The organism is Spartinivicinus ruber (assembly GCF_011009015.1).
Classification (GTDB): Bacteria; Pseudomonadota; Gammaproteobacteria; order Pseudomonadales; family Zooshikellaceae; genus Spartinivicinus; species Spartinivicinus ruber.
Genome location: NZ_CP048878.1, coordinates 3,543,504 through 3,601,174, shown reverse-complemented (window position 1 = coordinate 3,601,174; position 57,671 = coordinate 3,543,504). Strand labels below are relative to the sequence as shown.

At 40.6% G+C, this 57,671-nt stretch carries 42 protein-coding genes (2 of these 42 cut by a window edge); 29 read left to right on the top strand and 13 right to left on the bottom strand.

Annotation, left to right across the window (positions count from 1 at the left end):
* The 9 genes from G4Y78_RS16485 to mobA form a co-directional block, all read left to right on the top strand.
* On the top strand, window positions 1-1,143 hold the 3' portion of the coding sequence (locus G4Y78_RS16485) for a flagellin N-terminal helical domain-containing protein (RefSeq protein WP_163834064.1). Its footprint begins 912 nt before the window's first position; 1,143 of the gene's 2,055 nt are visible here — the last part of the coding sequence; its start codon lies off the left edge, out of view; its stop codon occupies window positions 1,141-1,143.
* Window positions 1,144-1,238: 95 nt separating this feature from the next.
* Window positions 1,239-1,673 (top strand): flagellar protein FlaG, encoded by a 435-nt coding sequence (locus tag G4Y78_RS16480; RefSeq protein WP_163834063.1) that lies wholly within the window; start codon window positions 1,239-1,241, stop codon window positions 1,671-1,673.
* 166 nt (window positions 1,674-1,839) lie between these two features.
* The gene (fliD, locus tag G4Y78_RS16475) at window positions 1,840-3,837 is read left to right on the top strand and encodes a flagellar filament capping protein FliD (RefSeq protein ID WP_163834062.1); all 1,998 of its coding nucleotides are present in this window, start codon (window positions 1,840-1,842) and stop codon (window positions 3,835-3,837) included.
* Between the two features lie 22 nt (window positions 3,838-3,859).
* Window positions 3,860-4,267: a flagellar export chaperone FliS gene (fliS, locus tag G4Y78_RS16470; RefSeq protein ID WP_163834061.1), complete on the top strand. Its 408-nt coding sequence runs from the start codon at window positions 3,860-3,862 to the stop codon at window positions 4,265-4,267.
* A 111-nt stretch (window positions 4,268-4,378) separates the two neighbouring features.
* Complete coding sequence (locus G4Y78_RS16465) at window positions 4,379-4,690, top strand: hypothetical protein (RefSeq protein ID WP_163834060.1); 312 nt, start codon at window positions 4,379-4,381, stop codon at window positions 4,688-4,690.
* Window positions 4,691-5,015: 325 nt separating this feature from the next.
* Complete coding sequence (locus tag G4Y78_RS16460) at window positions 5,016-6,485, top strand: sigma-54 dependent transcriptional regulator (protein ID WP_163834059.1); 1,470 nt, start codon at window positions 5,016-5,018, stop codon at window positions 6,483-6,485.
* Window positions 6,486-6,609: 124 nt separating this feature from the next.
* A complete protein-coding gene (locus G4Y78_RS16455) occupies window positions 6,610-7,929 on the top strand; it encodes a sensor histidine kinase (protein WP_163834058.1) in 1,320 nt (439 codons plus the stop codon).
* A gap of 41 nt (window positions 7,930-7,970) precedes the next feature.
* On the top strand, window positions 7,971-9,398 hold the full coding sequence (locus G4Y78_RS16450) for a sigma-54-dependent transcriptional regulator (RefSeq protein ID WP_163834057.1): 1,428 nt from the start codon (window positions 7,971-7,973) through the stop codon (window positions 9,396-9,398).
* A 70-nt stretch (window positions 9,399-9,468) separates the two neighbouring features.
* Entirely contained in the window at window positions 9,469-10,116 is a 648-nt protein-coding gene (gene mobA, locus G4Y78_RS16445) for a molybdenum cofactor guanylyltransferase (protein WP_163834056.1), read from the top strand.
* A 70-nt stretch (window positions 10,117-10,186) separates the two neighbouring features.
* Here the strand turns inward: mobA and G4Y78_RS16440 are convergent, their stop codons facing one another.
* Window positions 10,187-10,873, bottom strand: coding sequence for a PspA/IM30 family protein (locus G4Y78_RS16440; protein ID WP_163834055.1), 687 nt, complete (start codon window positions 10,871-10,873; stop codon window positions 10,187-10,189).
* Between the two features lie 33 nt (window positions 10,874-10,906).
* Window positions 10,907-11,179: a YiaA/YiaB family inner membrane protein gene (locus G4Y78_RS16435; protein WP_163834054.1), complete on the bottom strand. Its 273-nt coding sequence runs from the start codon at window positions 11,177-11,179 to the stop codon at window positions 10,907-10,909.
* A 573-nt stretch (window positions 11,180-11,752) separates the two neighbouring features.
* Here G4Y78_RS16435 and G4Y78_RS16430 point away from each other — a divergent pair.
* The 4 genes from G4Y78_RS16430 (at window position 11,753) to G4Y78_RS16415 (ending at window position 15,767) form a co-directional block, all read left to right on the top strand.
* Complete coding sequence (locus G4Y78_RS16430) at window positions 11,753-12,730, top strand: acyl-CoA desaturase (RefSeq protein ID WP_163834053.1); 978 nt, start codon at window positions 11,753-11,755, stop codon at window positions 12,728-12,730.
* A gap of 45 nt (window positions 12,731-12,775) precedes the next feature.
* Window positions 12,776-13,360, top strand: a complete 585-nt coding sequence (locus G4Y78_RS16425) for a hypothetical protein (RefSeq protein ID WP_163834052.1) — start codon at window positions 12,776-12,778, stop codon at window positions 13,358-13,360.
* Between the two features lie 551 nt (window positions 13,361-13,911).
* Window positions 13,912-14,490, top strand: coding sequence for a hypothetical protein (locus tag G4Y78_RS16420; RefSeq protein WP_163834051.1), 579 nt, complete (start codon window positions 13,912-13,914; stop codon window positions 14,488-14,490).
* 512 nt (window positions 14,491-15,002) lie between these two features.
* Window positions 15,003-15,767 carry a hypothetical protein gene (locus tag G4Y78_RS16415; RefSeq protein ID WP_163834050.1) on the top strand — a complete coding sequence of 255 codons (765 nt, stop codon included), beginning with the start codon at window positions 15,003-15,005 and terminating at the stop codon, window positions 15,765-15,767.
* 162 nt (window positions 15,768-15,929) lie between these two features.
* Here the strand turns inward: G4Y78_RS16415 and G4Y78_RS16410 are convergent, their stop codons facing one another.
* Window positions 15,930-16,865, bottom strand: coding sequence for an IS1595 family transposase (locus G4Y78_RS16410; RefSeq protein WP_163830705.1), 936 nt, complete (start codon window positions 16,863-16,865; stop codon window positions 15,930-15,932).
* 27 nt (window positions 16,866-16,892) lie between these two features.
* Between G4Y78_RS16410 and G4Y78_RS16405 the strand changes: the two genes are divergently transcribed.
* From G4Y78_RS16405 to G4Y78_RS16390, 4 genes are all read left to right on the top strand, one after another.
* Complete coding sequence (locus tag G4Y78_RS16405) at window positions 16,893-24,101, top strand: calcium-binding protein (protein WP_163834049.1); 7,209 nt, start codon at window positions 16,893-16,895, stop codon at window positions 24,099-24,101.
* Window positions 24,102-24,621: 520 nt separating this feature from the next.
* Entirely contained in the window at window positions 24,622-26,613 is a 1,992-nt protein-coding gene (locus tag G4Y78_RS16400) for a M3 family metallopeptidase (RefSeq protein ID WP_163834048.1), read from the top strand.
* Between the two features lie 291 nt (window positions 26,614-26,904).
* The gene (locus tag G4Y78_RS16395; RefSeq protein WP_163834047.1) at window positions 26,905-27,567 is read left to right on the top strand and encodes a hypothetical protein; all 663 of its coding nucleotides are present in this window, start codon (window positions 26,905-26,907) and stop codon (window positions 27,565-27,567) included.
* Window positions 27,568-27,802: 235 nt separating this feature from the next.
* On the top strand, window positions 27,803-28,081 hold the full coding sequence (locus G4Y78_RS16390; RefSeq protein WP_163834046.1) for a hypothetical protein: 279 nt from the start codon (window positions 27,803-27,805) through the stop codon (window positions 28,079-28,081).
* 48 nt (window positions 28,082-28,129) lie between these two features.
* Here the strand turns inward: G4Y78_RS16390 and G4Y78_RS16385 are convergent, their stop codons facing one another.
* Window positions 28,130-29,389 (bottom strand): valine--pyruvate transaminase, encoded by a 1,260-nt coding sequence (locus G4Y78_RS16385; protein WP_163834045.1) that lies wholly within the window; start codon window positions 29,387-29,389, stop codon window positions 28,130-28,132.
* Between the two features lie 55 nt (window positions 29,390-29,444).
* Between G4Y78_RS16385 and G4Y78_RS16380 the strand changes: the two genes are divergently transcribed.
* Window positions 29,445-30,401: a substrate-binding periplasmic protein gene (locus G4Y78_RS16380; RefSeq protein WP_163834044.1), complete on the top strand. Its 957-nt coding sequence runs from the start codon at window positions 29,445-29,447 to the stop codon at window positions 30,399-30,401.
* A 189-nt stretch (window positions 30,402-30,590) separates the two neighbouring features.
* On the opposite strand, the gene G4Y78_RS16375 is transcribed toward G4Y78_RS16380, so the two are convergent.
* The 6 genes from G4Y78_RS16375 to G4Y78_RS16350 are packed head-to-tail and all read right to left on the bottom strand — an operon-like array spanning window position 30,591 to window position 37,711.
* Window positions 30,591-32,336 (bottom strand): BatD family protein, encoded by a 1,746-nt coding sequence (locus G4Y78_RS16375; RefSeq protein WP_163834043.1) that lies wholly within the window; start codon window positions 32,334-32,336, stop codon window positions 30,591-30,593.
* Complete coding sequence (locus tag G4Y78_RS16370) at window positions 32,330-34,240, bottom strand: VWA domain-containing protein (RefSeq protein ID WP_163834042.1); 1,911 nt, start codon at window positions 34,238-34,240, stop codon at window positions 32,330-32,332. Before G4Y78_RS16370 ends, G4Y78_RS16375 begins: the two co-directional genes overlap by 7 nt.
* Before the next feature lie 19 nt (window positions 34,241-34,259).
* A complete protein-coding gene (locus tag G4Y78_RS16365) occupies window positions 34,260-35,336 on the bottom strand; it encodes a vWA domain-containing protein (protein ID WP_163834041.1) in 1,077 nt (358 codons plus the stop codon).
* Entirely contained in the window at window positions 35,329-35,814 is a 486-nt protein-coding gene (locus G4Y78_RS16360; protein ID WP_163834040.1) for a DUF4381 domain-containing protein, read from the bottom strand. Before G4Y78_RS16360 ends, G4Y78_RS16365 begins: the two co-directional genes overlap by 8 nt.
* The gene (locus tag G4Y78_RS16355; RefSeq protein ID WP_163834039.1) at window positions 35,807-36,739 is read right to left on the bottom strand and encodes a DUF58 domain-containing protein; all 933 of its coding nucleotides are present in this window, start codon (window positions 36,737-36,739) and stop codon (window positions 35,807-35,809) included. Before G4Y78_RS16355 ends, G4Y78_RS16360 begins: the two co-directional genes overlap by 8 nt.
* Window positions 36,740-36,748: 9 nt before the next feature.
* Complete coding sequence (locus tag G4Y78_RS16350; protein ID WP_163834038.1) at window positions 36,749-37,711, bottom strand: AAA family ATPase; 963 nt, start codon at window positions 37,709-37,711, stop codon at window positions 36,749-36,751.
* A gap of 474 nt (window positions 37,712-38,185) precedes the next feature.
* Here G4Y78_RS16350 and G4Y78_RS16345 point away from each other — a divergent pair, with 474 nt between their 5' ends.
* From G4Y78_RS16345 to G4Y78_RS16320, 6 genes are all read left to right on the top strand, one after another.
* Complete coding sequence (locus G4Y78_RS16345) at window positions 38,186-42,985, top strand: NAD-glutamate dehydrogenase (RefSeq protein WP_163834037.1); 4,800 nt, start codon at window positions 38,186-38,188, stop codon at window positions 42,983-42,985.
* Between the two features lie 131 nt (window positions 42,986-43,116).
* Window positions 43,117-43,338: a DUF2835 domain-containing protein gene (locus tag G4Y78_RS16340; protein ID WP_178124464.1), complete on the top strand. Its 222-nt coding sequence runs from the start codon at window positions 43,117-43,119 to the stop codon at window positions 43,336-43,338.
* Between the two features lie 522 nt (window positions 43,339-43,860).
* Window positions 43,861-44,316 (top strand): DUF5680 domain-containing protein, encoded by a 456-nt coding sequence (locus G4Y78_RS16335; RefSeq protein WP_163834036.1) that lies wholly within the window; start codon window positions 43,861-43,863, stop codon window positions 44,314-44,316.
* A 147-nt stretch (window positions 44,317-44,463) separates the two neighbouring features.
* Complete coding sequence (locus G4Y78_RS16330) at window positions 44,464-45,177, top strand: substrate-binding periplasmic protein (RefSeq protein WP_163834035.1); 714 nt, start codon at window positions 44,464-44,466, stop codon at window positions 45,175-45,177.
* A gap of 212 nt (window positions 45,178-45,389) precedes the next feature.
* The gene (locus G4Y78_RS16325; RefSeq protein WP_222937511.1) at window positions 45,390-46,160 is read left to right on the top strand and encodes a substrate-binding periplasmic protein; all 771 of its coding nucleotides are present in this window, start codon (window positions 45,390-45,392) and stop codon (window positions 46,158-46,160) included.
* 36 nt (window positions 46,161-46,196) lie between these two features.
* Window positions 46,197-47,012, top strand: a complete 816-nt coding sequence (locus G4Y78_RS16320; protein ID WP_222937510.1) for a substrate-binding periplasmic protein — start codon at window positions 46,197-46,199, stop codon at window positions 47,010-47,012.
* 233 nt (window positions 47,013-47,245) lie between these two features.
* Here G4Y78_RS16320 and G4Y78_RS16315 read toward each other — a convergent pair whose 3' ends face one another.
* Complete coding sequence (locus G4Y78_RS16315) at window positions 47,246-48,220, bottom strand: LysR family transcriptional regulator (protein WP_163834033.1); 975 nt, start codon at window positions 48,218-48,220, stop codon at window positions 47,246-47,248.
* Window positions 48,221-48,420: 200 nt separating this feature from the next.
* Between G4Y78_RS16315 and G4Y78_RS16310 the strand changes: the two genes are divergently transcribed.
* The 3 genes from G4Y78_RS16310 to G4Y78_RS16300 all read left to right on the top strand — a co-directional run bounded on the left by G4Y78_RS16310 (window position 48,421) and on the right by G4Y78_RS16300 (window position 51,491).
* Window positions 48,421-49,632, top strand: coding sequence for a multidrug effflux MFS transporter (locus tag G4Y78_RS16310; RefSeq protein ID WP_163834032.1), 1,212 nt, complete (start codon window positions 48,421-48,423; stop codon window positions 49,630-49,632).
* 84 nt (window positions 49,633-49,716) lie between these two features.
* Window positions 49,717-50,514 (top strand): substrate-binding periplasmic protein, encoded by a 798-nt coding sequence (locus G4Y78_RS16305; protein WP_163834031.1) that lies wholly within the window; start codon window positions 49,717-49,719, stop codon window positions 50,512-50,514.
* A gap of 167 nt (window positions 50,515-50,681) precedes the next feature.
* Window positions 50,682-51,491, top strand: a complete 810-nt coding sequence (locus tag G4Y78_RS16300; RefSeq protein ID WP_163834030.1) for a hypothetical protein — start codon at window positions 50,682-50,684, stop codon at window positions 51,489-51,491.
* Here the strand turns inward: G4Y78_RS16300 and G4Y78_RS16295 are convergent.
* Window positions 51,474-52,850 (bottom strand): hypothetical protein, encoded by a 1,377-nt coding sequence (locus G4Y78_RS16295; RefSeq protein ID WP_222937509.1) that lies wholly within the window; start codon window positions 52,848-52,850, stop codon window positions 51,474-51,476. The two genes, G4Y78_RS16300 and G4Y78_RS16295, sit on opposite strands and share 18 nt — an antisense overlap.
* Before the next feature lie 301 nt (window positions 52,851-53,151).
* Window positions 53,152-55,725, bottom strand: coding sequence for an ABC transporter transmembrane domain-containing protein (locus tag G4Y78_RS16290; RefSeq protein WP_163834028.1), 2,574 nt, complete (start codon window positions 55,723-55,725; stop codon window positions 53,152-53,154).
* A 250-nt stretch (window positions 55,726-55,975) separates the two neighbouring features.
* Between G4Y78_RS16290 and G4Y78_RS16285 the strand changes: the two genes are divergently transcribed.
* Together G4Y78_RS16285 and G4Y78_RS16280 are read left to right on the top strand one after the other, a co-directional pair.
* The gene (locus G4Y78_RS16285) at window positions 55,976-57,238 is read left to right on the top strand and encodes a glycosyltransferase family 4 protein (RefSeq protein WP_230425604.1); all 1,263 of its coding nucleotides are present in this window, start codon (window positions 55,976-55,978) and stop codon (window positions 57,236-57,238) included.
* A protein-coding gene (locus G4Y78_RS16280; RefSeq protein WP_163834027.1) for a glycosyltransferase family 4 protein crosses the window boundary here: on the top strand, window positions 57,238-57,671 show its beginning. It continues 712 nt past the right edge of the window; 434 of the gene's 1,146 nt are visible here — the first part of the coding sequence; it begins with the start codon at window positions 57,238-57,240; the stop codon falls past the right edge of the window. Before G4Y78_RS16285 ends, G4Y78_RS16280 begins: the two co-directional genes overlap by 1 nt.

The following is a 57,671-nucleotide window of genomic DNA, read 5'->3' as shown; positions in this document are numbered from 1 at the left end:
GGTAGTGTGGATACAGGTATAACTTTAGTCGCAGATGATGGCCGAAATATTGTTTTTGCTGATAGTGCTAATGGTATTGCTGCCGCTGTAGGTATAAGTGCTGCAGGTACTTATACAGGAACCTTTAATTTAATTTCTGATGATGGCAGTGATATTACTCTCAGTACAACGAATAGTGATGGATTAGTGAATGCTGGACTACAAGCAGGCACATTCAGCGGTGGCAACAGTGTCATCGTCAGTCGTGATAATACGACAGCAGCCCTTACTACAGGTGATCTAGTTATAAATGGTATAGCAGTAGGCCCATCATTATCGACAGATGATACGGCATCAACAGCCAGTGCCAGTGGTAGTGCTATTGCCAAAGTTGCTGCCATTAACCGGTTATCTGATGAAACTGGGGTTACTGCTAAAGTGCTCGAAAATTCGGTATTTGGTGGGACAATAACAGGTGATGCAGCACAAACTGGTAGTATTGTGGTTAATGGTAGTACCATTGATTTGAGTAAATCAGCGGCTGATAGTGTATCTGAAGTGCAACAATTGGTAGTAGATGCGATTAATTTAAGGTCAGGTGAAACTGGCGTAAGTGCTGAGGTTTTTGAGGATTCCTTTAAACTTGTTGCAGCAGATGGCAGAAACATCGTGCTGGCTGCAGGTGCTAACCAAGCTGATTTTGGTTTTGCTGCTGGTATTGTTACTACTAACGTTGGTGGTTTTGAATTATCTTCAGCAGGAAAAATTACTCTAACTACCAACAATGCATCTAACGGCATTAATAAAGCAGGGTTGTCGACTGGTATTTATGCTAGTTCAGAGGATGGGCAGTTAATAAAAAATGTGGATATTTCAACAGTCGCTGGTGCAAATAAGGCTATCACTGCTGTTGATAATGCGTTGCAGCAGGTAGCAAAGCAGCAAGGTACACTTGGGGCTATTCAAAACAGATTCCAGTCAGCAATTAGCAATTTAACCATTAACAGTGAAAATTTATCTGTGGCAAATTCTCGGGTTAAGGATGCGGATTTTGCAGCAGAAACAGCTGAGCTTTCACGGGCTCAGGTATTACAACAAGCTGGTATTTCAATACTGGCTCAGGCTAATGCCAGGCCGCAGCAAGTTTTATCTCTGTTACAGTAGTGACATATCACTAAAGTAATAGATTTAACTTAGGTGCGGGCCGACACTGGTTATCCAGTGTCGGTATTGGTGTTTGTGAGGTGATGAGGTGAGATATGAAAGAGGTTGATCTGACATCGCCTACCTTGAAAATGGAGGCAGTATCAACAAAGCCACATTCACTGCCCCCCGAAGTAGTTGCTGGTACAAAGGAAGTGAGCAAAATACCGGAAGTTACCAATGTGCAGGGAGCTGACTCCAAGCAGGAACTATCTACCAATACCAAGGTGGGTGAGGCAAAGGAGCTCCGCACACAGCAACAACAACGGCTGCAAGTTGAGCAGGCTGTTACCAAACTGAATGAATTTGTTCAGGCGCAACAGCGGGATCTTCGCTTTGATATGGATGATACTTCAGGCCAAACAGTAATCACGGTAGTCGATAGGCATTCAGAAGAGGTCGTCAGACAGATACCTGATGAATTAGCATTAAAGTTGGCGCAAAGCTTGAATGCTGAAGATGATATTCACTTGCTAAATATACAGGCTTAAAGCATTCGTTGCTGATTAAGGCAAATAGCAAGGTGTTAGCAGCATGCTTATAGGCTTATTACAAATAGCTTGATAAGAGCGGTAAAGTTTTGCCGCTGATTGCCGCTTAAATAACTATGCTGAATAAGTTTGTACTTAAACAATTTGTGCTTAACAGGTAGCAGCCATGGCAGGTATTTCTTCTATTGGTATTGGGTCGGGTGTTTTAACCAGTGACTTGATTGATAAACTGGTGGCAGTTGAAAAAGAGCCTGCCGATAAGCGTTTAACCAGCCGGGAAAGCACGCTTAATACCCAACTATCAGAAATTGGGCGAGTTCAAAGTGCTTTGGTCGATTTACGGCTAGCTTCCCGCTCATTAGATTCCATGGCTGATGTGTTAGCGGTTAAAGCCTCAACCTCCGCTTCGGCATTTTCAGCGACAGCCTCTGCTGATGCGCCACTTGGTCAATTTTCCATTGAAGTTACCCAGTTAGCTCAAGCTCATTCCCTGGCTTCCAGTGTATTTACTAATAAAACTGATACTATTGGTACCGGCACACTCAGTATTACAGTAGGTAGTACTACCAAAAACATCACTATCGATAATACAAATAATACCTTGGAAGGCATTCGTGATGCAGTGAATGCAGAAACGGGGCTCGATGTGTCGGCCAGTGTACTGGATACTGGCTCGGGTTTTCAGTTGGTATTTAATGCCACTAAAAGTGGAACTGAGAATGCGATTACCATTAATGTAACTGACGATGATGCGAATAACACTGATACCAATGGTTTATCTCAATTGGTGTTTAATGGTACTACCAATAATTTAACTGAAACAGTCCAAGCAAAAGATGCCAATTTAAAAATTAATGGCATCAGTATTACCCGTTCTTCCAATACCGTTTCTGATGCTATTGAAGGGGTTACATTAAATTTAACTGGTACCAATGCTGGGGCTGCCGCTAATTTATCAGTGGCACGAGATGACGATACTATCGCTGACCGAGTTCAGGAGTTTGTCGATAAATTCAACGCTTACCAAACCCTGGTCAATGAATTGACAGCCTTTAACCCAGATACCTTGGAAGCTGGGGTGCTGATTGGTGATTCCACCTTGCGCAGCATTACAGCTCAGGCCCGTGAAATTCTTAGCGGGGTGGTGGAGGGGTTGGAAAGTGCCAATGTAAGAAGCCTGGCAGATATTGGCATTAGTACCCAGGTGTCTGCCTCTGCGGGTTCCAATGATGGTGGGACGTTAATTTTTAATAGCACAACTTTTAAAGCGAAGTTGGCAGAGTCTCCCAATGATTTGGTAGGTTTATTTGCTAGTCAGGGACGTACCACCGATAACCAGGTGAAATTTTTATCCAATACCAACGCTACTCAAAAAGGGACTTATGCTATTAATATTACTACTGCTGCCACCCAGGGAAATTTGAATGGTACGGTGGCCTTGGGCGGTTCTACCACTATTGATGGCAATAACGATACTCTTAAAATTAAAATTGATGGTACTGAAACCGCAGAATTAACCTTAGCAGCAGGTAGTTATACACCTGCTGAATTAGCAGCGGAAATACAAAGTAAAATTAATGCTGATAATAATTTAATTAATGCGGGTAAGTCGGTTTCAGTTTCTGTCGATGGCTCTAATCAACTAGTTATTACTTCCGATGCCTTTGGCACCTCTTCTACTGTCGAAATTACACAAGTTGATACCAACACTGCTGCTCAGTTGGGATTGGTGGTCGGAACCGGTACAGCGGGCGTTAACGTGGAAGGCACTATTAATGGTAAAGCCGCTACCGGTTCTGGCAAAGTGTTAACGGCGGCAGTAGGGGATGATTCTGAAGGTATTCGCCTCGAGGTCAGTGGTACCACCACTGGAGATAGGGGCACTATTACCTTTATATCCGGTGTGGCTGATCAGTTAATTGATAAAGTCACGAGCTTTTTAGCTTCAGATGGGGCCATTACCACTAAAACGAATTCGTTGACTGAAAGTTTGGATGATATTGCCGAAGAAAGAGTCAAATTAGATGAGCGGGTTGATGCGTTCAGAAAACAGCTGGAAACGCAATTTACGGCTGCTGATATTCAAATTGCTAAGCTAAAAAATACCCAGGACTTTATTAAATCCCAATTGGATGCATTAGTAGCAGGTAGTAAGAGTGACTAATAACCAAATAACGAGGTGATCGATGAATGCATATAATCAACTGAAGCAATATCAGGCAGTGAATCGGGAGACCGGTATTGTCGATGCTGACCCACATAAATTAATTCAATTATTAATTGATGGGGCATTAGAACGTTTGCTCATTGCTAAAGGGCATATTGAGCGTAAAGAAATTGAAGAAAAAAATCGTTTTTTAAATAAAGCAGTTGAAATTATTGGTGGGTTGAGAAGCTTCATCAATAAAGAGCAGGGCGGTGAAGTGGCTGAAAACCTATTTAATCTTTATGAGTATATGGAGTTTCGTTTATTTGAAGCCAATGCGACGAATAGCCCGGAAGTTGTGGAGGAAGTGATTGGTTTATTGCGTGAAGTAAAAACTGGTTGGGATGGTATTCGTGAGCAAGTGGTGCAACCAACACCAGTAGAGTAACTGCTCAATATTACTATTTTGTAATAGAGGATATTGCCAGTGCAGCATATTTAATGTTTTTTTTATTGAGGTTAACTTTCAATCAATAACCCAGATAGCTTTTATTTTACGATGAAAAAAAATAACCCATTACCTTCTGTATCACAGTTGACCCAACTGAGTGAACAGTTGCATACAATTGTTAATGAACAAGACTGGGAACAGTTCATCGCTTTTGATCAGCAATGTCGTGAGGCTTTGTCTCAGCTGTCAATTCAGGTGCCCCAGCCAGCAGAAGTGATCACTGCTCTTAACCAATTGCATAATGGCTATCAATTAGCAATTGACCAGTACGAGCAACACAGACAGCAACTAGCTAATCAGTTGCGGCAATGTCAAAAAGGTATTGCAGGAGTAACAACTTACCAAAAAATACAAAATTAACAGCTACTTTAGTCTTTCTCCTCCTTGTTTTTCTCTATCAAATAACTAATTGCTTTCCATCATCGTCCTCACTGTGCAGCCGTCAAGAAATGATCTTCGTTATGTGTCAATTAGATGAAGGTTGCTAGCACAAACCCATTAAATCGATTATAAATGTGAATCATGTCACTCTAGCGGGAATGCCTGTCATAAATTTGACCAATCTCACATTACTGACTTTACTGAGGTAAACATTGCTTGGTCATCTGGCAGTGAGCTGATCAAGGGGTGTGGCAAGCAAGTTTGATGTTTTCTGCAATAAAATTAAAGTCGAGCGGAAGTGGGTATGTGGCGAGAAATTAAAGTCTTGCTAATAGATGATAATGCTAATCGTCGGCACGATATGGAAGTCATCCTGGATTTTCTAGGAGAGGACTTTATTGCGCTGGATTCCAATCAGTGGCTTCAGGTGTTAAAAGAACAGGAGGTCAACCCGGAAGGTATCACGGGGGTTTTACTGGGTGATTGCTGCAGCCCCCTGGAGTCGATGATTGCTGAGGTGCAGAAATGGTACGGTGGAATAGCGGTATTACTGATCGGCGACCAACAGCTCTCTGAAGCCTGTGATCCTGACTTGAAACGACAAGTCATTGCAGCTATTGACTTTCCTCCTAGCTACAACAAATTATTGGATAGCCTCCATCGCTCTCAAGTGTTTCATGAACAGTATCAGCTTAGCCGTCATCATGGCCGTAATCAGCAACGGGAAATACAGCTGTTTCGTAGCCTGGTGGGCACCAGTCGAACAGTAAAGCAGGTGCGGGAAATGATGGCACAAGTGGCTGATAAAGATGTCAGTGTACTGATAACGGGTGAATCGGGTACTGGCAAAGAAGTAGTTGCACGCAACCTGCATTATAACTCCCACCGCCGTAATGGACCATTTGTGCCAGTGAATTGTGGGGCTATTCCTGGTGAGTTACTGGAAAGTGAATTATTTGGTCATGAAAAAGGCGCATTTACTGGCGCCATTTCTACCCGTATCGGCCGGTTTGAACTAGCGCAGGGGGGGACGCTATTTCTGGATGAAATTGGTGATATGCCGTTGCATATGCAAGTGAAAATTCTGCGGGTGTTACAAGAGAGGTATTTTGAGCGGGTAGGCGGTAATAAAACCATTACCACCGATGTACGCATTATTGCGGCTACCCATAAAAACCTTGAAGAGATGATTCATGACGGTGGTTTTCGTGAAGACTTATATTATCGGTTAAATGTGTTTCCCATCGATATGCCGCCCCTGCGTGAGCGAGTGGAAGATATACCACTGTTGTTGAATGAGTTAATTGCCCGGATGGAAAATGAAAAGCGGGGCTCAATCCGGTTTAACTCAGCAGCCATAATGTCGTTGTGCCGTCATGAGTGGCATGGCAATGTCCGCGAGCTGGCCAATTTAGTTGAGCGACTAGCGATCATGCATCCTTATGGGGTAATTGGAGTGCAGGAGTTACCCAAGAAATATCGGCATATTGATGAGCATGACGAAAATAATAAAGATGTGGTAGATATGTTTCCGCCGCAAATGGAAAAAGTCGGGTTAGTGGGGTTGGATACGCCTGCTTTACTTCCCGTCAATGGTTTGGATTTAAAAGACTACCTCACCAACCTGGAAAAAAACTTAATTAAGCAAGCGCTGGATGATAGCAATGGAGTAGTGGCACGTGCTGCAGAGCGGTTGCATATTCGTCGTACTACCCTGGTAGAAAAGATGCGCAAATACGGCTTACAGCGCCGTGAGTCCATGTCAGGGAATTGACTCCAGTTCACATTAATTACCTAACTTACTGATCTCATTGATAAAAATAATTGGGCATTGATATTGCTAAGACAGGGTAAGTCCAATGAATTGGCACCACAGAGTGTCTTCAGGGAGCTTACCGATGTCGAATTATATAAAAACGCTCACGGCTGAGCCGCAGCCTAATACTAGCCAAGCCCTGTTGCCAGATGAGTTAACCACAGATGAGTTGACGCAACTGATAGCTAATGAAGAGGTAACCGATGGCTATTTAGCCTCGGACTGTTCAACATTTACCTTGGATAACCAAATCCTTGCCAATAAAGTGGCTTGTTTGGCCCATCAATTATCAGCCACTAAAATTCAGTATCAACAGGAAATCACTGAAAAAGCGCGTTTATCTCAGCGATTGAAAAGCTTGTTACATATTTTACCGGCAGGAGTCGTTGTGATTGATGCCCAAGGGATTGTGGTGGAATGTAATCAGGCGGCAGTTGATTTATTAGGTGAACCATTACTGGGAGAAGTGTGGCGTAATTTGATCATTCGATGTTTTGCTCCTCGTGATGATGATGGCCATGAAATTTCATTAAAAGACGGGCGTCGAGTAAGTATTGCGACCCGCTCCTTAGCGTCAGAGCCAGGACAGATTATTTTGCTCAATGATTTGACTGAAACACGACGCTTGCAGCAAGCCTTAAGCCATCATCAACGTTTATCGGCACTAGGTAAAATGGTGGCATCGTTAGCCCACCAAATTCGCACCCCATTATCCGCTGCTATGCTCTATGCGGGGCATTTAATGAAAGGTTCATTACCTGTGGCTCAACAAACCAAGTTTGCTGAAAAATTAATGGCCAGACTCAGTCATTTGGATCGGCAAGTGAGAGATATGTTGGTATTTGCCCGAGGTGAACTGCCCATGACGAATCAGCTGTCGGTGGCTGAATTGTTTCAAAACTTGCAACATGCGGTGGATGGTGTCGCTGTTTTTCAACGAGCAACTATTGAATGGCATTGTTTAACTAATAAAAAGCCGCTTAAAAAAATAGCCAGGCAAACACAAGATTATCATCAGGCGATTTTGCAATGTAATCAAGATGCTCTGGTGGGTGCTTGCCTGAATTTAATGACTAATGCAGTGGAAGCAGCAACCCAGCAGCCAATTTATTTGTGGGTTACAGCCAGAGTTGCTGGCAGTTATTTAATTATTGCCATTAAAGATAATGGGCCAGGTATGACGCCAGCACAAATAAAGCAGGCAAAAGAGCCTTTTTTTACCAATAAATCGCAGGGGACTGGATTAGGCTTAGCCGTTGTACAAGCAGTAGTAAGAGCCCATCAAGGCGACTTTCAGCTGCACTCAATTCCAGGGCAAGGCACTTGTGCACAAATCAGTATTCCGTTGACTAACCCATCACTCGTAACACCCGATTTGCCGGAAAAAATAGTCAATGTATAAGAAGAATATTGGCAAAGGTGATAATGGAGGTAGTAAATAGCATGAGTCAATACACGGTATTAGTTGTAGAAGATGATTTAGCCTTACAAGAAGCCATTTGCGATACCTTGACTTTGGCGGGCTACCAGTGCCGTGCAGCAGCCCATGGCAAAGAAGCTATTCAGCAACTGGGTCAGCAACTGGTGGATATGGTGGTGACCGATGTTAATATGCCTGAAATGAACGGGCATGATCTACTGTTGTATATTAAGCAGAATTACCCGCAAATTCCGGTGTTGTTGGCAACTGCTTATGGCAGCATCAATCAAGCGGTGCAGGCAATGAAAATGGGAGCGATTGATTACTTGGTTAAACCCTTTGCACCTGAAGCATTATTGGATATTGTGGCAAGGGTGATCACGGGTTGTTTTAATGTTAAAGAAGCGGATAGCCCAATAGCTGAAGCAGAAACTAGCCGGCAACTGTTGGCTTTAGCAAAACGGGTGGCGGCATCAGAGTCAACGGTGTTGATTTCAGGTGAAAGTGGCTCAGGTAAAGAAGTATTAGCTCGTTATATTCATCAACAGTCGGCTAGGGCTAATAAGCCGTTTATTGCCATTAACTGTGCTGCTATTCCAGAAAATATGTTGGAAGCCACTTTATTTGGTCATGAAAAAGGGGCTTTTACCGGTGCTTATCAAAGTATGCCAGGTAAGTTTGAGCAGGCAAATGACGGAACCTTATTATTAGATGAAATTTCAGAAATGGCTTTAGGGCTACAAGCCAAATTATTACGGGTATTACAAGAAAGAGAAGTTGAGCGGGTAGGGGGGCGAAAAACAATTCCGTTGGATGTGAGAGTATTGGCTACCACTAACCGGGATATGCTTGAACAGGTAAAAGCAGGCAAGTTTCGTGAAGATTTATACTACCGGCTTTGTGTATTTCCACTGCAGTTGTTGCCTCTGCGAGAGCGACCTTTAGATATTGTACCTATTGCAGAACGACTATTCAGCCAGCATTGCCAAAAAATGCGGCGGGTGCCAGTACGCTTGGATGAATCAGCTAAACAGCAATTGCTCCGTTATCAGTGGCCAGGCAATGTGAGAGAACTGGATAATGCTGTGCAACGGGCATTAATTTTACAACCAGGCGAAGTGATTTATGCCAGTGATTTATGTGTTGATCTGTCGCCAGAACAATTATTGAATGACATTCAAATCAGTCATCCTGCAGAAAAATATATATCGTCAACTGAATTCACTGTACCAAAGGCATCATCTTTAGCATCACAGGATAACCAGAACGCGCAGCTGTGTGATGGAGTGCGACAGCGAGAGTTTCAACTGATTATTGACGCTTTACGGCAAGAGCGAGGTAAGCGTAAGGAAGCAGCGGTAAAACTTGGAATTAGCCCACGTACCTTGCGCTATAAACTGGCCAAAATGCGTGAAGCAGGAATCAATGTAGAAGCGGCGATAGGAGTTTAATAAAGACGCCCTACATCATTTCGTTAAATCTTGGTAAGCTTAGGTGGTTTTTTTATTTGTTTAGAACCTCATGAGCCACTCAATCAATTTGTCATCTTCAATTAAAGAACCACTAATAACCGGTGTTATTTTAGCAGGTGGTCAGGCGAGCCGGATGAACTATCAGGATAAAGGCTTAATTGAGTTGGCTGGCAAACCGATGGTGAGTTGGGTGAAGCAAGCCATGGAGGGGGTGGTCACTGAAATAGTTGTTAGTTGTAACCGCCACATTGATCAATACCAGAAAATTGCCAGGCAATTGGTAACCGATGCGGAACCAGCACAGTATGATGGTCCTTTAGCGGGTATTTTAGCAGCGGCAAAACAAATCAGCTCACCCTGGTTATTGTGTATACCGACAGATACGCCTTTAATTACCCAAGAATTATTGGCAACCTGGTTAAATGAAGTGAATTTAACGGCTAATCCGACCAGTTATTTGCAAACAGATAAGCAAGGACATTTTCTCCATTGCTTGGTTAAAACCGCAGATGCACTACTGATTGAACAGCAGTTACAACAAGGGCGCCGAAAAGTGTTAAATTGGTTAACTTGTATTGGTGCCAAGGCTTGGCAAGTTCCCACTCTCTATCAGCAGCAGCTGGCAAATATCAATAACCCAAATGATTTTTCATTGGCTGTTAAGTTGTTAGAAAAGCTACTTTACCCAGGCTATTGAAGCTTTAATAAATAACCTGGGGTTAATTATGGTTTATCAAAAATTGATGTGTTGTGATGAAATATTTGAGCTAGTACTTTTCAGCTAGTCTGTTCAACACTCGGTCAATTTTGGTTTGTTCGGTGGTAATGCCCGCTTTTTCTAGCTTTTCCTCTAAGCTGGCATCACTTAAACTATTTTCAAGGTTAACCTTCGCTTCGCAAACTGCTTCAAAGTGTTGCTGCTGTTGTCGTATTCTGGATAATGATTCCTGTAAGTTACTGATGTTGGTTGAAACGCACCCAGCCTGATTGGCAACCAAGCAGGTAGCCTTATGGGAATTTTCCGTTGCTTTGATCAACTGCAGTTGATGACTAAAGCCTCGGATTTGCTGAACCGCTGACTGAATTTGTTGGGTAAGTTTGGCTTCTCTTACTGTTAGCTGGGATATACTATTTTTTTGATTAGTCAGGTTAGCTTCTATTTCAACAATGGCGGCTGCGAGTTCGTTAGCCAGTAATTTTTCGTCTTTATTAAGTGCATCACGGGCTTGTTGTTCTCTTTTAGCGAGTTGCTGTTCCAGTGCTTGACAGCTTCGTTCCAGCTGAATCCGCTCAGCCATGACTAAACTTAAATAATGCTTTGCTTTAGCCAAGCCAGACTCCGCGTCAATCAATTCCTGTTGATAAATACGAATAGCATTAGCATCAATAAATTGCTCAGCATTTTCTCGTATTTTTCCACGCATAGCCGTTTTTATTTTTTGTAGAATATTCATATAAACACCCAATACTGTTAATAAAAAGTTAATCTACTCAGCAAATTCATTAATGATCTTCTGGGTTTTTGCTGTCGAAATTTTATTAACCAAACGGTCTTTTTCGTGTTCGTCCCGTAAGGTTTTTGAAAGGGTGATAGTAGAATTGATAATAAAAAGAGCACTAATCACTAAATAGCCTTTTATTTCTAGAGACGCAGGGATAATAAAAATCCCCACTACCATCGCTGCAATTGATAGCACAAAAGAAATTTTGACAAATCCAATCCAACCTTTGCTTGAGCTTTGTAAATCAGAATAATCCATAAATCACCTCTTAAAACAATGTGTATCGCTGTTGGTTAAAAAGTAACTAGGAATGACGGTTAACTCAATCAGGAAAACAGAAGTAGCAGATAATGAGTAGGGAGGTATTGTTTTTTAGTACGAGCCTGAACAATTTATCAGTATCATGAGGCTATTTTTACAGTTGCTTTACTTCGAATTCACTTGCCATTTGAGGGGGCGTAAAAGGTTATGAGCAAAGCAAAGACAAGGCAAAAATCGGCGAAAGAGTGGAGTTTATACTTAATAAATTAGCACTTTGAGTCGATTTTTAACGCAGCATTTGCATTTTGCGACAGCCTCATTTAAAGAGTAAAAGGGGGTAATCGATCTCTGCTTTGACAAATCTTTATGTATATACAACAAAGCTGTACATTAATTTGAGTGATAATATTCCCCATGTCCAATAAGTCCTATCAATAATATATTGTCCATTAGTGCGGTATCTAAGTATTTCTCCTTATCAATGTGATCTGTTTTAGAATGGTTATGCGAAATGCTCTGCTTTATAATTGACCAGCTAATACTATTTATTATTATTTTTTCAGAGTCACAATGGATACCAATAACGAAACCCCTCGTATTAAACCCAGTAATGAGTTAGTCAACCCCGTTGATGGCATAGTTAAGTGGTCATTTTCAAAATCTTTATGGCTAACGGCTCATGGGCTTATTGCACTGATCGGTGGACTATTCACCTTATCCTTGGAAGCTATTCTGGTTTTTTTAACAACCACAGCAATTACCTTATGTTTAGGCCATTCACTGGGGATGCATCGACGACTTATCCATAACAGTTACGAATGCCCAAAATGGTTAGAGTATTTTTTTATCCATTTAGGAACCTTAGTCGGAATGGCGGGGCCATTAGGGATGGTATATAGCCATGACTTACGAGACTGGGCACAACGACAACCCAATTGTCATGATTATTTACGCCATGGCCAAGGTTTTTTAAAAGATGGTTGGTGGCAGTTGCATTGTGATATTCATTTGACTCACCCACCGGAATTTCAACCAGAGCCTGCGATTGCTAACGATAAAGTCTATCAGTGGATGGAGCGCACTTGGATGTGGCAACAACTACCTTGGGCTATTTTATTTTTCTGTATTGGCGGACTCCCGTGGGTAATCTGGGGGATTAGCGCGCGTATTGTAGTATCCGTAACTGGCCATTGGTTAATTGGTTATTTTGCCCATAATCAAGGAGGTCGAGACTGGCATCTAAAAGGCGCCGCTGTTCAAGGCCACAATGTAAAATTCGCTGGGTTAATAACCATGGGTGAATCCTGGCACAACAACCATCATGCTTATCCAGGCTCAGCCATCTTAGGTATTTATAAAGGCCAAACTGATCCCGGTTGGTGGGTATTAAATCGATTAATGAATATTGGCTTAGTTTGGAATGTAAAACTACCCGAAGATATGCCTTATCGCCCTGAATTAAATGCCATCAGTGAGAAAGGCTTGCAAGCCGATTTAGTCAAATCGCCCAAACCTTGTGCGTTGATGAGTAGGTTGAGTTTGGGGTGAGGTTTTAAAAAATTTAGGTAATACCATTTTTGTTGGAGTATAGAGGTGAAGACAAGCTACAAAATAATAGTTGGTTCTATCCTGTCGATACTTGTTTATTTGGCAATATTTCAGCCACGGTTTTATTTGTATACATATGAATATTTTTTTAAAGATTACTATACCGTATTCTTTGAAAATAATGATGAAGTGACTGAGCTTAAAATACCAAAAAAGTATTTCCATCCTTTTGGAATGAAAGAGCCTTACTTTAAACCTGCTGACACTATTTTGCTTCGAGTACCGTATAAAGAGTATGGGATGGATGAAGAGATAAATGGAGGTAACTGGATCTTTGATATTGAATATCTGTCTAAATCTAAATTTTTAGAAATTAAAGAAAATAGACTGTCAGGAAAAGACTACTCGTCAAAAATATTGAGTGGTATTGGAAATTATTATTTTGATCCAATTGAGTACAGTAAGGAATATTATGTTGAATATAGTTCGCGTAACCCAGCATGTAAAGTGTGGGTCTATGAAGATCAGAGCTTAGTTGTTAAATTTCTAATTGATAAGAAAAAAATTAGTGAGCTTAGTTTTTATTTGGAAAAATCAGAGAAAGTTTTAGAAAGCTTAAGGGTGAATTAATAATATTTCTACATTTTATATAAAGAATTTACAGTTAAAGTGTTATGGCTGATTCACAAGATAAGGTTGCACAGATATTTACTATTGACTTCAGTTTAATAAATAGCGTTTTACTCAGACAATAATCAATCGGCAAATTCAATTGATTTGATGGTAGTTATCCTTAGCCATTAGTCATATTTATAGTCCCTTGGTCTAATCATAATATTTAAGTATTTTCCCTTATATTGATGGCCGGAATTTGGATGGTTAGACAAAATAGGTTCCTTTATAATTGGGACAACTGTTCAGTATGGTGATCTAACATCATGGGACATGGGAGAAGCTGAGTGATCTAATGGTGTCTATAAGTTAATTAATAAATATTGCTTAGTTTGGAATGTAGAACTACCGGAAGATATGTCTTATCGATTCGAATTAAATATCATTAGTGAAAAAGGGTTACAAGAGGAATTGGTTAAATCGCCAAAGCCTTGTGTATTGATGAGTCGATCGAGTTCGGGGTGAGGTTTTAAAAATTTTGGTAATATCATTTTTATTGGAGTATAGAGGTGAAGACAAGCTACAAAATAATAGTTGGCTCTATTTTATCGATATTTGTTTATTTGGCAATATTTCAGCCAAGGTTTTATTTGTATACATATGAATATTTTTTTAAGGATTACTATACCATATTCTTTGAAAATGATGGTGATGTGGTTGAATTTAAAATAACAAAGAAGTATTTGGATAACTATATCATGAGAGGAGAGTATTTTAAGTCAGTTGATTATATATCCATAAATGTTCCTTATGAAAAATATGGTATTGACGAAAATGTAAATGGTGGTAACTGGTCCATTAATATTAAAAAAATGACAATTCTTGGTTTTAGTAATATCAAAAAATTTAATTTATCGGATAACTACTTCACTAAGTTTATGAAGGAAGGTGGCTATTACAGTTACTTGCCATGTGATTATAAAAGTGAGTGTTTTATAGAATGTCCAAACAGCCCGTTATGTCGTGTTTGGTATTACTCAGGAAATAAGTTTGCTGTTAATTTTTTGATTGATAAGAATAAAATTAGTGAGCTTAATTTTTATTTGAAAAAATCAGAGCAAGTTATAGAAAGCTTAAGGATGAATTAATAATATTTCTACATTTTATATAAAGAATTTACAGTTAAAGTGTTATGGCTGATTAACAAGATAAGGTTGCACAGATATTTACTATTGACTTCAGTTTAATAAATAGCGTTTTTCTCCGACAATGATCAATAGGCAAATTCCACTCATTTGATGGTAGTTATCCTTAGCCATTAGTCATATTTATAGTCCCTTGGTCTAATCATAATGTGTAAGTAGTTTCCCTTACATTGGTGACCGGAATTTGAATGGTTAGACAAAATAGATTGCTTTATAATTAGGACAGTCGTTCAGTATGGTGATCTAGCATCGTGGGAGAAGCTGAGTGATCTACTGGTGTTTATAAATCAGTAAATATTGGTTTAGTTTTGAATAGAAAGCTACCGGAAGATATGTCCTATTGACCTGAATTAAATGCAATCGGTGAAACAGGCTTACAAGAGGAATTGGTTAAATCGCTAAAGCCCTGTGCATTGATGGGTAGGTTTAGTTTGGAGTGATAAGTGTAAATTATTATGAATAATTCAGTAAAAAGAAACCTCTCAAGTCTTTTAGGTAAAAAGAAAATAATAGTTGCTTTTATCTACGTGCTGATTGTTCTTGCTGTTATCTATTCTTTAAATATTTTAACTGAAGATAGTAATAAAAACAAAAATATTAGTAATAGTATTCCAGAGTTTCTAACAACAACAATGGGGAATACTGTTATGACAATTCCCACGAAATATATGAAGGGCAAGCACAAGACTGTGGGTAAAAATTACAGGGGAGAAGTAGCCAGTGTAAAGCTCTGGGCTCTATTGCCAAATTTTGACTGGTATGACCCTACACGTAATCAGTATGAGTTTATTAAAGAACTTGGAGGGGAAAAACGTATTCATATATCTCTTAGTTTAAGGAATGGTGTTAGGCCAGTACATAAATTTTTAGATAAAGATGGTGGCCAATATTATCAATATAGCTATTTTGTAAATAGTGAATATTCGGAAAATAAATATGGGATAGAGATTTATAAACAGCATGACAAACGTAATAACTGGTACCTCTATAAAGATAAAAAAGGAAATTTACAGTATAAAATGACATGCTATAAGGAAAGAACTGTGCCATCACCAAGTTGCTCTGGATTATGGGAATACAGTGATGATGTAAGAGTTAGAATTGATTTCAAGAAGAAATATTTACCTATTTGGCATCAAATATATACACAAGTGAATAACTTAATTAAAAGTGAACAAAGAACCGCAATATATCTACCTATCAGTTTAAATGGAAAGTAACTAATATGGCTTTAACTATTTCTGAAAGTGTTTTTATAAAGGCTAAAGAGTACATGAAGGCTGGGGATATTTCAGCAGCATGGAAGATACTGGCCAATGCGGGCGATATCTATGCTGATAGTGCCTATAAAATTATTAATGAATACCTAATTATCATCATACCTAAGCTATATTTAGTAGCTTACCTGGTAGTGGAGGTGTTCTCAGTGCTACAAATGCTAGCCTAGGAATAAATTCTACTAAGCTAAATCTTCGATTAAATCGATACTGAAATTCAGCAAGATAACGTTGTGCATATTTAGCGCGAATAGCATGATAAGTACTACGTAAAGCACTTTTTAAGTTTCCAAGGATGGTGTTAACCCAATAAAATTCAGGTTCCTCTACTGATGCACGACCACCACCGCATACAATTTTATCATGAAGACAACCTGCTTCTATGACACCATTAAAACAGGCCAGTCCATCGGAGATTACGGTACTGCCCTTGGCCAAATTCTGCCTACTCCAAGCCGTTATCTCTTCTTTATTAAACCCTTTTAAAATGCTCAGTTTAATTCGTGTCGGTTGACCTTGTTTTGTTGTTTCTACGGCTGCTACAAAAGGTATTTTCCCATCTGCTCCCCTACCTCTTTTGCAACCTGTACGCTCACCACCAAGATAGGCATCATCAATTTCAATAAAACCCGACAATTGCTTGGTGCCTTCTCTTTCTTGCATCACTTTCATGAGCTTATGTTTCATTCTCCAGGCAGCTTGATAGGAAATACCTAAATGGCGATGTAATTCTATGGCTGATATACCTTTTTTGTCTTGGGAGATCAAATACATCCCTTGGAACCAAGTCTTTAATGGTAATTTGGTTGATTCAAAGATAGTACCTGCAGTTACAGATGTTTGCTGGTGACATTTATAGCACTGCTGAAGCTTTCTAGTAGTGAGTTGACAGCATTTGTCGTATCCACAATTGGGGCACTGAAAACCTTCTGGCCATCGCAATTTGTATAAGGTATTAAAGCATTGTTCTTCTGTACCATATTGTTTGAGAAACTCGTTTAAACTCAGGCCTTTTTGAAATTGAACTTTGTTGATAGCCATTATTTATACCTTCTCAATTAAGTTTCCATGCTGTTCAAATATACAGCAGTTAATGGCTTAGGTATAGTGATAATTAGGAATGAATATGGTAACCCGACAACGGCTTTTGCTAAAATTGTTACTGTGCAATGGTATTTACATGCTGGTCAAGAAGCATTGGAGACAAAGTTTTTATCCGTTGGGTTACAACATTTAGAGCAATATATTGCTTTAATTGAAGACGCCGAGCAAGACGGTATGTATCGTTTACCGAATACAGAAGCAATCGAAGACAGTTATAGAAAAGCTGTTGAGGATCATAATCTACCTGCAACGACAGCCATTGACTCACTATTTAGCTTTTTAGATTTAAAGCTAGAAAGTATGGATTTAGGTGAAGCCACGAGTGTTACGGATATTAGTTGGGCAACTATGCTTAAGCTAGAACCTGAAAGGATAGTATATGACTCAAGGGTATTTGAAGATCAAACATTTGACCCACTAATGGAAATACTTACAACCAGTGCCAATGTTTTGTTTTTTTATGAAAAAAACTTTGAGTTTCTCACTGGTTATTGGAGGGAAGGGGGAAATTGGGGGGAAGCTTATGAGTTATTGACGTCATCTTTAGGTGAGATTTTTCCTCAATTTTTAGGTAAGGCAGAGCCAGATGTTATTGCTGCTGGTCTTGGATTGATAGAGTCTATCCAGACAAACTATGATTATGATTCAGCGATAGAAATTCTATTATCTCTTGATAATAATGGCGATGATGCTGATCTTTCACTACAGAAGCTAGTTGTTGCTCTATCAAAGCAGTTTTATAACATTGAACTAGATGTTAGTGGTATGTCTAGAAATGAGGCATTGTTAAAGGCTAAAGAGGTCGTTAAAGATTTTCATGAAAACAACTATGACTGGAAAATAATTGATTTAACAAGCTTATCAGCTCTAGATATCGCACAAAAGTCGGCCCAAAATAATAATGAAGGTAAAGCATTTCGTTATGCTTTGAACAATCAAAATCCATTTGTCATAATTGGAAATAATCACGAGCTACCTATTGGTGTAGAGAGTCAAGCTGACACATTGGAAGATTACTCTAAAGAGTATTTACACGATAGATCTGTATTCCTTAAACTATCGATAGAGAGAAATAAGAATAATAAAAGAGATCATCACCCAATTTTAGGTGTGATTGATGAATTTGCTGCTTATGTGGACCATCAAGATAGTACTAAAATACAAACATTTGCTTTTGCTCCTGCAGATAAAGTAAGTAATCATATTTTTGGTTCTTCAGGCTCTGAAACGTTGGAAGGAAATGATTTAGATGATTTTTTATACGGAGCAAGTGGTAATGATACCCTTAATGGTGGAAAGCAAAAAGACCACTTAGAAGGAGGTAAAGGAAATGACACCCTTACTGGAGGTAAGGGAAATGACACCCTAATCGGCGGTAAAGGCGACGATACTTATATCTACAACACCGGCGATGGCAATGATGTCATTGACGACACCTTTGGTATAAACCAACTAGTCATTAATAATAAAACCATCACTAAAGTGACTCGTATTGCTGATTCTGATCTATACGAAGATGAACAAAATAATCGTTATCTATATTACGATAATCAGTTAATAGTAAGAGTACGTGATGATGATAATACTGGCTCTATCCGATTTAAATCTTTCAATAAAGAAAACAACAGTTTTGGTATTACTTTTGAAGAAGCTGAAGAAATTAAAAAACCGGTAGTAGATGATTCAGCTTTTAATTTTGGTGATGGTGATCCTTCCAAAATACCAGGGTTTACTACCATTTATCGTCTTCAAAAGATTCCTGGCTCCTATGCTTACCGGTATCACTCTGCAAGTCAAAGTTTAAATCAGCTAAATAACCGTTCATTAATTATGGATGCGTCTCTATATAAGCATGATGATGCGCGTAAGGAGAATTATCATTATGGTGAGTGGAGTTCCGCGTTTTTTGGTGGTTTAAAAAATGATGAGCTGAAAGGTGATGATTACCAAGATGCTCTCTATGGATTAGCAGGTGATGATGTCATCTACGGTGGCGGAGACAAAGATACTCTAGAGGGCGGCAGTGGCTCTGACTATATAGAAGGTGGGGAAGGCCAGGATTTAATTTGGGGTTCAGGTGGACGTAACAAATATGAGTGGCAATTGGATGAAAATACTGAGCTGAATCAACATGAATTGCTGGGTGTTGATAAAGCAGGTGATATTAATGTACTGCATGGTAATGGTGGCAGTGACTTTATTACCGGTGGTGAACATACCGATTATGCTTACGGTGGAGAAGGGTTAGATACTATTGCTGGGGGAACTGGTGATGATGTCTTATCAGGAAACCAAGAGAATGACTTAATTTATGGTGACTCACGACAATATGTGGGTTTTAAGGCATTTAAAGGTGAGCATGAATTAAAGCCTGACGTGCGGTTCGTTAAAGATATTATTTATTCAGCTGGTTTAGAAAATCAATACAGCTATAACGATGTGATATCGGGTGGTGAAGGAAATGATGTCCTACTAGGTGAGCAGGGTGATGACATTATCACAGGGGAAACCGGTGAAGATATAATCTATGGTGACCGCCCCAGTACCTATGATGAATTATTTGAGTCAATCCCTCGAAAAGCCTTTGGTGACACGAATAGTCAGCTGGCCACAGAATACCATGGCAGAGATATGCTGTATGGGAATGATGGTGATGATATTATTGTGGGTAATGGTAATGATGACCGTCTCTATGGTGGTGCTGACAACGATACCCTCTATGGTGATGCTCGTGAAGAAGAAAGTGCGGTAGCGGGTAATGATCACTTATACGGCGAATTTGGTAATGACCTTCTGCATGGAGGTGCTGGAGATGATGTACTAGATGGCGGCGAAGGTGATGACCAGCTCTATGGTGATGAAGGCAATGACATCTTATCAGGTGGTGCAGGCACAGACTTTCTAAGAGGTGGTGAAGGGGATGATATTTACCACTTTAAAACAGGTGATGGCTATGATGTTGTTTGGGATACGGAAGGTAACAATATCATTGACTTAACAAGCACTTCTTTTTCTAGTGTGAAAATGGCAGTTAAACCATCATCGCAACAAGGCCAGCAGATTGAAGGAGATGTACTGGCTATTCAATTACCCTCTAAAACGGATGTTATTTACATAGCTGCATTTAATACAAGAACCAGGCAGTTATTACCAGGCGCTGAGCAAATCACATTTAATTTTGCTGACCGACAAAATATTACCATAAGTGATTTTATGGACTCGATTATCTTTGAAAATGGCTCGCCTAAGGATGATGATGTTGAATTTCGTGCAACGCCAGAGCAGCCTAATTTTAAAGCAGGTGATAGTCGTGATAGCCTATATGGTAATGCTCAGTCTAATCATTTAGAGGGGAATGCAGGTAATGACTGGCTTTATGGATATGATGGGAATGATATTCTAGATGGCGGTGATGGTGATGATGTAATTGAAGGTGGTAAAGGTGATGATATTTTACTTGGTGGGGCTGGCAATGATGATTTAGAAGGTGGTCATGGATTTGATAAATTAATTGGTGGTCCAGGTAATGATAGCTTGTCATTTGGAAGTGAAGGTGTTGCAGTATTTGGCACTGGTGATGGTATTGATGAAATTTTTGGTGTTTCATCGTCTTCAGAGCAAAATATAACGCTTCAAATCAAAGATGATATTACTCAAGACCAATTAAGATTTCTTTGGTTTGGCAACGCCTTAGTTATTGGTTTCAAAGATAACTACCAGGACTTTTTTATTTTCGGCAAATATTTAACGGAAGACCACAAAACAAGACTAAGTATTGAGTTACCCAATGGAGATATAATTACTGAGTTTCCTTCGTCAGGATTTTTTGTGGATGAAAAAGAATATGGCAGTTATCGGGGGTATAACTGCTTTATAAATGGTGGTTCTATTGGATATGGGGTTTCAGGGCCTTCGTGGGCAAAACGTATTGATGGAGTTGCCATTAGTGGAACAGATGAAAGTGATATTATGTTTGGCTCCGAAGATAGTGACTATATAGAGAACAAAGCCACTAATGGAGCACAGCAAAATGATTATATTGATGGCCGTGAAGGTGACGATATAATTATTACTCGATACCAAAATGCAACTATTTTGGGTGGTGAGGGTAATGATGAGATTACGTCATACGGCTACGGATGGAATGAGAGTGATGAGAAGGTTTATATTTCTGGTGGAAAAGGTAATGATAAAATAGCCTTATCTGGAAAAGGAACCATTATATTTAATAAGGGCGATGGTAAGGATACGCTCAATATCAACCAATCTGCTCGTTTAGAATTTAAATCTCCTATTACTAGAGGGGACCTCTCTTTCTTTATTGATGGTCAGGATCTACTCATTAATTTTCCTTGGGAAAGTGATCAAATTAGGATTAGCCGATTTATCACTGGTGAAGGGTTACGCTTAGATGGAGTCCCTTTAGTATTTGCTGATGGTAGTGAATTAACAACAAAGGAAATTTATACCGAGCTTTACCAGGCAATAACTAAACCAATTGCTAATCCTGATAGTTATACAATTAAAGAAGATTCCACTATTTCTATTGATGTACAAGAATTACTCAGAAATGACAGGATTGGTGGCGATAACTTAGCCCCATTTATAGTTGAAGTATTTGAGGAAAAAAATGGTCAGTTAGATCGCATGGAGTTCATACCTGATGCTGACTTCACTGGCACAGCCTCATTTAAATATCGGTTGTCAAACGGCTTTAAACAGTCTGAAGGTGAAGTGACAGTTATTGTTGAATCAGTGAACGATGCCCCTATCATCAAACGCCGATTAAACAATATCCGCTGGCAAGCCGGTGATGAATTTAGTTATCGCCTTCCTGCGAATAGCTTTTATGATCCTGATGCTGATGACACGTTAGCACTTGCTGCGACCTTGACTGATGGTAAAACATTGCCAGACTGGTTGCAGTTTGATGTTGAACAACAACGGTTTATTGGTGAACCGCCAGCAGATTTTTCAGGTGACTTAGCCATTAAGCTAACCGCTACAGATAATGCTGGCGAGTCAGTATCTCAATCGTTTACGTTAACCATTTTACCTGCTGATGATACCGAAGACACTAGCAGTACAACAGGTAAAGAAACGACACCTGAATTGAGTGAATTTGCTCAAGTAAAAACCGGCACTAATGATGCTGAACAACTATTGGGTAGTCAGGAAGCTGATTTAATTAAAGGCTTAGGTGGCAATGATCGTATTTTTGCCTTTAATGGTGATGATTATCTACAAGGTGGTGACGGGGATGACCGCCTAAATGGTGGAAATGGATCAGGTCAAACCAGCGATGGTAACGACACCTTAGAAGGTGGTGCGGGTAATGATGTGTTGTATGGTGAAGCCGGTGATGACCATCTGGTAGGTGGCACTGGTGATGATCATTACTATTATGGCGTGAACGGTGGGGTTGATACCATAGACAACACCGGTGGTGGTAATGACTGGTTATTCTTTATTAATGGTATTACTCGCGAGCAATTAAGTTACCATCGTGAAGACGATGATTTAATTGTGCGGGTTGATGGTGATGCAAGCCAGCAAGTACGGGTTTTAAACCATTTTAAAGGCGGTGATTTTGCGATCAAATACATTCAGCCTTCAGGTGGTGGTTATGCCATACCTACATCAAGTATCGAGCGTGAATTAGTTGCACAGCCTGGTGCAGAAACCGAAACCACTGAAAATACTAATACCGATAAAAGCCAAACTACTACTGAAAATAGTGAAAATACCACGGACAGTACTTCAACCACGGGGTCAGGAACCAATACGGCACCTGTCGATATTCAGGTTGATAGTTATGTGCAATTGGGTAGTCATAGCAATGATCTGTTTACAGGTACTGAACAGTCTGAAACGTTCTTAGGTGGTGCTGGTGATGATACCTATGTATTTAAATTGGGTGGTGGTCACGACACCATTATTGATACCCAAGGAAAAAACCGCTTGGTATTTGAAGGTATCCAATTTAATCAGGTAGGCTCTAATTTATTTAAATCGGGTAATGACTTACAGCTAAGTGTCAGTGGCACTGAAGATAAAGTGATCATTAAAGACTTTTTCACTACAGCCAATATTGACACGATAGCCTTTAAAACCGGTGGAGAAATTAAGGCCAGCCAATTATTCGGAATTTTTGGATTATCAATGCCAACAGCTTCAGCAGAAAGTCAGCCAGAAGTAATAGGTGATAATCAAGCGAATACTTTAACTGGTACGGAAGCGGGTGAAGTGATTAAAGGGTTTAGCGGTAATGACTCGATTACTGGTGGTCAGGGAAATGATACGTTAATCGGTGGTCGTGGTGATGACACCTATACCTTCAAGCAAGGTGATGGTGTGGATACCATTATTGGCGAAGGCGGTGGCACGGACACTATCCATTTTGATGGATTTAGTTATCGGGATATTGCCTATAACCTGTTTAAAATGGGTAATAATTTAGAACTGGGTATTAAAGGCGCTGCCGATAAGCTAATTATTAAGGACTTTTTCTTGGGTGGCGATAATGTGGTTGACACCATGACATTTTCTGGTGGTGGACAGTTAACTGCACAACAAGTGTTCCAGGCTTTTGGTATTGATAATCCTAACCCAGTGAAATCACCGAATTACCAGGGGTTACCCAATGAAACTGATTACTCTGTGGTATTTAAAGGTGATGGTGTAAATGAAGCCATTACTGGGTCAAATAGTGCAGATTGGTTGGAAGCAGGGGCTGGTAATGATGTACTGGCTGGTGGTAAGGGGGATGATGTTCTATTGGGTGGCTCGGGGCATGACACTTATCAGTTTAAGGCAGGTGACGGCCAAGACCTGATCAACAACCTAACCACTACACCAGATCAGGATATTGATGTACTGAACTTGTCGGGAATAGCAAAAGATAAATTATGGTTGACTCAGGAAGGCGATGACCTAAAAGTGGATGTTATAGGCTCTAATGATCAAGTGACTATCCAAAATTGGTTTGCTGATGAAGCCTATCGCCTGGATAAACTTGAAACAGAAAATGCCGTATTATCTGCTGATAACGTTGATAGTTTGGTGCAGGCTATGGCTGGTTTTAATAATTATGAAACCGCTGATGGTAACTTAGCACCTGAGGTACAAGCGGCTATAAATCCGATATTAGCTGCTAGTTGGCAAAGTAAATAAACCCGCTTAATCAGTCATTGATAAAAAAGGCTTACCACAACATGGTAAGCCTTTTTTAATGGTAAGAAATAGGACGAGTTATGTCTATGTGAGGGTGTAATATCTTCTAAACGTGTAGGAGTAGGCCTTTGGATTTTCGGGGGCCTGTTTTTTTAATGCTACATCTTTTATCTTTAATGAAGGAGTCAACTAACTATAGTTTTGAAGTTAACTCTTAGAGATGAAAAAGCAGTGAGCTTCCAAAGAGTCGTTAGTATTTAAATTTCAATAATAAACTCATGGATCGCGAACAGTATTACTTAATAATATTGTTCGATACGACCAGCAAAATTTTCAATCATACCATTTAGTCCTATGAAGCTGACCTTTCAGTTAAATATGACGTTTGTTCTAAAAAATGCACTGTTTATTTTTGATATACATCATAAGATGCATGACTTATACTGATCCAAGTCAATAGTTGTATATAGTTGACTAGTTATTAATACGGGAACTCACAGTTAAATATAGATATTTTGTTATGAAAAAAACAGTAAAACTATCATTACCACTTTTTTTTATGATGGGCTGTGCTAGCCTATCGGCTGAAGTAGCAACAGAAGAAAATGCTGCACTAGAAGCAATTCAAGCCTTTTGTAGTAGCAAACTAGCAGAGAATAGACGTTTATATAACCAATTAAAGGCAATTGAAGGTGAGAAAACAGTTAGTAGCTTTTTAGAACCGTATAATCAGCTTGAAATAAAAATGACTGACGCCTATGCGCATGCTCAATTATATGGAGCAACTCATCCCAATACTGATGTAAGAAGTTATGCAAATAATTGTGTGAAAGAATTTGTCAGTCTTTCAAATGAAATAGCATTATCTCAAGCTGTTTATAACGCGTTATTAGCTGTAGATGTTTCTGAAGCAGATGATGAAACTAAACGGTATCATACTATTTTAGTTAATAGATTTAAACTTTCTGGCGTTGATAAAGATGCAGAAACAAGAGAAACAATAAAAAATATCCTAAAAGAAATTGCTGAGACGGGTTTACAGTTTGATAAAAATATTCGTGAAGATGTAAAGGCTCTATTAGTAGACTCTATCGAACAACTTCAAGGGTTGCCTCAGGACTATATTGATAGCCATCAGCCAGGTGATGATGGAAAAATTAGAATAACAACTCAGTATACGGATTATAAGCCATTTATGAGATATGCTGAGAGTGATGACTTACGAAAACAGTTGTTTTTAAAGTATAATCAACGGGGTTACCCTGCCAATGTTACTGTTTTAACTCAGCTAATACAAAAACGCCATGAGTTAGCACAATTACTTGGTTATAATAATTTTGCTGAATATATCACCTCTGACAAAATGGCTGGTACGCCTACTCGAGTCACTAAACTGTTTAATGATGTTGCACAATTAGCTAAACCGGGTAAGGAGAAAGATTATAGAAAAATGCTGGCTTTTCTACAAAAAACGAATAGTGATGCAGAGAAAGTCAATCCTTGGCAGGATAGTTACTTAGAAGATAAAATAAAAACGACAGAGTTTAATTTAGATTCTAAACAAGTGCGTGAATATTTTAGTTATCCTAAAGTACGTGATGGATTATTTGAAATTGTACAAGATTTATTCCAGGTTCGTATTCAACCGAGAGAGGTAGCTACTTGGCATGAATCTGTAGAAGCTTATGAAATATATGATGGTGAAAAGTTAATTGGTCGCTTTTTCCTGGATATGCATCCTCGTGATGGTAAGTATAAACATGCTGCACAATTTCCCTATAAAACAGGTATAGCTGATCAGCAAGTGCCAGAGGCCGTGTTAGTGTGTAACTTTACAAAGGATGGTAAAGCATTAATGTTGCATAGCCAAGTTAGAACATTTTTCCACGAATTTGGCCATTTAATTCATACGCTATTTAGTGGAGAACATAAGTGGGCGGGTATTTCAGGTATCAAAACAGAAAGAGATTTTGTTGAGGCTCCTTCACAAATGCTGGAAGAGTGGATTTGGGATAAAGAGGTATTGCAAACGTTTGCTACAAACGAACAAGGTGAAGTAATTCCAGATACGCTTGTTGCAAAAATGAACCAGGCGAGAAGTTTTAAACTGGGGATGGATACGATGCAACAATTGTACTATGGGGCATTATCATTAAACTTATACAATCAAAACCCCGCAGATTATAATATTGCACAACTTAATCAGACACTTGCGAATGAATATTCTCCTTACGGATATACTGAAGGTACACATCTGTATACTTGGTTTGGCCATTTGAATGGTTACTCTGCAATGTATTACACATACCAATGGTCTAAAGCAATCGCTGCCGACATGTTAACCAAATTTAAGGCAGAGGGTTTAACTAATACTCAAGTGGCTGCAGAATATAGAGAAAAAGTACTGAGTCAAGGGGGAGCCAAACCAGCGGCAAGACTGGTTCAAGACTTCTTAGGCCGGGAATATAGTTTTGAAGCTTATGCTAACCAATTAAATGCATCACAAAATTAATAGAGACTAAATATTATTACCCATTATTTAAATTAGCCATAAGAGCTTATAAAAATAATGGGTAATTTTTTATTGATGACGCCATATTTTTGATTTTTTGTATTAATTAAACAGATGGCTATTTTCTTTTATACCTTTCATATTGACTATCAATTATCAACCTTTTAGCACAATTCACTGGGACTAAAATGCTTAGTTGGATAGCGTGTTTATGTTGTGTATGATGTTGAGTGTTTTTAGTCGTTCGTTATTCAAGTTAAACTTTTTTAACGTTTACAGTATGAAGGTATTATGATGAAACTTCACCAAGTTGTTGCTTATATGTTACTTGCAAGTGGTTTATTAGTTGTCAAGTTAAGCGTTGCACAAACGAACCCTGATGCTACTACCTCTATTAATGCAGAAACATTACGGCCGTTGTTAAATAGTGAAAGAATTAAGTTAAAGTTTGGTAGCTATTGGATAGATGTTCTACAAAATAGCGAAAAAGTCAGGGTTTCTAACTTATATAGTGAAAAAGGCAATAAAAAAACGACACGGACTTTGGCTGTGGTTGTGTACCCTGGCATAATAGCACCGCAGTTTAAGGCTGAGCATCAACAAATTGTGGCTGGAGGCTCAATCGGGGCGACGTTTAAGCAAAGTGGCTGGAAAATTAATAAGCAACATAATTATTTTGGTGAAATAGCTACCTCAAAAAACTTAAGCCAACTTTATACCTTAATGGGAAACATTAAGCCTACACAACTGGCTGTACATATTTATCAGCTGAATGTTACTAAGCAGGGTAAGCAATATCATTATGCCACCATTGCTGAAGTTCATCACCCAGACTATCTGACCATGAAAGACTTGCAAGGGATTTATCAGGGTGACTATCAAAAATTTCAAACAAAAAATAACGCAATCGAGTCTGTGCTCAATATTGTTATTGATAAACTCGAAAATCTATAATTATATAAAGCGAGTAATTTTTACTCAATGGCCCCATTTTAGGGGTTATTTTCCCTCATAAGCGAGGGAGATAATAGAATGCAGGAATCCCTTTAGTAGATTACCTTTGAGGATAAAGGCCATATTTTTTTAGAGCAAATTGATCTTTTGATATGATGGCTGAAAGAAAACATCAATAAGCAATCAAAACTAAGGCCATCTAAGCTTTATATAGAGATAATCAATAAACTAGTTGATGGCGAGCCAAAGCAGTGTGTGGAGTAAGTTAGGGGTGCTGAGCCATGATAATGGCGTGGCTTTGATTAAACGACAATTAAATAAACAGCAGCAACAGTTGATTGGTTATCACCCTAGACCTGTAGTTAACTCAGCTTACCATATCATTTTTTCAAGGCAGATGGTGGGTAATGAACATTTAGTTAATCAAATTAATGATCAGATTAAGGCTAATCAACACTTATTCAGTGCTGATTTACAAAAAATACAACGACAGTGGAAGAGGTGTACTGATTAAACATCAGTGCCTATTCAGTAGATAGGCACTTGTTGAATAATAAGAACGTTAGCTTTCCTGATAGGCTTTTTTCACTTCATCAGCAATAATGTTTAAGCCTTTTGCTACTTTTTCATCATCTTGAGAGTAAGTAATACGGATACACTCTTGTTGATGTCGCCAGTCATTGTCAGTAATGCCAGGGAAAAAGTAATGGCCAGATACCACGATAACCCCTTTATCTTTTAGCCGTTGATAGAGCTCTAAACTGGTGATAGGTAAATCTTTAAACCATAGCCATAAGAACATCGCTCCCTCAGGCTTATGGATATAATAGTCATAACCGTCCAGGGCTTGATGGAGGGTATTAACGGCTTTTTCTACTTTGTTTTGATAAAAGGGTTTAATGATTTCATTGCTCATGGTCAAAATGCTGCTGTCTTTCACCATATCCATGGCTAGTAAACTGCCTGCACTGTTGGTAGCCAGGCTTAAAATGGCATTGATTTTCGTTACTGACTCAATGACAGCCTCGTTGGCAATTACAATTCCAGTGCGGCAAGCAGGCAAGCCCAGCTTGGAAAGGCTTAAGCATAAAATAATATTCTCATTCCAGTAGGGGGTTGCTTCAGTAAAAATTAAGTTAGGGAATGGGGTACCATAGGCGCCATCGATAAATAACGGAATGTCGTGCTGCTTGGCTAGTTTGTCCAAGTGTTCAATTTCTTGATCAGTTAATACATTACCTGTTGGGTTAGTTGGGCGTGATACACAAATAGCACCCGTATTGTCAGTGACCTTTAAATTGGTAAAGTCGACATGATACTTAAAGGTATGCTGGTCGATTAGCTCAATCGATGGGCGGTTAGCCGTGAAAAAATGATCACTTAACCCTGCATCAGCATAACCAATATATTCAGGAGCAAGGGGAAACAGAATCTGTTTCTGGCTACCGTCCGGATATTGACCGGCAAACATATTAAATAACATAAAAAAGGCTGATTGACTGCCGTTAGTCAACGCAATATTACGAGTGGTCAAGCCCCAGCCAAACTGGTTGTTCAATAGGTTAACCAACGCTGAAATAAACTCTTTTTCCCCTTGAGGCGGGTCATAGGTACCAATCAGTCGAACAAACTCTCGGTGATTATCGAGGATGCGGCGAAGTCGGGCTTTAAAGGTTTCCTCCACTTGCGGGATATGAGCTGGGTTGCCTCCCCCCATCATAATCATGGGTTGGTCACTGGCTAGAGCATTACCTAAATCACTCATTAATGATTGAATGCCAGTTTGCCCAGTAAATTTTTCTCCAAAATTGGATAATTTCATTGCTTCCTCGAATACTTAGAGTTGTCTATCCCACTATGCTAATGGTGAGCTTTTGATGGCTCATAGAGTGCACTGTTATGCAAATAATGTGCTATACGGCTTATGTCGTTGCCTATGGATAACTGGAATAGAAGTCAGTATATCAGAAGTCATTGCAAATGAAATTTACGCTATATTCAGCTATGTAAAAGGCAGTCTCTTAGTGGTTACCTTTGATATGCAAAAGCTAAAGTGCTTCTTACCTTTTTTACCAATTACACTGGGCGGAATATTAATTGCCTTATTGTTGACTAGCAGGGTGTCAATAGCAGAGAAGGTAAGTTTAGCGGTAGCGGATTGGCCACCTTATTACTACAAAGGCCGTCCAGAAGATGGCGTACATTCTCATATTATTAATCAGTTATTTCACCAGGCTGGCTTGGAAGTGGAATATATCTGGTATGATGACTGGAAAGCTGCCTTAAATACGACTAAAGCGGGAAGGCATGATGCAACCCCGTCCTGGCGATGCAATGTAGAGCGAGCTAAGTATTTTAATTTTACTCTACCAATATTTGGAGATCCCTACGTTTTTTTTCATTTAGCAGATAGCCAGTTTAGTTGGGCTGATTATTCCCAGCTTAAAGCATGGGAGCCAATTGGGGTGACGGCTAGTTATGACTATGGTAATGAGTTTCATCAAGCGGTTGCCAAAGATCGCATTTATCTTCATCAGGTAAGGAATGATGTACTGATGCTCAGATTATTACTAAGAGGAAGGATTCAATTGGCACTATTAACCCGTGATAATGGTTTATTATTAATTAAACGCACATTGACCACTTTACAACAACAAAAAATAACTTATCACCCGAAGCCGGTTACTTACGCGATTAGCCATATTTTATTTTCAAGACAAAAGCCTGATCACCAAAAGCAAGTGACTTTACTTAATCGACAGATCTTTCAGAGTAAAGACTTATTTGCGGTTGATATTCAGGCTATCCAAAAACAATGGCAAGGGTGTCATTAAACAGCTTACTTAGTCTTTAACACTATCTTGGAGGCTGTCGCAAAACTACTGTGCTTGCAAATACTGCGTTAAAAATCGACTCAAAGTGCTCATTTATTAAGTTATAAACTCCGCTTTTTCGCCAATTTTTGCCTTGTCTATGCTTCGCTCATAACCTTTTGCGACACCCTCCTTGGGGGGCGTGACACCCTAGTTTGATAGTGTGGGATAAAGTGGCATTAAACTATGTTGTGCTTGTTTAGGTGGTTTGGTGGGCTTCAACAGTTTTATTTGTTGCTTGAAGCCAGCGCAGTCAAACGGTTGTTGTTTATCTCCGTACAGTTGGTTATCTAATGCAGCTAAATAGCTGGTAAGTGCCGGGTTTTTCCAGTGGTTTTCAGCTGCTTGAAGACTTTTAATGTGTGGGTTGGCTAAATACTGACTGCTCCATTCAATAAATAGCTTTCTAATTTTAGGTAAATTTTGTTGGTCGCAGCTGTTGAGTAAAGCTGTTAACAGTTTTTTGTTTGAAGCATTTTCAGCTTTTGGTGTAGTTGAGAGTTGGTTACTGATAATGCCTGACTGCTGACGTTGTCGCCACCACAAGCCAAGAGTAATTAACCAAAGAGCAGCAAATAACAGCGCCAACCATTGCCAATGGTTAGTTTCGGTTGTTTGAGCTTTTGGCATGGGCTGCTCAGTTGTTTCCAATTGTGCAGTGGAAGGTTTTGTAGAGGTAATCGGTGCGGGCTTTACTGGTTGGCTTTGTCCTGTGGTCGCAGGGGCAACAGTAATTTGCTTTGCTGGTAAAACTGCTTCTGTCATTTTTTGACTAGTCGTATTAAACCAGCGATAGCGAATTTCCGGTAATTCAATGGTGCCTGCATGAGTGGGCACTAGTGCGACTGATTCGATCCGTTGGCCAATCACTCCTTGCTCTGTGGAGAGATCCTTGGTTGTAGACTGGTCAGGATAGAGCTTTACCCCATTTAATTCAGAGTTGGTTAAGGGGGGCAATTGAGCTGCAGTTAAGCCTTCGGCTTCAATTTTAATGGTACGGGTAATAGAGTCTCCTACCTTTAACTGATTGGTGTCAGCACTCCAGTTTTCCGTCAAACTCAATTTTTTGGCGGGTAACCAGTTGCCTTTGGTGTTGGCTGGTGGTGCTTTTACTGTGAGCTTAATTTCTGGTGAGTGCTCTACAACCGGTGCGCCGATTTGACGATGGGGGAATAGCCCAAATGGGGAACTTCGGTTGCTACGGGAGGCTATAGTGCCTGTAAATTTAAGGGCAGGTATCCTCATTTCACCACTTTCCTGTGGGAAAATGACATACTTGAGTTCAAATACACCATAACGTTGACCATTAATGATGGTTTCATAGGTTTTAACATCCCCCAACTGTTGGCTAATAGCATTGGGGATCGTTAATGGCGTTATGCGACTATCATCGTATAATGGCACGGAGTGATAAATATAAACAGTTAATACGGCCTGTTCTTGAACAAAAACGGGTTCTTTATCCAAGCTGGCTTCAATAAAAAGGGGAGCAACATTTTTACCTGAAGACTGCTGATGGCTGCCTGCTGGTTTGACATCGAGAGTAATAGGCTTGGTTTTTTCACCTTTCAAACTAATGGGAGGAATGACAACATAGCCGCTTTGTTTAGGAGTAATGGTAATGATCCAGTCAGTCCAGGATTTATTTTTACCATTAATGGATTGAAATTGACTACGCTGGCTCCGGCCTAAAATAGTAAATAACTCATGTAAAGGTGACAGGTCAGGTTCAGCACCAAACTGTTGTTTATCACTGCGTAAGGTAAGCTCAACGGTTTCATTCTGGTTAATCATAGTTCTGTCTACTGAGGCGGTGAACTCAGCATTACAGATAACTGACCAGCCCAGTAATAAAGTGGTTAGCCAGATTAGCACTGATCTTTTCAGGGTCACCATTTGATTTCACTATCCGCTTGTTGCTGTTGAAATTGTTTTAGACGCTGTTGGTAAAGCAGTTTTCTTCTTAATAGACCACTTGGATCATCAGGAATTCGCCTTAACCAGCCTTCTACTTGTTGTTTTTCCAGGCTGTCCTCTTGGTCTGCTTTTGTCAGTTGTTGGGCTTGTTGTTCAGTATTATCCTGCTTCTGATCAGTGGCAGGGTCATCTTTGTTGACTTGAGCCTGTTGTTGTGCCTGGTTGGTTTGGTCCTGCTCTTCAGGTTTAGGGGGAGACTCAGTGACTTGGTTATTCTGGTCTTGCTGGTTGTCTTGATTACCCTGATTTTGCTGTGATTGCCGGTTTTGTTGCTGATCTGATTGCTGCTCCTGTTGGGAGGTGTTTGCCTTATCCTGATCCTGTTGGGACTGATTAGCCTGATTTTGTTCCTGTTGATTTTGACCACTGCTTTGCTGCTGGCTATTGTCCTGTTGTTGGTTATTATCCTGCTGTTGTTCATTCTGGTTCTGATTGGCCTGGTTTTGTTGTGATTGCTGTTGCTGCTGTTTTTTCAGATCTTCCAGAATTTTTTTATTCTTCTTAGCATTTTCTAAGCTTGGATTGAGTTTCAGAGCTTGTTCGTAAGCTTTAATCGCATCATCTATTTTTCCTACATGGGCAAGAGCATTCCCTTGGTTATAGAGGCCTTCAGCTCCTTCTGATTGTGCAAAGGATTCAGCTGCTTGTTCATACTGTTTATTTTTGAACTGAGCAGTACCTTTCCAGTCAGGGCGATTAAATAAGTTGGCTGCATTGGTGGAGTCTCCATTGGCGAGTGCTTGTGCAGCTTGTTGGTCACGGGTTTGCCAAAGGTCTTGCCACCAGCCAGCTTCAGAGGGTTGGGGAAGGGCAAGAGGAACTAGTAATACAGCCATTAACCAGCCACGGCGAAACCCCATTAGTGCCAAAGGTATCACCAAGAGTAATAACCAGAAGCCCTGGTCATGCCACTCATCAAAGGTTTGCTCGACTTCCATGGTTTTTGCCGGGGTATCGGATTCAGGCAAGAGGCGTTCGATATCTTGGTCAGTTAGGGTAATATCACTATAACGCCCTCCAAATTGTTGGGCGAGGGAGGCCAACTGGCTTCGATTTAGTTTGGCGATAACAATGGCTCCCCGTTGGTTTTTTAACAAAGTATTGTTAATTCGAATGGGAGCCCCTTCTTCAGTCCCAATGCCCAAAATGGATAAGCGATAGGGGGTATTACTTAACTGTCGTTTAATGGCGGGGATGGTTTCTTTTTCTAAACCATCCGTCATCAGTATAATATCGCCATTACCCACTTCACTGTTATTTAGTAACTCAAGTGCCTGGTTGATACCACGCTCGGCGCGACTTCCTGTAGAAGGCATAATTTCTGGACTAAGGGCTTTCACCAAATTGGCAATGGTTCGGCTATCATCAGTTAATGGGGCAATTGTGTAAGCTTCGCCAGCATAAGCCACCAAGCCTGTTAATCCTTCTTTACGTTGCTTGAGTAAATCTCGCAACTTGCGTTTGGCTCGGGTTAATCGATTGGGCTTCAGATCATTCGCATACAGTGACAGTGACATGTCTAGCACAATTACCAGTGGCTGAGCAGACTTCTGGACAGGCAGTTTGACTTTTTGCCAGCTGGGGCCTGACAGTGCCAAGCTGACCAATAGCCAAGCAAGTATCAGTAGAGTTAATGGCCAACGTCTTATAGTGGAGTCAGACTCTGCCATTAAATGTTTCAATAAGTGAGGTGGGATCACTTGCTCCCATAAGCCTTGTTTGGGCTGGTAATACCACAGTGCCCAACCTAGTAGTAAGCCAGGGATGATCAGCAATAACCACAAGGGGCGAATAAAGTGAAAGTCAGTTAATAGCTCCATCATTATTTCCCTAACAACACCCTCATTTATTACCCACTACGGTTGCTAGATTAGCATCACGCTTTTCATTATTGTCAGCCTGTCGGCTGGCGACGCTGTTGAAAAGTATGGGCCAGAGGCGACTAAGCGCTAGGCCAAAGCTTAGTAACAGTGCAGCAGCTAGTGGCCAGTGGTAAAAACTTTTACTGGGGCGGAAGGTTTGATCTTGTTGGGAAACCGGCTCCAGTTCATCTAACAATGCATAGATTTTATTGAGTTCCTGGGTATTTTTAGCCCGAAAATATTCACCGCCGGTTTTATCTGCCATAGCTTTGAGGGTTTTTTCATCGAGATCAATAGAAGGGTTAACCCGTCTTGATCCAAATGAAGTACCAAACACCCCAGGTAAAATCATTTCGTCTGCACCAACACCAATGGTATAAATTTTAACGCCTTCTTTAGCTGCCAGCTCCGCCGCTTGAAGTGGAGTTACCTCTCCGGCGGTATTGGCTCCATCGGTTAAGAGAATCAGTACTCGATTTTCTGCAGGGCGCTTTCGTAGTTGTTTAACTCCTAACCCAACAGCATCGCCAATGGCCGTATTTTTACCTGCCATCCCAATTAATGCTTCATCAAGTAGGGTTTTGACTGTAGTTAGATCAAAAGTTAAGGGAGCCTGCAAATAAGCCTGGCTACCAAACAAAATTAACCCCAGCCGGTCGCCTTTGCGGCGGGCAATAAAGTCTTGCAAGACATCTTTAACAACAGTCAATCGGTCTACCTGTTTGTTTCTAAGTCTTAAATCCTGAGCTTCCATGCTGCCGGATAAGTCAACTGCCAGCATCAACTCACGGCTAGTGGTGGGTAAGCTAATGGGACTACCCACCCAACGGGGCTGAGCCAACGCCGATATAAGTAACAACCAAATTAAAATGACTAGCAGTCGTTGAAACCGGTTCGACTGGGATGATTGCTGATGGGAGTCAGTGGCGCTGGCCAGGCTTTGGTAAAACGGCACTCGAATAGCAGCTTGTTGCTGCTTGGCAGGGGGAGCCAGCCAGTAAACAAAAATGGGTAAGGGGATTAATAACAAGATCCAGGGCCAGTTAAACTCAAACATGATGATTAATCCAACGATAGGTAAAGTCTTTGAGTTTGTCTGCCGGAATATTCGGCTGAGCTTGGTATTGGCTTATACCAAAAAAATCATCGGGTAATTGCACGGCATTACTTGGCTGATGGGCGAGCAAAAATTGTTGCCAAGCTTGCCCAGTTAGTGCAGCCACTCGATTGCGACCATAGGCGGTTATGGCTACCTGTTTTAATAGTTGATTACAGGCAGTAATAAATGCCGCTAAATTTTGTTGGCGTTGATAAGTTTGCCAATAATTGTCTAACAGCTGGCTGGCTTGTTGACGGTAACGACGTTGCATTCTACGTCGATAGAACTTGTAGCTGGCAAATCCGGCTATCAATAATATCAAAGCTGCCAATAGCCACCAACCGGGTGCCATTGGCCACTGACTGATGGGTTCAGGCTGGGCTAAAGGCGCCAGTTGTTTTAATACCTCCTCTGGAATGGCGGGTTGGTTAGCCATGTCGCCTCCGCTGTCCAGCGAGTTTTTCGACTAATTGCTGCAGAGCAGGCTCGGTCGTTGAAAGTTGCAGTAAGGGCATACGATAACGTTGGCACATGGTGATGAGTTGCTGCTGTTGAGTTTGCCACTGTTGTTGATAGCGTTGTCGACTTTGGCTATGACGGCTATTGATGTTTAGCCGGTGCTGTCCGTCTGTTACGGCATATACCCCTGGCTTGGGTAATTGCACCTCTAATGGATCAGTAATATTGACAATAAAAACATCACTATGTTGAGACAATTTATAAAGATGTTGTTCTGCCAAGGGTGGGAGTTGATAAAAATTACCTACTAAAATGACCGCGCTGCCAGGTTTAATGAGCTGGCGACTATAGCGAAGCGCATGACAGAAATATTCTGAAGCAGGAAGGCTGTTAGATTGCTGCCAAGACAGGGCATGATTCATTTCTGTAATGGTATGCAACAGTTGCAGTACGGATTTTTTGCTGCGTTTGGGTTTAATTTCCTGGTGTTGTTGCTGGTGATTAAATACTAAACCGCCTACGCGATCACCATGTTGTAAAGAGGCCCAGGCAAACGCTGCAGCTGCTTCGGCTGCGGTGACTGATTTGAAGTCCTGGCTGCTGCCAAAAAACAATGGCAGACTTTGTTCCACCAATAAAAAAACTGGTCGCTCTCGCTCTTCCTGAAACAGCTTGGTGTGAGGCACCTGAGTTCGGGCAGTGACTCGCCAATCAATGGTACGGACATCATCTCCTGGCTGATAAACCCGTACTTCAGCAAAGTCGACACCACGTCCTTTTAGTTTCGACTGATATTGGCCTGCTAAACTGCTACGTACTTTATTGGGAGTAAACAGTTGAATATCTTTAGCTGCCAACCGTAACTGAATCAGCTCCTTGATAGAGGTATATGCTCCACTCATAACCTTTCCCTAGCTGGTGGGAACTACTTGTAGTAGTTGGTCAATGACATGATCGGCATTAACCCCTTCAGCTTCTGCTTCAAAAGTCAGGAGTAAGCGGTGGCGGAGGACATCATGGGCAATGGCCTGAACATCATCAGGAGTAACAAAGTCGCGGCCTTGTAACCAGGCATAAGCACGAGCACAGCGATCCAAAGCAATCGTACCTCGCGGGCTGGCACCGTATTCCAGCCAACTGGCTAGTTGGTCATCGTAAGCTCTTGCATCACGAGTAGCTAACACTAGTTGGACAATATATTCCTCCACTGGATCAGCCATGTGCAATGCCAAAATTGCTTGGCGAGCGGCAAAAATATCGGTTTGGGTTACTGGCTGGGCAGGAAGCTTAGGGGCTTGAATGGCTTCGCCACGGGCTAACTGGAGTATTTTCCGCTCCGCATCAGCGGTTGGGTAGCCGATCATGACATGCATTAAAAATCGGTCCAGTTGAGCTTCTGGCAGGGGATAAGTACCTTCTTGTTCAATGGGGTTTTGGGTGGCCATCACCAGAAATAAATCGGGTAGTGGGTAACTGGTTTTACCCACGCTCACTTGGCGTTCTGCCATGGCTTCTAATAACGCTGATTGCACCTTAGCTGGCGCACGGTTAATCTCATCGGCCAAAACCAAGTGATTAAAAACTGGGCCGGGTTGAAACTCGAAACTGCCGTTTTCTGGGCGATAAATATCCGTGCCAGTAATATCCGCAGGCAACAGGTCAGGGGTAAACTGAATACGGTGGAAGTCTGCTTCCAAACCATCAGAGAGGGCTTTAATGGCTTTGGTTTTGGCAAGCCCAGGTGCACCTTCAACTAATAAATGGCCATCGGCTAGCAAGGCAATCAATAGTCGTTCTACTAATCGGTGTTGACCAATAATTTGGCTAGACAAATATTCTTGTAAGGCAATAATGGCTTGCTTTGCTGTTGTCATATTCCTTCTCTACACCACGCGTCAAGTGACGGACATTTGGGTCTATAGACCCTTTTAGTCAACAAGTAGGCTAATTAGTTTTACCGAGTTTTATTTTTATCGCGCAAGGATAAAGAGAATTTTGTGTTTTGCAACCTTCAAACCCGTAATGTTGAAACAGAAGGTAAGCAACTCCTATCGCTGAATTTTAGGAGGTGACTAAAAAAACATCACTCTGCGTGATTTGTTGTTTATTTAGAATGACTAAACTTCTATCCTCGTGGCCCTAGCAAACGTCAACAAACCCTAGCCCATTCGGAAAATACGACTTAAGTTGCTTGTTACCCCCTGTCTATAATCTGTCAGTTTATTTCCAGCCTATTGCAAGTGAATAATAAGTGTTCAGCTAGCCTGGGTTGATGAAGTCATGGCCAAACTCATGGTCTACGCTTGTTAAGTGTGGGTTAGACTGGGCAATACTGCGGAGTTTAAGGTATGGGCTATATTTCAGCCGACAACAAAACCGATTATTTAAAAAAGCTAGTGGCCGAAGTGGTAACACATGTGCCGGCCAATCAGGTAGATGCGTTGACAGCATTTACTCACCAGTTCTTCTCTATTGCTGGGTTTGAAGATTTATTAAAGTTTCGTAAAAGTGATATTGTCGGCAGTACCCTATCATTTTGGAAGTTTATCCAACAGCACAATCCCGAGCAGCCTAAAATAGCCATTACTAATCCAGACTATGAACATTTTGGCTGGCACTCTACCCATACTGTCATCCAAATTATTCATCAGGATCTGCCTTTTTTAGTGGACTCTATTCGAATGCGCTTAAATCAGCGCGGTACTACCATTCACTATCTGCAAAATACTGTTCTGAATTCCGTTCGTGATAATAGTTTTCAGTTACTTTGGGAGGCAGAGCAAGGCACTGAAAGTAAAGAAGCTGTCATGTATTTGGAAATTGACCGGCTTGAGCATCAACGTGAGCTGAATGAACTGACTGCTGAATTAAATGGGGTATTGTCAGATGTACGACTGGTGGTGGCTGATCATCATGCTATCTGTGACAAAGTTGCTGCCCTGTCTGAGCAGCTGGGTAGCCGTCACCCGGCGGGCAATGTCGATGAAGAACAAGCCTTTTTAAACTGGCTACTCAGTAATAATTTTACTTTCCTTGGTTATGAAGAGATTGACGTTAAAGGGAAGGGTAAGAATAAGCAACCAGTGGCATTAGAAAATACTGCGTTGGGGCTATTGAAGTCCAATCGAGTGGCTGCGCATATTGATTGCGACTTTTTAACCAATAAAGATATTATCAGCTTTTCTAAGTCAGGGTTGCGCTCCAGCGTTCATCGTCCGGCTTACCCTGATTACATTGCTGTTAAACAATTTGATCAGGCCGGTGAAGTAGTTGGTGAAGTCAGAATTATGGGTTTATATACTTCACCTGTTTATTCGGAAAGCCCTAAACTCATTCCTATTTTACGTAAAAAAGTTCAAGCAGTTATTGATCGTAGTGGTGTAGAGCCTTCAAGTCATCACGGCAAAGAATTGGCACAGATCTTAGAAGTATTCCCACGGGAAGAGTTGTTTCAAATGCAGTTTGATCAGCTTTTTGAAACAGCCATGGGTATTCTCCAAATTCAAGAAAGACGACAAATTCGTGTTTTTATTCGCCAGGATAAGAACTGCCTGTTTTATTCCTGTTTGGTGTATGTCCCTCGTGATGTATACAGCACTGAGCTACGGATAAAAATGCAAACTATTCTAGAGCAACGGTTAGGTACGGTTGATTCGGAGTTTACCACTTATTTTTCAGAGTCAGTATTGGCACGGGTGCATTTCACCCTCAAACTGGATTCGGAAAATGTACGGGATTACAACCTGCAAACCATTACCAGTGAAATTATTCAAGCGGCTTACTCTTGGGAAGACGAATTTAAAGATACTTTATTGGAAGCCAAAGGAGAGGTTGAAGGTAATCACCTGGCTAATCTCTATGGAAAAGGTTTCCAAGCGGGTTACCGGGAAACCTTTTCACCCAGAACGGCGGTTGTTGATGTAGAGCATTGTGAGTCGTTATCAGATCGCCAGCCGTTAACTATGAGTTTTTATCAGTCAATTGATGATGTAGATAATCGGTTGCGGTTTAAAGTATTTCATCAGCACCAGCCGTTGCCGTTATCTGATTTGATTCCAATTATTGAAAACCTAGGGTTACGGGTGATTGGTGAGTATCCTTACACAGTACGCAAGTCGACTGGGGAATCTGTATGGATTCATGATTTCACCTTGCTATACGGTAAAAATGAGCCAATTAATGTACAGCAGGTGAATACAATTTTTCAGGATGCTTTCCAGCATATTTGGTTTGGCCAGGCTGAAAATGATGGTTTTAACCGGTTGATTTTAGGGGCTCAATTAAGCTGGCGGCAGGTATCCGTATTGAGGGCTTATGCACGTTATTTAAAACAAATTCGTTTTGGATTAAGCCAACCTTATATTGAGCAAACTTTAACGGAAAATATTGAAATTGCCAGGCTGCTGGTAGAGCTGTTTGATATGCGCTTTAATCCGGAATTACAGCAGGGTAGTGAGCAGCGTAAAGCACAACAGCAGACATTGGAACAAAAAATTTACAATGCTCTTGATCAGGTAACTGTACTTAACCAGGATCGTACTATTCGTCGCTATGTGGATGTGATTAATGCGACACTACGAACCAACTTTTTCCAACCTGACGAAAAAGGTCAACAAAAAGACTATATTTCATTTAAATTTTCACCCAAATTAATTCCGCAAATTCCACTGCCTTGCCCCATGTTTGAAATCTTTGTTTATTCGCCTCGCGTGGAAGGGGTGCATTTACGAGGTGGTAAGGTAGCCCGAGGTGGCTTACGCTGGTCTGATCGACTAGAAGATTTTCGTACTGAAGTATTAGGCCTGGTAAAAGCCCAACAGGTGAAAAATGCGGTGATTGTGCCGGTGGGTGCTAAAGGCGGCTTTGCACCTAAGCACCTGCCAACAGATAGTCGTGAAGCGATATTGGAAGAAGGGATTGCCTGCTATAAAACCTTTATCCGTGCGTTATTGGATGTCACGGATAATTTGCAGGAAGGTAAGGTGGTTCCTCCTGCATCTGTCGTGCGTTATGACGGTGATGACCCTTATTTGGTTGTGGCAGCTGACAAAGGGACCGCCACTTTCTCTGATATCGCAAATCAACTGGCAGATGAGTATGGTTTTTGGTTGGGTGATGCCTTTGCTTCTGGCGGCAGTGTTGGCTATGACCATAAGAAAATGGGGATTACCGCACGTGGTGCCTGGGTGTCAGTGCAAAGACATTTCAGGGAAAAAGGCATTGATATCCAAAAAGATACTATATCTGTCGTTGGTATTGGAGATATGGCAGGTGACGTATTTGGTAATGGCATGCTGCTATCAGAAAGCTTGGCGGTAGTCGCTGCTTTTAACCATATGCATATTTTTATTGATCCTAACCCCTTAATTTCACAATCATTCAAAGAGCGGCAGCGGCTGTTTAATTTACCTCGTTCTAGCTGGATGGATTACGACCAGTCACTCATTTCGGCTGGCGGTGGCATTTTCTCTCGAGATGCCAAGTCGATAACCATAACGCCTGAAATGAAAGAGCGGTTTGCTATCGAAGAAGACCAGCTGCCCCCTAATGAGTTAATCACTGCCTTGTTGAAATCACCAGTGGATTTAATCTGGAATGGGGGTATTGGTACCTATGTCAAAGCTTCTGCTGAATCCCATGGTGATGTAGGAGACCGAGCCAATGATGCACTACGGATTAATGGTAAAGAATTACGTTGTAAAGTTGTTGGTGAAGGTGGCAACTTAGGTCTTACTCAGTTAGGCCGGGTTGAATATTGCCTAAGTCAAGGTGCTTCGAATACTGACTTTATTGATAATGCAGGTGGTGTAGATTGCTCTGACCATGAAGTCAATATCAAGATTTTACTGAATGAAGTAGTAAGTAATGGGGATATGACCCTTAAACAACGTAATCAGTTGCTTGAAACAATGACGGATGATGTAGCTGATTTGGTATTAATGAATAATTACCGACAGGTGCAGGCTATCTCGTTAGCACAGCAAGAAGCAGCGCAAGTCATGGATGAAAGTAAACGCTTTATTCACTACCTGGAAGCACAAGGTAAACTAAATCGCGCTATTGAGTTCTTGCCTGATGATGAAGGTTTGGCTGAGCGGGTGGCTAATAATCAGGGGCTTACTCGACCAGAGCTGTCTTTATTAATTTCTTATAGTAAAGCTGATTTGAAAGAAGCACTGCTTGCTTCAGATGTGTTGGCTGATGCTTATCTGGCCAGAGAGGTGAATACTGCATTTCCTCAAGTATTGGTGGAAAAGTTTGGTCATGCTATTGAAAGCCATCGGCTCAGAAAAGAAATTGCGGCTACTCAAATTGCCAATAATTTAATTAATATGATGGGCATTACATTTGTTCATCGCTTACAGTTATCGACAGGTGCTGAGCCGGCAGAAATTGCCAAAGCTTTTGTGGTTGCTAGAGATATTTTTGCTATTAATGATTATTGGCAAAAAATTGAATCGCTTGATCATAAAGTGCCTGCAGCTATTCAGCAGGAAATGATGGCTGATCTAATTCGATTAACTCGTCGTGCTACACGCTGGTTAATTCGAATGAAACGCAAAGAACTCAATGCAGAGGAATGCGTTGCTCATTATGGTAAACAGATACGTGAGTTTAGTCAGCTATTACCTGATCTGCTGAGTGAAGAAATGCGGCAAGTGTGGCAGGCTAAAACCCAGGAGTTAGTGGAAAAAGGTGTGCCAGACGATTTAGCTGGTTTTGTAGGGGGATATCGCTATTTGTCTTATGGTTTATCAATTGTTAAAGCAGCGGATCAAACTGGACAACCATTAGCTAAAGTGGCGCAAACCTATTTTGCTATTGGTGAACGTTTGCATTTACATTGGTTCGCTCAAGAGCTGGGTAATCTGGAAGCATCAAACCATTGGCAGTCAATGGCCAGGGAAAGTATTCGAGATGAATTAACCTGGCAACAGCGGGCACTGACAGTAGCAGTTTTAAATATGGAAACCGCTATTGAAAATATCGCAGAACGGATTGAGCAGTGGATTAATCAGCATCAAGTGTTAGTCGGACGTTGGGATGCTATGCTGGCAGACCTTCGTGGTCAAACCAATTGTGAATTAGCGATGTTTACCGTTGCCAACCGGGAGCTAATGGATTTAGCACAAAGTGGCTCGCGGTAGTTTTTTGTTACTTCTAATACCTTAGGAATTGTCGCAGAACGCACTTATTGCTCCCTCTCCCTTTGGGAGAGGGCTGAGGTGAGGGTGTAGGGGATAAACTCTAATGGGAGAAGAGGTAAAAAATACAAAAAATGTCAACCATTACTGTAGAGTTAACTATTCCAGCAGACGAGTTTTTAGCTTTATATCGCGGCACAGCCCGTGATGTAGTGGCTACCTCTATTGATGGTCGTACAGTTCGATTTCCTGCCAAATGTTTACAACCTTATGTCACCAAAGCGGGTATTCATGGTCGCTTCATGATTGAGTTTGACGAAAACTTTAAGTTTAAGAAAATAACGCAACTGTCGTAACTCAATTTTTTTATAAAAAGACAGTGACAATACTTAGCCTTGCTTTAGGTTTTATCAACTGATTTTGCTTGTGGGTAAGTATCGTATAAGGTGAATCAACTCGCCTGTCAGCAATATAATGAAGGCGCCTAATGCATGTTATGTTCTTTTGGAGTTCAAATGAAAATTATTGAGAGCTATATGAAAAAGATAAACTGAGAGCGGTATTAATAGGCAGCTTGCTAAAATAGAAAATATTTCAATGAATTGAGGAAGCGTAATAAAAATATTCGAAGCAAATAGTTACTTTATATAGCAAATAATTCATCAGATAGTTTAATAAACTGTAACACAAAGTAAAACCTTTAAAGGCCATTGCATTATGTTGGATATGTCTTGGATTGCACAGAAATTTTCTGTGGTCTGGTGAAATATCTGGGTTGAGATGCTAACTTTAAAAGGTTGACTGAGATAGACCAGGCATGGCTCAGCTGCACTATCAAAGTGTATAGGAATAAGAACTGGCTAACCCAGGGATAAATTATGGATCACGAAGGACTTGTGGCATTTTTACGATCAGCAAAAGCCACCGGCTATCAATGGATTGGAGGGAATGAAGGGCAACCCTGCCGCGATCAAAGTCGACAGTTTTTGTATACTGAAGGTGATTATCATTATCGCGACCACTATTTCGGCTTTCGCCAGTTTGGTGGGGAAGAGGTTGTGTGGTTAAACCAGCAACCCTTATGGCAAATGCTGTATTTTGGCCATATTATCCCATCGCAAGTCTGTGAACCTGTATTTGCCTTTTTACAGAAGGCTTTGCAACAACCTGATATGATGCTCCCTTTGCGTGGCCCTAAACAATTTAGTCAAGATCAATGGCAATACCAGCTTACTATAGAGGGTGGTTTGCAGCAGTTCCAAGGTATCGAAAAAGTATTGTTAGTCGATAAATTGGTTTATCAGATGCACCTCATGGGGGGCTGCCTCAATTAACTGAGCTAAGTGCATGTTAAAATGATGACAGTTACGTTGCCAGATAGTAAAACCGGGTCTAACTTGTTCATAATATGACTGAATTTTTTGGTTACCCTTATGAGGTGGAGAACACTATTCATTGGGATGTTATGCCTGCAACTGAGTATGTTGAACTCAGTTGGTTGTGCTGCTGCTAATACTTTATTGGTGGTGACGGAAGATTTTCCACCCTTTCAGTTTCCAACCCCTGATGGCAAAGTGTCGGGTATGGCCACCGAAGTGGTGCGAGAAGTGCTAACCAAAGCAGGTATTAAGGCAGAAATACGCCTTTATCCTTGGGCCAGGGCTTATAAGCTCGCACTTAAAGAAACTAATGTATTAATCTATTCAATTGCTAGAACTCGTGATCGGGAGCATCATTTTAAATGGATAGGCACAATTACACCATATAGTGTTTATTTATGGAAGTTGGCCTCGCGAGAAGATATTCAGATAAAAGAACTGGAAGAAGCTAAGCAATATATCATTGGTGGGGTTACCAATGATGTCAAGCAAGACTATTTGGTTAATCATGGGTTTGATGTGGGGGAACAGATTATGTTAACCAACAGTGATACCCTCAATTTAAAAAAATTAACCAAAGGACGGATTGATTTAACCCCATTTGATGAGGTGGCATTTATTCATACGGCTAAACAGCTTGGGTTTAAACCAGAGAATTATAAACGGGCATTTTTTATAGAGGATCTTTCTTCTGAGCTCTATATGGCCATGAGCATTTTAACTCCTGATGACTTGGTGCGAACACTGAGGCGAGCGCTGGAAAAAGTCAAAGACTCTGGTCGTTATGATCAGATCAAACAAAAATATTTAAAATAATCTGCAATAGCTTAACATGTTGCTTACACTTACTTTTCATTCGTTTGTGTAAATCGCTTTATCTCAATTGGTAACATTAAGTACTGTTTAACTGTAAAAAAATATAAATATATACTCGTCAACCCTTACACTATAAGTATACCCTTCGCGAGCGATTTATAGCCCTACGATTGGGTATATTAAATTGCCAATACATGAAAGGGGTAATAGTGATGTTTAACAATAGCGTAAAAGCTATGTTGCTTACAGTTTTAATGCTGGTGGGAAATAGTGTTAAAAGTGAGGAACTAGGGAAACTGACCTTTATTACTGAGTCTTATCCTCCTTATAATTTTGAAACCGAGGGTATTTTGAAAGGTATTTCAGTTGATTTGTTAGTTGCCGCTACACAAAAAGTTAATAAACCCGTGCCTCGCAATAAAATAAAGCTTTATCCTTGGGCTAGAGGTTATCGTAATGCGGTTGATGGGCCTAATATTGTACTGTTTGCGACAACCAGGACCGAAGAACGGGAAAAGCTATTTAAGTGGGCAGGCCCTATTACTGCTACACGTATTGTGCTATTGGCACCCAAAACGAGTAATATCACCATTAACTCTCCTGATGATTTAAAGAAATACAAAATTGCTGCTATTCGTGATGATGTGGGAGAACAACTGGTTGTAGCATTAGGTATTGATAAAAGTAAAATCAAATCCTCTGCAAATGCTGATTCGGTAGTGAAGAAACTAGCGAGTAATAAAGTGGATATGTGGGCCTACGAAGAAAATGTTGCTCGCTGGTTTATTAAGAAAAACAGCTTGAATAATGATGATTATGCTACTGTCTATGTCTTAAAAGAAGGTGAGCTGTATTATGCCTTTAGTAAAGATGTTCCTGATACTGTGGTTGCAACGATTCAGGAAGGGATTGACAAGGTGAAAGCTGAACCTGGAAAAATAGGAAAAACTTTACACGATGATATATTAAGTGGATATATGTAGTTATTATTGTATAGAGGTTTAACAAGGGGGTAGACAATGAGGCTACCCTTTTTTAATGTCGCAATGAAAAGGTTAGTTTTATTGCTGCTTTTTCTGGCTTATTGTATAGAAGTGCCTATTTTAGCTGCTGAGGAAACGGCTGACTTAAAGAAAAAATTTTCCAAACTAACTTTTATTACAGAAGCTTACCCACCCTATAATTTTGTTGATCGTGGTATTTTGAAAGGCATTGCGGTGGATTTGCTGATTGCTGCCACGCAACTACAAGATATCACATTAAGGCGCGATAGTATCAAAGTGTATCCTTGGGCCCGTGGTTATCAACAAGTATTAAAAGGACCCAATATAGTTTTGTTTAGTACCACACGCACTGTAGCAAGAGAAACATTATTCAAATGGGCAGGTCCTATTTCGCCGACCCGTATCGTATTGATTGCTGTTAAAGCCAGGCAAATCAATATTAAGTTCAAGCAAGAGATGCACAATTACAACATTGCTGGCATCCGTGATGATGTGGGTGAGCAGCTCGTGTTGGAGGCAGGTTACCCACGACATAAGTTTATTTCTCAAGCCAATGCTAACTCAATTGTGAACATGCTGGTCAAGCAAAGAATCGATTTATGGGCCTATGAGGAATTTGTTGGTAATTGGTTTATCAAACAAAATAGACAGAATACAGATGATTTTGAAACGGTTTTTTTATTGAAAGAAGGCCATCTCTATTTTGCTTTTAGTAAGGATGTTGATAACAATTTAATAAATTTGATACAACAAGGTATTGATAAAACGAAAAAAATACCAGGGATGGTTCGAGAGACTTTATATCAGGATATATTAAGTCATTATATGTAACAAAGTTAATTTAAAATTAATCTATAACGGGTACATACACTGTTCTTTTTTATTGTATAACCTATGGCCGAATTTTTTATGTGGTAATAAAGTAAGTAACCCATTGTTACCCAAACAGTTAGCATTTGAAGACCCATTCCTTTGGTATAATCCATTTAAGAATGTTCCTAAAAACTTTGCGCCTTAAAGACTTCTTTTCACAAGCCTTGGTGTATCAAGGCTTGTGCAAACAACTATTGTACAGAGTTCTCTGACATCTCAGGGTTGATATATTCAAGCAGCATTTTTCGTAACCATTGATGGCCTGGGTCTTCATCAAATCGTTCATGCCAGGTCAGCAAATAAGTGATAGTGGGTAATTCCAGGGGGAGTGGTAATTCAACTAATGGGTATTGTTGTTTGGCGTAGTTTGCAAATTGCTTGGGGCCGGTAAAAACTAGGTCGCTATGCTGAATAATAGTCAGTGCTGCTTGAAATTCTGGCACTTTAGCCGCGATATTGCGTTCATATCCCTGGTCAGCTAAAAAGAAGTCCAGCATCCATTTACCATTGCTTTCACCTTCGCAATAAGCTTGAACATGACCTAGTTCTAGATATGTTTCCATGTCCCAACTGGATTTTTTAAATAGGATTGGGTGATCGCGCCTCACTAGGCAAACCATATAATCCTCTTTCAGTGGTTGGGTTCGTAAATTGGGAGGCAGCTCTACAGGACTTTGCCATGGTACATTACTCACGTTTTCTTTAACAGTAATCCCCAGTTCAATTTGGCCCTGGGTTAACATGTGTGCAGATTGTTTACTCCAAGGCCGATAATCCAGTTCTATATAGGGCGCTGCTGATAACAGTGGTCCAAAATAGCTTGGTAAAAATAATTGGTAAGCACTATCAATACTGGTCAAGGTGAAATAACGGCGACTTACCTTAGGATCAAATTTGGGTGGGTCAAGCAACAGAGAGACACTTTGTAGGGTATCTTGTAATTGGCTTTTTAGTTGTTCTGCATGAGTGGTAGGCAACATGCCATGGGCATTACGCACTAATAAAGGGTCTTGAAAAACTTCTCTTAACCGCGCTAGGGTTTTGCTCATCGCTGATTGTGATAAATGTAGTCGTTCAGCTGCACGGGTGCAGCTTTGTTCCTCAAGTAAAACCTGTAAACTGACCAATAGGTTAAGGTCAATCCGGGCTAGGTTTTCTACTTTCATTATGATATTCCGTTGGGGCATTATAGTTCTGAATTTATTTCTCTTGAGTCCATATCATAAATTAGCTAAGTTACTTTTATCAATTAATATGGGTCTATCTCTTCATTTTAGGGGAAGCAACATTGCCGCTAGCGAGTTGCGTGGTCGCCCCTTATTTTTTCATTATTCAATGTCGGTAGTAGTGTAGTGAGGTGTTGTTTTTGAATAATGTCATGCCAAGTACTTCTCGTGCTTTATTATTATCGCTGATTGCATTGGTACTATTTTCTCCTGTGGGTATTGATATTTATTTACCTGCTGTGCCTAATTTGATTGATCACTTTAAAGCACAGCAAGATCAAGTACAAAATACAATTACGGTTTTTTTGTTGGCAATGGGGCTGGGTCAATTGGTTATAGGGCCTTTGGCTGACCATTGGGGACGCCGTTATATAGCTTTAATGGGGATTATATTATACGGTGTCAGTAGTGTGCTTGCGGTAAGTGTTAGTTCAATAACAGAGTTCATGTGGGTACGTGCAGTACAGGGATTTGCTGCTTGTTGTACCTCAGTTGCTGCATTTGCAATTGTGAGGGACTGTTTTTCGGGGCAACAAAGTGCAGCTGCTTATAGTTATATGCTCGGAGCAATTAATTTGGCACCTGCATTAGCTCCGCTATTGGGTGGACTGTTAATTGCTCAATGGGGGTGGCAAGCTTGTTTTTACGCCCTGGCTATTTATGCATTGTTAGTTGTAGTGTTGGTTAATTACGGCTTACCAGAAACCAAACCCGCTTTTTCTGAGCCCATCCATCAGGTTTTAACTAGTTATAGACGCATTATTAGCCATAAGGGTTTTCAATACTATAGTTGTTGCTGTTTGGCGGCAATGACAATGATTTTAGCCTATGTTACTTGGTCACCAGTGGTGCTGATCAAGCAAGCTGGTTTTTCTAAGTTGGCTTATGGTGCCTTGTTTGGAATGAATGCCTTATGGATTTTACTGACTAGTATGACTGCCCCATGGCTGATTCAACGGATTGGACAACACCATTGTACCTTGATCGGACTACTGTTGATGGTTTGCGCAGGCCTGCTGATGTTAGCCAGTGGCTCATTGGGGTTATCGTTAGCCGTCAGCTTAATGATGCCTGTTGGCATGGCATGTGTTGGTTTTGCCTTAATTTTGGGGTCGGCTACCAGTTTAGCGTTAGCTCCATTTGCTGAGTGTGCAGGCACTGCGGCTGCGATGTTGGGGTGTGTTCAAATGGTAGGGGCCTCATTACTGGTCATGGTCATGACGCAACTAACAATACCACCACTGGTATTATTGGCAGTGGTAATGCTGATGATGGGTGGGATCCCCTTGTTACTTTCTCAGCGCAATCTGACTATTACAGCAGATTCGGGAATGCGCTCAGCAGGGGGATAAGGGTAATTATTTAGCCATCTGATGGTATTAGGCTAGCTACAATTAAAATAAGAGCATAGTTTAATGCAATAAAGTAGATGGCTAATGGTTAGGTGCTTAATCTTGTGGGGGTGGAGCCTACTCTTTTCTGGTGTGCAGATGGCCAGGGGAGATCAGTGTCTTAAACCCAATTATATGATGGCATGGACAGAACTGCCGCCTTACATGATGAAAAATCCGCAAGGAAAAGTGGTGGGGCTGGATATACGTTTTATTAAAGCAGTTTTTAAACAACTCAATTGCCCCTTAACATTGGTGCAGCTACCCTGGAAGCGTTCACTATATGAAGTTCAAAAAGGGCGGGTAGACTTTTTAGGGCTGGCTTCTCGGGTGGCTGAACGAGAGCAGTTTGCTTATTACTCAACCGCTTATCGACTTGAGCAAATAAGGATTGCTGTGCGCAGAGGGGAGGTTAAGCGGTGGGAAATAGCCAAATTAGAGGATTTAATTGGGCTGAATATGCGGCTCAATGTTCAGTTAGGTGCATGGTATGGGCCTGCCTATGCTAAAGCTATTCAACAAAAAAAATTTAAAGCGCTCGTTTATGCTGATATCGATAATGATAAACAGATGTTTCGTTTGTTAAACAATAGGGCTGATGGTGTTGTGCAAGATGTGGTGTATTTTGATTATTTTACCACTATACATGATAAAAAAGGTCAGGTTGAGCTTTTGCCTTTTGTCGTACACAACAACCCTGTGCATTTTATTTTTAGCAAAGCAAGCATAGCTCAGGCGGATTTTACTAAAATTAATGGTGCAATAAAAAAAGTTAAAAGAACACCGCTATACCAACAGTTATATAAAAAGTCTGGTGTTGTTGATATAGAAGCCAAACAATAAAGAAGTAACCCTGTCAATTATTATATACAGCAAGTGTTGTTTGGTATTTTGTTGACTAAATGGTAGAGCCTTGTCATCACTGTTTGAGCCTTGTTATGATAACCCTGACTTTTGATTTAGACTACCCACAGTGATTGGGTCTAGTAAGTAGACAGGGAACAATAGTGATGGATGTGGTTGCAAAAGCCCAGGATGGGACAACATTATCTAGATCGCAGTGGGAACTTACCCAGGAATTCAATAAGCGTTGTTCCGGTCAACAACCGGTATTAGGCCAGTGGTTTAATTGTTCGGTGGCAGAGTATGTGGCTGCTCAATTAGTGCCTCAGTTAGATAAGCAAGGTCTTTTAGTGTCAGCCAGTATGGAGGCTGCCCAATTAACCGTTGTTGAAACAGAAACACTTCCCCCTATATCTTCTGCAGAACAATTAAATTATCTTGCTAGGTTACATAATAGTAGAGTCAATCTAGATTATCACCAATTAGCTCAACATCAGTGGTTGCCTGAATATAATTTAATGCTGTTAGACGAAGTTAATCCTGCGAAACGACGCTTAATAGCAGCGTTATTAGACAGCTTATGCTATGACTACCAACATTTATTCGGGCCCATGAGTTTAATTGCAGGTGCTTGTGATAGACACTGTTGGCGGCGAACTTTAACTGGTGAGTTAATGTTGGTTGATTTGCACCGAATAAGTTTGGGTAATCCTGCACTGGATTTAGCTGCAACACTAACCGGTTTACCCTCAATAGATGACTGTTATCAAACTGCGCAAACCTATTTACAAGTTAACCCACAGTTTAAACGGCATATCAATCAACTGACGGCTGATATTTTGGCTGCAACTGTCTGGTTAAAAGTAGACAAATGCCGTTTAGTGGGTGTAGGAGTAGATAACTTTTCTGTCACTGAGCAAGGCTTTTATTTTGAGCAAGTGCCTGAATGGTTGGTATCATTAATGAATAATAGGTAAACGATATAACCAAAGCCCTTGCTTGGCATCATTAAACCCAATGAAACAACGCCATTTATGGCTATAACGCCACCGACCAAAGATGCCTTGGCCTTTACGCTGACTAGTTCCTGCTTTGAAGACAGAAGGCGTATTGGTTTGATCAAGGTTTTTCAGTTCCATCAGTCGCCAGGTTGTAGGGTCTAAAACAACTACGTTTTTATGGCCATCCCATAAAGCAAAAAGGTTTTGTTCTGGGTCGTAGTCGATACCAAATTGGCGGAAGCTGGCTGGTTCATGGCTAAGTTGTTGCTGGCCCAACTGAAAGGGTTGCCAAGCACCGTTGTGATTAATTTGTAATTTATGATGCCTTGGCTCAATGGGTAACTTAACAAAAGTATTTATCTGGAGTGACTGCCAATCAACATTGGTTAAATCATAACTAACCACACTGCTGTTAAGGAGTTGAATAAAGCGCTGTTGTTTAAGTGCATAAGCACCAGGAGATGCCCCGCCATAGTCAGGACCGCTTAATGACTTAAATAACGGTTGTTGACTAACGGGGTCGTAGCCTAACAAATAGTTTCCATTGGCAATTAATAAATTACCTGTGGTAGGTTCAACCGCTGAACTTAAATAGCCTGAAATAGGTAAACGCATCTGTTGTTGCCATTGTTTGGTTTTGGTATTAAATAGATAAGTATCGTTTAATGCTCTACCACTTCTATATATTGAGCCAGGACCTAACCAGAATTTTTTTAATTTCGGTAGATATTGAATTGCATCATAACTGTGGGCTGAGGTAGCGGCACCGTCAAGGGTAATACAGTCATTGCTAGGGTTATTTTGGTTATCAACACATTTCTTGATATTATTTTTTTTGTAGCGGCTGGGCTCAGTGGCCCGTTGCCAGCGAAGCTTTTCGAAGTTAAATAGATAGACTTCATTACCACCATAGTCACCGTGGCCGCCCCCCCATACTAATAATTCGTGGTCGTTAATGGCTCCGCCTGACCAGGCAGTGAGTACAGCCATTGGTCCAATAATGCTCCAGTCTTCGTGTTGCGGTGGAAATACTTCAGCTAAGGTATTATGGGTTTTCACATAATACCATTGGCCAGCTTGCATTTGTTCAACAATGGAATCAATTGATGGTAGAGCAGGGGGTTCGCCATTACCTTCATCGGGTGGCAATTTAACAGCCAATGCTAAGTCAGGGGTTGCTACGCTAAAATCACCTATTAAATTTAATGGGTGGTCAGTATTAGCTACCCATTCTGAGAGAATAAATAATACTTTTGTGATGGGTTTTCGGTTGTTGTTTTCAGATATAGGGCTGTCGCTCGCGCTGCTAGTATTAATATGCAAAAAATTAATCAATAAAATGCTAACTAATATACTACATGAACGGGAATGTAATATGGGTAATCCAAATAACCATTGATAGTGTTTCATCACCAAATTATGAGTGTTTAGCTTTTAGAAGGTTATATTTGCTGAAGATAGGGAGTGATAACCTAGGGTATTTATAAAAAGTACATTATTATATATACCGTTTATTAAGGTTTGTCTGTTTTACTTATGAGTACAAGATAAATTATTATTGCAGTTAAATGAAGGTTTTTTGAGTGGTCTCAGATAATATTGGCGTATTCCTCATGCTGAAAAAGACTGGCAATTATTAGGGATGCCCTTTAATTAGCTGCTGGTAATTACCTTGTTCAATGACTTGGCCTTTATCAACCACGAGGGTTTGATCAAAGTGCATGGCTTGCTCGGCACGATTGAGAACCCAGATTAAACCTTTATTGGCCATTTGATGTTTAACTTCACTCATTATTTCACTTTCAGTTGCCAGATCCAATACACTGGTTGCCTGATTGATGACTAATAAGTCTGGCTTTTTCAAGAGTGCCCTGGCCAAAGCCAGCTTTTGTCGCATGGCAAGGGATAAGCGAGTGCCTGCCGTACCCACCTCATAATCTAAGCCATAGCTCATAATGGGGCGGATTAAATCGTGAGAAGCAATTAGTTTGTCAATACAAGCAGTTATTTTGGCTTGGGCACGTGCTTGGCCATAAACTGCTTTGCCAAATAAAATATTTTCTTGGATACTAAGCGCTTCATTATATTCTTCTGAATCATAAAAAATAATGGTGGTATGACGGGCTTTTAGTGCTTTGGCGAGCTTTTTACGCACATTCAGTAGCTTGTTACAAATCTCTTCAGATAACAAACCTAAACGATGGCGAGCTGGGGTTAGCTGAAAGACTAAAGACAGCAGCATTTCGATTTGTTGCCGAGGAAGCTTATAAAGCTGCTCTTTATTGGCTTTGGCCATTAATGTTTGATAGTCACCAATTTCTTCTGCTTGGATAAAACTGAAGCGTTCAAATAAATCACTGCCAGGCTCAACATCGGCAAATAGCTCCAACATCATTTTAGCGACTTCATAACCCATGGTGAGTGCTGTATCCATTAAGCCTTCATCATCTAGTAATTGATGAATCAACGTGTTTTTATGCAACATATTGAGATCCAGCATCATTTCTCGGCTGGAACCAAATAAAATATTTTCAGCCACCGTTAAGTTATCGTTGTATTTGGTCCAATCAAAAAACTCGATAATGTCAGTCATATCTGAGGTTTGCACAGCATCTCTAAAAGCCCGCCTTAACTCAATAACCTGCTTCATGACATCTTGATCCGTGGCAGGGTTTAAATAACCTTGCAAGCCATAATGATAGATGTCATCTGCCATTTTTAACTTGGTTAGCATATTGATTAAATAATTATCAACAGCTTGGTTACTATCAAAACCCAGTTGACTCGGTTGAAACCAACTGTCAACGAATTGAGGTTCTTCTATTTGCAGTGAGTAAGCAGGACTCTTGGACTCCAGGGGGTGTATATTTAAGCCGTACAACAGGTTTTGTCGAATGGTACCAGAAAAGAAATGAGGCGAATTATCAAGATAACAGATATGCTGGCTTAACGTTGCACTGCTCAAGGTTTGTAAGTTTTCTGTAGCCAGGTTAATACGACCGTTACGGGGTGTTAATAGTCGGGTTAATAATAGAACCAGCTCACTTTTGCCACTGTTGTCGTTACCCACTATGGCGGTATGCTGGTTAAGAGGCAGAGTAATATTGACATCATCGATGATATTGACGTTTTCGTGTTCTCCATAATACAAATGTTCAGTACTTAGGTTTTGCTCTTGCAGATTAACAGGGGCGACAGGCCCATCTTGAATATGGCTGGCAAGCAAATTATCAGGACTAAATTGATAGACAATTTGCTCGTATTTGATGCGAATGTCTTCCTTGGTTTGGTAATATTTTAACAACTCTTTCCAGGGGGCATCTAAGTCTTGGTAAGCCGCGAGAGCAGCAATGAGTGCTCCAAGTGATAGCTCACCTTGAATGACATAATAGCCTCCTACAGAATAGAAAAAGAAAGGCGTCACTTTAGCCAGAAAGTTGTTTAAGAATTTTATAAAGAATTTCAATTTGTATATTTTGTAGCGAATTTCAAAGATATGATCCAGGCGATCTAAAATCTTTGAGCGCTCAAACTGAAAGGTACCAAAGCTGTGGATTTCTTTGATGCCTCCAATACTATCACCGATTTTATCCCCCAACCGTCGTGCTGCTAAAACCCGTTGTTTACCCAGCTGATTAACGATGCGTTGCAGTTTAGGAATAATGTATAGCTGTAAAGGGTATAGTGCTGTTGCTGCAATGCCTAAAATCACGTCTTGGTTATAAATAAAAAACAAATAAGTAACCAGTAATCCACCTTGAAAGGCAGGCAAAGCGAAGGCTTCACCAATAAACCCCCCTAAGGGTTCAGTTTCGGCTGTTACAATTGGGATTATTTCCCCCTGGGATACCTTTTTAAAGTGGGGGATAGGAAAGCGTAAAATGCGGCTATACAGCTCAAACCGTAGGTTTTTTAACATACGCTCACCGACCACACCACGGTAGACGTTTAATATATACTTGATCCCACCATTAATAATCACTAGACCCAAAAAGGTGAAACAAAGGATTAATAAATAGTCAATCTGATCAACCGGGTAACCCCACACAGTCTCAGGTACATTGTTACTGTTTAAGGCATCATTGATAATATGTTTGGGCACTTCTAAAGTGGCGTACACCAAAGGAAATGAGAAGACAGTTAATAATAAGATTAATATCTGGTCTTTGAGGGTGTGCTTCAGAATATAGCGGTAAATTGATGATTCCATTAGCCTCACTAAATGTCGTTGGATGGCTTGTTGACGGATAGTCTGTCGTTAGACTAGCAAAAAAGTGAACAGCTGACTGCTTTGGGTATTTAGCTGGAAAACGAGCATGTTACAATGTTTTGAATATTACATACATAATACACTTTTTGGCGTATAGCGTAAGTCGTCATTATTTTGCGAAAATACTGTACCCAAACCGTAAGGTATATAGCCAAAGCGTAGTGAAAAGCATAAACATTGGGGCAACAACTTGATAAATAAAGTCGCACTCGTTTTAAAAGGTTATCCTCGCCTATCAGAAACGTTTATTGCACAAGAAATCAAAGCATTGGAACAGCGAGGGTTACAGATTCAGTTAGTTTCATTACGACATCCTACTGACCAGCATGTTCACCCCATTCATAAAGAAATTAAGGCTCCTGTAAATTACTTGCCTGAGTATTTACATCAGGAACCCTGGCGGGTGATTAAAGCATTATTAAAACTTGTTCATAAAAAGGCTTTTTGGCAGCTACTGTTAGTTTGGTGGCAGGACTTTAAGCGGGATCGTACCCGTAATCGATTGCGTCGGCTGGGGCAAGCCTTAGTGTTAGCTGTAGAGTTATCGACAGAAACGCAATGGTTATATGCACACTTTATCCATACACCTGGGTCCGTTACCCGTTACGCCAGCTTGCTAACGGGCTTACCATGGTCTTGTTCTGCCCATGCTAAAGATATATGGACGACGCCACAATGGGAGTTAACCGAAAAGCTAAATGAATTAACTTGGCTAGCCACTTGTACTGGAGCCAATCAACAGTATTTACAGTCCCTTGCCGCTAATCCCGAAAAAGTCATTCTGGTTTATCATGGGCTGGATTTTAATCGATTTAAAGCTGCTTCTAGATCAGAAATAAGCGATAGATCAGTCCCTGAAAAAGCGGTCAGGAGCACAAAGTCAGTTGTCGTGCAATTAATTTCGGTTGGACGTGCGGTGGCTAAGAAGGGTTATGATGTGCTGCTGCAAGCGTTAGCACAATTACCTACTGAGCTAAATTGGCATTTTGTGCATATTGGCGGTGGTCCATTACTGAGTAGCCTGCAAACACAGGCTACTCAGTTAGGTATTGCTGATAAGGTGGAATGGTTAGGGGCTAAACCTCAGGAGGAGGTATTAGCACAGTATCGGCAAGCGGATATTTTTGTATTAGCCTCAAAAATAACCGACGATGGTGATCGTGATGGTTTGCCTAATGTGTTAATGGAAGCGCAAAGTCAAGGGTTGTCTTGTATTGCTTCGAATATTTCGGGTATTCCGGAGCTGATCATTGATCAGCAAACCGGTTTATTAGTTCCACAGGAAGATGCTTCTGCATTAGCTAATGCCATTGCTAAGCTGATTACAGACGACACTTTGCGTCATCGTTTAGCTGAGGCGGGTAAACAACGAGTCACTACGGAGTTTTCTTTAGCAACGAATATTGAACGGTTAGTGAAGCAGTTTGGCCTAACTTCTAATGAAAAAGAATAATGAATCAAACCATAGCCTTTTATGCACCCTTGAAATCGCCTTTTCATCCGATACCTTCAGGTGAACAGCGAATTGCCCGGTTATTTTGGCAAGCTTGTGAAAAAGCAGGCTTTAAGGTGTTATTGGCTGATAGTCTGCGCAGTTATGATCGCAGTGGTGATTTCATTCGCCAGCAGCGATTGGCAAAACTAGGTGAGCATAAAGCACAACGACTAATTCGGCGTTGGCTACAATGGCCTCAATCACAACAGCCTGCCTTGTGGTTAACGTATCACCTCTATCATAAAGCGCCTGACTACCTTGGCCCTTTGGTGAGCCAGGCGTTAAATATTCCGTATGTGCTAATAGAGGCTTCCTATGCAGCAAAACAACAAGTAGGCCCTTGGGCGCCAGGGCTAGCTGCTTCAGTAACAGCGATTCAACAAGCAGACAG

Bases quoted from the DNA above. Each gene is read 5' to 3' on its own strand.
- G4Y78_RS16300 (WP_163834030.1), top strand. From the start codon at position 50,682: ATGGATGTGGTTGCAAAAGCCCAGGATGGGACAACATTATCTAGATCG.
- fliS (WP_163834061.1), top strand. From the start codon at position 3,860: ATGAATGCATATAATCAACTGAAGCAATATCAGGCAGTGAATCGGGAG.
- G4Y78_RS16405 (WP_163834049.1), top strand. From the start codon at position 16,893: ATGCTGTTCAAATATACAGCAGTTAATGGCTTAGGTATAGTGATAATT.
- G4Y78_RS16380 (WP_163834044.1), top strand. From the start codon at position 29,445: ATGGCTCATAGAGTGCACTGTTATGCAAATAATGTGCTATACGGCTTA.
- G4Y78_RS16370 (WP_163834042.1), bottom strand. From the start codon at position 34,240: ATGATGGAGCTATTAACTGACTTTCACTTTATTCGCCCCTTGTGGTTA.
- G4Y78_RS16320 (WP_222937510.1), top strand. From the start codon at position 46,197: ATGAGGCTACCCTTTTTTAATGTCGCAATGAAAAGGTTAGTTTTATTG.
- G4Y78_RS16340 (WP_178124464.1), top strand. From the start codon at position 43,117: ATGTCAACCATTACTGTAGAGTTAACTATTCCAGCAGACGAGTTTTTA.
- G4Y78_RS16375 (WP_163834043.1), bottom strand. From the start codon at position 32,336: ATGGTGACCCTGAAAAGATCAGTGCTAATCTGGCTAACCACTTTATTA.
- G4Y78_RS16395 (WP_163834047.1), top strand. From the start codon at position 26,905: ATGATGAAACTTCACCAAGTTGTTGCTTATATGTTACTTGCAAGTGGT.
- G4Y78_RS16390 (WP_163834046.1), top strand. From the start codon at position 27,803: ATGGCGAGCCAAAGCAGTGTGTGGAGTAAGTTAGGGGTGCTGAGCCAT.
- G4Y78_RS16355 (WP_163834039.1), bottom strand. From the start codon at position 36,739: ATGAGTGGAGCATATACCTCTATCAAGGAGCTGATTCAGTTACGGTTG.
- G4Y78_RS16360 (WP_163834040.1), bottom strand. From the start codon at position 35,814: ATGGCTAACCAACCCGCCATTCCAGAGGAGGTATTAAAACAACTGGCG.
- G4Y78_RS16330 (WP_163834035.1), top strand. From the start codon at position 44,464: ATGTTGAACTCAGTTGGTTGTGCTGCTGCTAATACTTTATTGGTGGTG.
- G4Y78_RS16455 (WP_163834058.1), top strand. From the start codon at position 6,610: ATGTCGAATTATATAAAAACGCTCACGGCTGAGCCGCAGCCTAATACT.
- G4Y78_RS16350 (WP_163834038.1), bottom strand. From the start codon at position 37,711: ATGACAACAGCAAAGCAAGCCATTATTGCCTTACAAGAATATTTGTCT.
- G4Y78_RS16430 (WP_163834053.1), top strand. From the start codon at position 11,753: ATGGATACCAATAACGAAACCCCTCGTATTAAACCCAGTAATGAGTTA.
- G4Y78_RS16335 (WP_163834036.1), top strand. From the start codon at position 43,861: ATGGATCACGAAGGACTTGTGGCATTTTTACGATCAGCAAAAGCCACC.
- G4Y78_RS16345 (WP_163834037.1), top strand. From the start codon at position 38,186: ATGGGCTATATTTCAGCCGACAACAAAACCGATTATTTAAAAAAGCTA.
- G4Y78_RS16440 (WP_163834055.1), bottom strand. From the start codon at position 10,873: ATGAATATTCTACAAAAAATAAAAACGGCTATGCGTGGAAAAATACGA.
- G4Y78_RS16435 (WP_163834054.1), bottom strand. From the start codon at position 11,179: ATGGATTATTCTGATTTACAAAGCTCAAGCAAAGGTTGGATTGGATTT.
- G4Y78_RS16290 (WP_163834028.1), bottom strand. From the start codon at position 55,725: ATGGAATCATCAATTTACCGCTATATTCTGAAGCACACCCTCAAAGAC.
- G4Y78_RS16450 (WP_163834057.1), top strand. From the start codon at position 7,971: ATGAGTCAATACACGGTATTAGTTGTAGAAGATGATTTAGCCTTACAA.
- G4Y78_RS16410 (WP_163830705.1), bottom strand. From the start codon at position 16,865: ATGGCTATCAACAAAGTTCAATTTCAAAAAGGCCTGAGTTTAAACGAG.
- fliD (WP_163834062.1), top strand. From the start codon at position 1,840: ATGGCAGGTATTTCTTCTATTGGTATTGGGTCGGGTGTTTTAACCAGT.
- G4Y78_RS16460 (WP_163834059.1), top strand. From the start codon at position 5,016: ATGTGGCGAGAAATTAAAGTCTTGCTAATAGATGATAATGCTAATCGT.
- mobA (WP_163834056.1), top strand. From the start codon at position 9,469: ATGAGCCACTCAATCAATTTGTCATCTTCAATTAAAGAACCACTAATA.
- G4Y78_RS16415 (WP_163834050.1), top strand. From the start codon at position 15,003: ATGAATAATTCAGTAAAAAGAAACCTCTCAAGTCTTTTAGGTAAAAAG.
- G4Y78_RS16365 (WP_163834041.1), bottom strand. From the start codon at position 35,336: ATGTTTGAGTTTAACTGGCCCTGGATCTTGTTATTAATCCCCTTACCC.
- G4Y78_RS16480 (WP_163834063.1), top strand. From the start codon at position 1,239: ATGAAAGAGGTTGATCTGACATCGCCTACCTTGAAAATGGAGGCAGTA.
- G4Y78_RS16465 (WP_163834060.1), top strand. From the start codon at position 4,379: ATGAAAAAAAATAACCCATTACCTTCTGTATCACAGTTGACCCAACTG.
- G4Y78_RS16305 (WP_163834031.1), top strand. From the start codon at position 49,717: ATGGTTAGGTGCTTAATCTTGTGGGGGTGGAGCCTACTCTTTTCTGGT.
- G4Y78_RS16385 (WP_163834045.1), bottom strand. From the start codon at position 29,389: ATGAAATTATCCAATTTTGGAGAAAAATTTACTGGGCAAACTGGCATT.
- G4Y78_RS16400 (WP_163834048.1), top strand. From the start codon at position 24,622: ATGAAAAAAACAGTAAAACTATCATTACCACTTTTTTTTATGATGGGC.
- G4Y78_RS16325 (WP_222937511.1), top strand. From the start codon at position 45,390: ATGTTTAACAATAGCGTAAAAGCTATGTTGCTTACAGTTTTAATGCTG.
- G4Y78_RS16315 (WP_163834033.1), bottom strand. From the start codon at position 48,220: ATGAAAGTAGAAAACCTAGCCCGGATTGACCTTAACCTATTGGTCAGT.